Source organism: Agrobacterium rosae, from assembly GCF_002915175.1.
Lineage (GTDB): Bacteria > Pseudomonadota > Alphaproteobacteria > Rhizobiales > Rhizobiaceae > Agrobacterium > Agrobacterium rosae.
The window spans coordinates 1-57317 of sequence record NZ_NXEJ01000011.1; the positions used below are offsets into that span (position 1 = coordinate 1).

Below are 57317 nucleotides of genomic sequence, written 5' to 3' on the forward strand. Positions count from 1 at the left end.
AAGCAAGAAGGTCCGCTAAGTCCTAATCGTCTTCAATTCGAACAGGACCGTTGATCTTCTCTGCACTCAAAATCTCGTAAAATACATCGGGGTTTCCTTGAAGGTTCTTAGCGGACCGCCTTCGGGAAACCCCTTTTTATTGCCTTTTTTACGAGACCATTATGCAAAAGCTTATTATCAAATACCTTTCATCCGTAACCGGTTCCGGCAAGACACATTCCTTGCTGACGACAATCAAATACGGTTCCCGCGCTATCATCGCTACTCCCCGAAAAGAGATTGGTCGCGAGACCAAAGCCAAACTGGAAGCTGCTGGTTTCACGGTTAAGCTCATCACTGGAAAGGATGGAAAGACCGACGATGTAGACTCCTATTCAGATTGCGGAAAGGCTTTCAGAGATGCCATTAAAGCCGACAATCATGAAGTCATCATCGTTGATCATTCTGTTGCGCTTAAGAAGCTTGAAGGCGTCGATAATTACGATCTCTATATCGATGAGGTTCCTCAAATTGACAAGACAATAAGCCTGAAATCATCCATTCCAATGATCCAAGAGCTTATGCTTACGCTTTTTCCAGACACCATCATTTCCGACAGTCATCTTTTCTATGAAATGACTTACACGAAGGAAATCGCAGACCTCATCGCTACGTTTGATGACGATGAGGTAATGATTCCAAGCCCGAAGTTGCGTGAGATGATCTATGCGCTGAAATCAGATGATCACACCGTAGTCATTCGCGGATCGTCGCTGAAGGCTTATAAAGAGGCGCTAAACACTGACCCGGAAGCAGTTAAGGGCATGAAGCTTCGCTTTCAAGTCATCACGAAACCTTCCATACTCTCCAACTACAAATCAGTCACAATGATAAGCGCTGGATTCGAGACATCCGAGCCATATTACGCTTGGCGTAAGCAGGTTGATTTCATCGAAAATGACGAGATGATTTCATCTCTTCGCCCGCTTCCAGATCATAAAAAGGGCTTGGTCCAAATCCTCTACCTTTCCGATGAAATGGACACATGGGCAGATTATAAGAAGCTTGGCTATCAAGACTTTCTGGACCGAGTTGCAACCGCATTCCATGAAGCCTCTCCCAACACACCGCACATTTATTGCGTCAAGAAAGCCAAAGATGATGAGGGTAATCCAACCACTCCCTACACATGGCTGCACGACGAAAGCGGCTTGGGAAAGCGAACAGACCCTTCTGCAAAGGGGATCAACGGTCTTAGCCACTACAATGTCGCCATCCATCTGACACCAATTAATCCAGCTACATTCGTCTACAACTTCAAGAGAGAATTCTATGAGATGCAGTCTCAGGATGTGAAGTGGGCAGTTTCATACGCCGCACAATATCAATTCGCTTCGCGGACCAGTTACCGCGACTATGAGAGTACCAAACACGTCGCCATCATCGTTCTGGATTTCAATTCAGCCATGGCTTTGCACGAGCAATTTGGTGAAGCCAGCGCAGGCGCACCAATCTTCTTCGATATTGGAATGGAAGAGCTTCGCTGTGAAAAGAAACAGGCAATGACCGCCAATGAACGCCTTCAAAAAAGCAGGATAAAAAAGAAAATGAAAACCAACGAAATCGAAAGCCAATATCAGTACGAAAATTTCCTTATTCGACAGTGGTCTAGTGTAAATTGTACTCAACCGTTAACGAACATGCCAATGTCGTGGAGTGATTTCGTGATGGTTTTGCAAAAGTATTCAAAAGGTCTCGAACTGAAGTCGAAATCAGCTTGCCCGCAACTTCGCGAAGGCTACTTTATCGATCCAGATAATCACAAGCTGGTGAACAACATCCAGACATCCAAACTCATGCAGATGGACATCGATAAAGCTACCGTTGATCCTGCCGAATTAAGCCTGTTCCTCACTAAGAACAACGTGTCTCACGTCATCGCTAACAGCTATAGCAGCCAACCATTAGACCCTCGCTTCCACCTTTTTATCCCGTTGAGCCGGGCAGTATGCGGCGATGATTACGCGAAGATATTCAAGCTAATCAGTGCCGATATCATTCAGAAATTTGATGGCGCATTTGAGATCGATGCCAGCTTCAAGAGCATCAACAAGAAGATCAGTATGCCATGCGTCTCCGGTTACAAAGGCGATCTGTTCATCAATGGCACTGTCTGGAAGGATATGATGACATACACGGTCTCATTCCTTGATGTGGAAAGGTATCTCAATCGCGTTCAGATCGGCTTCAGCAATCCGACAACAGAAACGCCATCGGAACTCAAGCAGATCGGCAAAGACGCTGTTGAAGACATCCTGACCAAATGGGCAGTCGCTCCGGGCTTGGGTAAAGGAGGACGCCATTTCTACAACGCGGGTGTAGACCTGAAGAAGGCAGGGTGTTCATACGGAGAGATCATCCAAATCCTATCGACCAATCGCCACATGTTTGGTCATGGTCAAGATAGGAACGCATTAGATGTCACCAATCATATCTTCAAACGAAGCACGAATGTCAGCAGTGCAAACGACAACGCACAAAGCTTTTACAGATGCACAAATTCTAAATGAGAAAGGATAATGAGCAGAAAACCTAATCGAGTTAAAATAAATGGAATTTACAGACAGATATACTACATCAATGATGGCATATTGGACGGAATGGATGAGAAGATGGCTGGCATTTACGTACTCGCCTGCATTAAGTCAGGGTCAATGTACGTAGGTTCTTCATCAAATATTAGATCAAGAGTAATGAGCCACTTCAGAAAGTTGAAGAAGGGGTCACATACTAACTACAAGCTCAGCAAGGCATATTCACAATACCCTTCGAGATGGGCGCTTATCGTGATGGAGACCGTTTCAGGGTTGACGCAAACCGAAACCTATCGGCTGGAAAACGCTTACTTGAAAAGACCAGAATACGATCTGAACATTGATCGCTCAGCATTTGCTCCTTTCAAAAGGTGGAAAGATAGACAAATGGAGACGCCAAATAACAACCAAAGGTAGGTGTGACTCGCACCCCCACCTCCCCCTGCTCAGGCTCTTCGCTACAGTATCAGGTCCTCCAGAAAATTTTTATGCGTCGTGGTTTTCCAGAGGCGTTTCGCTTGGCTCTGGTGACGATGCCGAAAAGCTGAGCGACGGTAAAAGATGAACGAGCTTCGGAAAGGCTGAGTAGATGAGTGCCGCTATATCGCTCAATCGCTGCCGGGCTTCTTCTGTCAGCGGTACAGTCAAAAGCTTCTTTTCGAACGTAGCGATGTAGTCGTCGCCTCTTACCTGTCCTATCAAGAATTCTTTCCCACCCTCAATTTCTATTGCATGCTCCTTTACGCCGTCGAACGATCCGACTGCTTCAGCGCGATGCCCAACTGCATGACGTGCGACATTGTAATTCGGAAAACCGCGCTCAAGTTCGCCGGAGGCTTTCCGCAAAATGTCGCTGTCTGACTCTTCCTTGATTGTCGGCGTTAATCGCATGTTTGCTTTGATCTGCATGAGAGCTTTTCCGAAATGGAACAGCGTCATCGCGGCTTCTCTGCCAGCCATATCATCCCAATTTTTTATGAGGTGGAGGCTGTTATTCAGAATTAAGGTGTCAGGCGCATTGGCGCTCAGCAAGCTTCTTCGAAGGTCTTGTACGTGATTATGAAGCCCGACAGCCGCCGCGTAGTCATTCACGTACCCAGACAGATTTTGGAGATTGAGCACAGTGATCATGGAGTGGTTTTGCTCTTCCGGTGACGGCAATGAGTCAACAAAAGGCTGGAGCACAGATGCGTCGTAGACCCCCGGCGTTCCCGGCAACAGATCGTAGCTCATAATTTTCTCCAATCCGCAAATGTAATGGTCACTGCCACCTAACGCCCACGATCTCCGTTCGTTGCGTGGCAGTTCAGATGATCGCCATCACAAGCTAAATATCGGCATGCTTAGCCAAATCAAATCATACGCCATAATCGGCGCTGTCATCCTGTTCATCGCTCTTTCCGGCGCGTTCGGCATCTACTACAAGATCGCGAGCAGCCAGATCGACACGCTAACCGCATCGAATGCCACACTGTCGCTAACGGTCGCCTTAAATGAAAAGACCATCGATCAGATGAAGCTTGATGCGGAAACGCTTTCCAAATCGATTGTGGAGTTGAATAAGACCAACCGCGTGATCGAAGACAATTTCGCCAAGGAATGGTCTGCCATCGACCAGATGGACGCATTGAGCGAAGATCAGGCAAATTCTTCATTTGCCCAATCCATAAAACGATTAAAGGCTGCAACTCAGCCGAAATAATCAAGCGCTTTTTGGCTTGGGTCCACGTTTTTTCTTGGGTGCCTCGACTGGCTGATCATCGCCATACAGTTCCTCAATCTTGGCAACAAAATCGCTGTCATCGCGTACAGCTTCCTTCACCTGATCGAAAAACGACAAGACATCTTCTTTGCTCTGGAAATGAAATTCGTCTTCCAATTTTCCTAGCTTCACATGAAAGCCAGTGATGTCCTCTTTCGCCCATGACCGGCGATTGAGTTGACCTTTCTTTACGGCATCAATCTGCTTGGTTAGTGCCTTAGAAAATGCGGCAGCAGATTTGTTCGTTTTGACAGCGTGTTTTGCGACGAGATCAGCGTAAGTGATCATTTTCAAAAATCCTTTTCAAACATCAAATGCCCTAAATAGCTGAAACGTAATTAGACGAGAAAGGCAAGTGAAAGTTAAATACGATTTCCCTCGTGGATATTCATCAGAGATGACGAATGCACGGGAAAACAACGAGTTCGAAGCATGGGTGAATGGCAAGTTCGGCTCGCGAATTAGAGACCTCATTTCAGAGGATTTTACGCTGAACATTTCAGACAGCTTCTTTGAAGTTGATTTCACCTATGAAGATGATGCTCACGCCTTTCTGAAGCTATTTGGAGGGCGCGAAGCTTGAAGGAAAAACTACTCAAGATTGACAAGCGAAAGACGCCTGAACATCGCGAACATCTGAAGAATATCGGTCGCAAAAAAGGGCAACCAAAGATCGAAGGGTCTGGCGTCAAAAAGATTCCGGAAGAAGTCAAAGAAGCCATGGCAGCTAAAACCATGGACGCAGTTGCCGTGATGGCAGACGTGATGATGAATTCTAGCAATGACACCGCTCGTGTCAAAGCAGCCGCGTACTTCCTTGATCCGTTCGTTCCGAAGGCAGCAACCAACGTGAACGTCAATCACGCGGTCTCAATTGCCGACATGCTCAGCCAGATAAATCAAATGCGGTTGAAGGACGAAACAAAAACCATCGACATCACCCCGCATGAAGAACCAGTTGTGGAGCTTCTTATCGAGCCGGTGGTGATTGACCGTGATTGATTGGATCGTATCGGCATTCGTCGTCTTTACGGCATTCCTTGCCTTACATGGCTTCCAGACCAGTCATCTTGTGGCTGGCTTCTTTGGAGGCATCATGAGGGCAGTCATCAGTTCGAAAGGTACAATTTCAGAACGGATTGCGTCGGGTTTTGTCGGAACGGTCTTTGCCATGTATTTCACACCACTCGCCGTGTGGATGCTTTCGATTACCGATACTCAATCGGCAAACAGTCTCGCATTCGCTATCGGCATGTTGGGTCTGTACGTGGCTGAAGCCTGTATCGGGATTGCTAAGCAATGGGCATCCAATCCGGGTAAGTTCCGTCGCGATATCTCCGATCTGGTGATCCGCATCTTCTCCAAACGCGACTAAGGGTCAAAACGCGGTTTCGCTAAATATCGGATGACCGCACATGACCAAGAATTACAAAAACTAGCTGCCCTACTAGACGTTTATCGTGACGACATCGCTGTCTTTGCGCAGCAAGTCTTTGGCTCTACACTCACCCCGAAACAAATTGAATTTTGCGAAGCTTTCCGCACCCAACGCACCATTACCTTCAGAGGGGGAGTTGGATTCGGAAAAACTCATGCGGAAGCCATCGTCACATGGTGGGCATTGATCTGCCACGACCAAATCCAAGTTTCCATCTTCGGACCATCGGAGCCGCAGTTACGCGGCGGTATCTGGAAAGAACTCCAGGTTCTGCATGGAAAGATGTCGCTGCTCTTCAAAGAGAGTTTTGACGTTCAGGCAACCCGCATCAGCCGTGTGGTCAATCCAAGCTCCTGTTTTGCGGAATACCGACTAGCCAGCGGCGACAAGCCCGACAATGCCCGTGGTATCCACGCGCACAACAACTTCGTCATCGTGGATGAAGCATCAGGTATCGATGATGCCGTTTTCACGGGCGCACTACTGAACATTCTCACAGACCCGAATGCCAAGCTATGCCTTGTCTCGAACCCATCCAAGGCAAGCGGCTTCTTCTGGCGCACTCACAGCGATCCCGACATTCGAGATGAGTGGACCCAAGTCCACGGGCAGATGAAGGACAGCCCGCATTTCGATCCTAAAACATTTGAACAGCTTGCAAAGAACTATGGTGGACCACTCAGCCGCGAATACCGTGTCATGGTCCTTGGAGAGTTCCCTCTTTCCGATATCGACGGTCTGATCAGTCGGGAATGGATTGAAACTGCCATTCTCAACACGGAAGTCATTCCAGCACCGAATGCGCCCGTCATATGGGGTCTCGATCCCGCTGGCGCTGGTAAGGATAGCTCGGTTCTGGCAATGCGCCATGACAACGTTCTGTTGGGCTTCGAGGAATGGCGAGGACTTGATCCAACCCAATTGGCTTACAAGGTCAGAGACCTCTATCAGTCTACACCGAAGAACCTTCGACCAGCCATTATTGCGGTGGATTCAACCGGTCTTGGTCATGGTGTTTGGAGCAACCTGAAAGACTTCGGTCTTCCTTGCCACCCATGCATATTTGCCGGGACACCCACCCGAAATCCAGATCGCTATCATCGCGTCAGAGACCAGATTTGGTTCGAGATGCGCGAATGGTTCGCAACTGAAAATGTCAGCATTCCAAATCATCAGCGGCTGATCGAAGAACTGGTCACGCCAACCTACGATGACGGTTCGGGCAAAATCAAACTTGAAGATAAGAAACTGATCAAAAAACGGATCGGAAGGTCGCCCGATTATGCAGACGCATTGGCGATCACTTTCAGTGTCAATCCGTCCCGTTTTCAAAGCAAGTTCTCTTGGTCGAAGCCAATCGAATACACGAACTTACAAAGCTTCCAATAAGCCTAAATAACCTAAAAATCATATGAGAAAGGATTTATGGACGAACAGGCTATTCAAAACAGCATCGCGACGAAGCTAAAAGACGCTGTAAATTTCAGCAATTCGAATATCGCGGCAAAAAATGAACAGGCGTTAAAGTATTATAAGCGCGCCTATCTTCCCGGCGACGACAAGATTAAAGGACGCTCGAAATGGGTGTCGCCCGAAGTTCAGCAGCGTGTCGATTGGTCCGTTGCCAGCATGATCCGCATCTTTGACAGCCCTGAAAATGTCTGCGAATTCCTACCATTTGGACCGGAAGACGAAGCTATCAGCCGTCAACAGACGCAAATCGTGAACTGGACGCTTAAGACCAAAAATAGTCATTTGGCGTTTCTACAGCCATGGCTCCAGAACGGCTACATTTGCGGTTTAGGCATCGTCACCGCTGAATTTACGACCGAAACTATTGAAGGTCTGCCGCGCACATTCAAGGGCGTTCCCGATGCAAATCTAGTCGCATTTGATCAGCAAGAAGAAGCTGGTCAGATCGTCATCGAGTCCGCGTCAAAGCCATACCTGAATGAAGCTGGAATTTCCGTTCGCGATCTGAAGATCAGGAACGTTCGCCGCAATCCCGTATTCAACGTATTGTCAGTAGCTCCGGAAGATTTCATCATCAGCCGTGACGCAAAAATCGATCCTGAGACCGGTGGCATCGCTGCCAAGCTACAGGGACATCGAAAGATCATGTCGAAATCGGCATTGCTCGAAATGGGTTATGACGCCGATAAGGTTTCGCAGATTGCTTTTGCATCATCCAAGAACGACGGCATTGCGCTTGAGCGCTCCAAAGACCTTGATGGCGATCAGGGCGTTTCTGGCGATGATGTTGAAGTGTTTGTCGTCTATTGCAAAATGAAGATCGATAAGAAAGCTCGCCACTATCGTTTCACGCTTGCGGGTGGCATCGAAAAGCCGGTCCTACTCGATTACGAAGAAGTCAGCAAATTCTATCCATACGCGCCGTTCGTTCCGTTCCCGCAGGCAGACTCTCTCTTTTCCATGGGTATTGCCGACAAGATTGGCGATGATCATATTCTCATCACACGCCTAAACAGGGCAATTCTCGATGATCTCCACGCGCACGTTCATCCGACCAAAATCGTCAACCCTGATTCGGTGAATCTAGATGACCTTCTGAATATTCACCCCGGCTCGATTGTTCGTTCAACTGACCCCACAGGCGGAATCTCTTACAGCATCCCGCCCTTCAGCGGATCAGATGCTATGCCGGTAATTGCCAACATTTCGAACGGTCTCGACTATAGCACCGGCGTTGGTCCGCAGATGTCTAGCCTGAACGCTTCCGATCTTCAGAACACCACTGCAACAGCCGTCAATTCCCGCAATTCTGCCAGCCAGCTATTAGTTGAGATGGTTTCCCGCTATTTCGCAGACACCGGCTATGCCTACCTAATCCGCATCGTCATAGATCAGCTTGTCCAGAAGCCGGAAGAAGCGCAGGAATTCATTGCGCGGCTGACCAACAACTTCGTGCCGATTGACGAGTTTTCACCCGAACTGGACGTGACCACATCGGTAAGTTTTGGCGTCATGAGCCGTGACCAGTCCACCGCCTCCCTGTCGAATCTCTTGATGCAGCAAATGCAGGCGATGCAAGCTGGTCTGCCAATCGTGAATGCACAGACGATCTACAACACCCTTGCCAAGCTCAGTGAGACCACTGGTTTCAAGAATAGCAGCCTTTTCTTTGTTGATCCTTCGACATTGCCGCCGCCACCACCACCGCCACCAGCTATCGATCCTAATCAGGGGTTGATCGACCTAGAAACCGTTAAGGCGCAACTGAAGGCGCAATCCGATGAAGCTGATCGCCAGTTCGAAATGCAGAAACTCGTTGCCCAACTCCAGCAACAGCAATCCGAATTCAAAGATCAGATGGAATTGAAAACCAAGCAGCTTGAACAGGACTATCTACTCAAGCTGATGGAATTGGACAAGAAATACACACAACAAAGCGAGCCGAGAAATGACCTTTCTCAGCTTATGATTGAGGTTCCAGATGAACAATATTGAAAAAGCAAACGCAGCAATTCGCTTGAAAGAAAATGAAGATTTCCGCGATCTTATGCGCTGCATCGAAACCGAAATATTCGAAGCATTTATGAATACGAAATTGGGTCAGGTGGAAGAATTGGATAGCGTTCATCAGCTTTCACATGGCTTCCGTCTGATCAATCAACGGCTAGATAAATACATTGAAATTGCGAAATTCGAAAATTCTTCGCAGAAAAATGAAGAATACTAACTCAGATAATAAATGACTTTAAGGAGAAACCATATGGACGCTCAAAATACAAAATATGACGCATCTTTCTTTTATGCGAAAAATCCCGAATTACTGGAACGAAATAAGCAACATGATGCGCTAGCAGCAATGACACAACTGCTACTGGATAGCGGATATTCCAAAGATGAAGTGATTGATCTGAAAGACGGTCGATTTCTGGACATCGTATACCGCCTATCAAGGCTGAAATGACGGTCTAAAAAATCAGAAATACTAAATAAATCCAACCAAAATAACTTTAGGAACACTAAATAGAAATGGAAAGTGAAAGCAACAATCTCGAAACGGGAACTGCACTTAGTTTAGATGAAGCGGCTGATTTGATTAGCCAAACTCTCGACGTATCTGAGGACTCCTTTGTTGAGCAACCAGACGAAAACGTTGAATTACCGGAAGTGGATGAAGTCGTTGAGGCTCCTGAAACTGACGAGACGCCGGAAGAAGAGCAATATTTCGATATCGATGGCAATCAGGTAAGTCTGAGTGAAATTCGGTCCTCTTATATGAGACAATCCGACTACACCAAAAAGACCCAAGAGATTGCTGAACAGCGCAAATACTATCAGGAAAATCAGCGCGATATTAACACGCTGCGATCTGAAGCGATGCAAGGCATTGAAGCCCTTAAGCATCAAATCAGCATCGAATTCCGCCAGATGGAATATCCCGATTTCGATTATTTGGCTGAAAATGATCCCGGCGAATATGTCCGACAGAAAGCCCAATGGGAAAAGCGTGAACACGCCGTTCGACAAATCTATGATGCTGAAAATGCATTGAAGCAAAAGGCAGCAGCATATGAGGCAGAACAGCATCAAGCGCAGATTCAGGAAACGAGCAATCGCTTCTTCGAAAAGTATCCTGATCTGAAAGACAGAACGAAAGCTGACGAAGTCTTTAGCGATATCACTGGACTTTTGATGGAGACAGGCTTTAGCGAGCCGGAAATCAAGAGCATTGCTGATTTTCGCATCATCGATCTCCTGTACCGAGTTGTTCAGGCTGAGAAAGCTCAGAAAGCAATTCCGAACGTGATCGAGAAAATCAATAAGAAACCGGTCATTTCTGCGAAGGAAAATTCGCGCAAGACCAGTGCTGATTATGATCGTCAAAGCTACGAAAAATTCAACCAATCGAGAAGTGTTGCGGATGCCGCTGCGCTGATCAAAAACCTTCTATAACAACTAAGAACAAAAGAGAAAGGATTATGCCTACTTTAACTACTGTAAATCACGCTGGAATTCACGAAGACCTCAGCAACATCATCAACATGCTGGAACCAACCGAAACACCGTTTATTTCGTCTATCGGTAAGACCAAAGCTTCCGCCGTTCGTTCAGAATTTCTGATGGATGAGCTTGCTGCCGCCGATAAAAACAATGCTTTGGCAGAAGGCGCGGACGCAACGGATTCTACGCTTACGACCCCAACCAGACTTGGAAATATTTGCCAAATTTTCCAGAAAGATATTCGTCTTAGTTCCACTTTAAACGCGGTCAATACGGCTGGCGCGGCAAAGGACGAACTTTCCAGACTTGTGGTAAAAAAGGGACTCGAACTCAAACGAGACCAAGAAGCCGCATTCGTTAGCTCCAATGCGTCCGTTGCGACTGGCACCCGTAAGCTTGGTGGTATGGAAGCTTGGATCAGCACGAACGCCCTTCACGGTGCTGGTGGTTCCTCCACTGGTTACGCTGGTGGCATTGTCAACGCACCAACCGCTGGCACTGCTCGTCCCTTGACCGAAGCCCTGTTTATCTCGGCATTGCAGAAAATTTGGGAACAAGGTGGCACACCCAAGGATGTGATCGCACCCGGCACCCTGAAGCAGAAAATTAGCACCTTTAATGGTGGCGCGACGAAGCAACAGAACGCCGACAAGAAGACCGTGAATCAGGCAGTGGACTTGTATGTGTCGGATTTTGGCACTGTTTCTATCGTTCCTCATCGTTTCATGTCCACGAATGTCGTGATCGCATACGACCCCGAACTTTGGAAGAATGCTGTCCTTCGCAATGTTCAGAAGGTTGAACTCGCGAAGACTGGCGATAGCGAACGCTATATGCTCGTTACTGAGACAACTCTTCAGAGTTTGAACGAAAAGGGGTCAGCCAAGATCGCAGACCTCAATGGTTAAGCTGACCTTGAACGGCTAATAATCATAAATTCAAGGATCGACTTAGAGGCTCTTCGGAGCCTCTTTTTTTGTGCGCAATCTGCCAAAATCAAGCGGTCGCTAAATACGTCAATAGACAAATTTAGAGGCATCCTATGGATAATTTTCACGCTGGCGATCTTCTTCAATCCGGCTCGGTCGTATGGGAAGATACGCCCACTCACACAGTTACTTTGATCCGCGACGGCGACAAAATTATTGTAAAAACTGACTACAAAAACATGCAGGCGATGCTGGATGCAAACGCAGCCGAATCCAGCGATTTCAATCAGACCGGCAAACATTCTGATGTCGTGAAAGTGGCTGGTATTCCCATTGGTTTGTATTTCGATTGGAAGCGCGACGGCATTACTGACGATCCGGAAGCATTGAAACGCCGCCTCAATGACGCTGATTATGCAAAGTTTCGCGTCAATAATTGGAGGCTCTGATCATGACATATCAAGAGTTTCTTGCCCTCATCAAATCCTACACGATCCGCGATGACGCACCGATCATCAGCTTTATCCTTCGCGCCGAATCTCACTTGCGCCCAATCGTTCGTCATTACCTTGCCGAAAAGACAATCGTTCTTTCGATCACAGACGACATTGCTGATCTGCCTGCCGACTTCATTGAAATCCGTGCCATCACAGGAACCGAGAAGCGATACAAGCCGATATCCATCAACAGTGCCACTTCAGACGAGGTTGGCTATTATCGCATTGGATCAACCCTGATATTTGCAGGGAAAGTCGAAGCCACGGTCAAGCTGACATACTATTCAGCCTTTACGCCGTTGACCGAGACGAACCAGAACTGGCTCTTCGGAAACTTCCAAAACGTCTACATTTCCGCCGTTTTGCGCGAGTTCTACCGTTGGGAGAAGGATGCCGAAGGTGTTGCATCTGAACAAGGCGCACTGAACGAAGCTCTGTCCGTTCTGGCTGAAGACGACCGCCGTGGACGCATGACCGGCTCTATTACGATTGGTGGTCCGACATGGCACTAATCGATCAACCATTCACGTCATGGACTCCTGATCTTCCCGCCCTGAACAATCTGGGTCTGGTCAAGGCTCACAACGGTTTGCCCGGAAACAGCGCATTTCAGGGTGGTGTCACCTTCTTCCCTATGAAGGCGGCAAGCCTCTATTCCAATACATCTATGGCTTCACGCCCGCTCGGCACTGCCATTGGTCAGGACAAGGATGGTAATGCAAAGGTCTATGGTGGATCGGCAACTGCACTTTACAAACTGTCGCCAACCAATCGCCAATGGACCAACATCTCCAGATCGGGTGGCTATTCGACTACCGGCAAGGAGCGCTGGAAGTCGGTCGAATTCGGCTCGCTCCAGCTTTTCACCAATTTTACCGACGAACCCCAATACATTGACATGAACGCAGATGTGCAGTTTGCCAATCTCACGTCGCTCGTCAAAGGCAGACATTTGGCTACGCACAAAGGGTTCGCCATTCTCGGCAACACATATGATGCGCTGGACGGTGGCGTTCCCTATCGCGTTCGCTGGTCAGCAATCGAGAACCCTTCCGATTGGGTCTATTCGCAATCAACGCAGGCTGATTTTCAGGACATTTTTGGAAGCGGTTCGATTATGGGCATCGTCACTGATGATCAATGCTGGATTTTGCTCCAGCGCGGGATCGCTCAGATGACGTATATCGGCGCGCCTTATGTCTGGCAGTTCACAGACCGCGTTGTTGGCAAAGGCTGTTCTGTTTCCGAAAGCCTGATTTCCATCGAAGGTGGACGCCATTTCTTCCTTTCAGATGACGGCTTCTACATGCTCCAGAACGGCAACCTTACGCCGGTTGGTGCCGGTCGCATCGACAAGTGGTTCATGCAAAATGCCGATCAGGACAAGCTCAACCTTATGTCCGTGGCATCCGATCCCCGTGAGTCCCTGATCTACTGGTCGTTCTGTTCGGTGAATTCCTCAACGGGAAGACCCGATATGATGCTCATCCTCAATTACGTGACCGGAGAATGGTCAACGGCTGATGCAACAGCGGACCTGATTTTCCCTAGCCTCTCCCTGCCTTGGACTATCGATCAGTTGGACACGTATCAAACGCTCGACAATGTGCCAGCTTCTTTCGATGATCCGATCTGGTCAGGTGGAAAGAGCATGCTTTGGGGCATGAGCAACACAGGCGCGGTCTATAGCTATTCAGGGCAGACGCTCGAACTTTCCATTGAGACACCCGAATATCAGCTATCGAAAATCCTGCCGAACCAGACAGGTGCTGACATCACGTCGATATCTAAAGCTAGACCACTATTTGAAGGCAACGGAACCGCTCGTGTTCAGGTTGGAACGCGCAAGCTTCTATCCGATGAAATCACATGGTCTGATCTGAAAGATACCAGCCCTGAAACCGGCTTTGCGTACTTCCGTGAAAAGTCTCGGTTCCAGCGTTTCCGCGTCAAAATTTCTGGCAACTGGAAGACTGCTTTTGCTGTCCAGATCGACGGGTCTACGGCTGGAAAACGCTAAATAGCGTAATGGAAAGAGTCTACGATCATACGAACACGCGACAAGTCACAAGCGTACTGAATCAAGTTGTCTCGCAATTTGACAATTGCGGTTCTGTGTCTTTGGCGAACTCAACGACCACAACAACCGTTTCCAATTCCAAGATCAACAGCCAAAGCAAAATATTTCTTCAAGCTCGAACGACTGCCGCTGCAACTGCTTCAGCCAGCACGTTCATTTCGGCAATCAATGACGGTTCTTTCGTCATTAATCATGCTTCTGCAACGACTGCCAGAACCTTCGATTATGTGGTTTTTAACGTATGATGCAGATGGTTTTTAGCGAGCAAGAATATGAACGGGTTCGAGCATGGTTGCTGTCAGCATTCGATGCATCACCCGCTGTATTTGATGAAGCCGAAATGCTGGAGAAATTGCGCAAAAACGAATGGTATCTTGTCACCGCTGATCGCTCTGCATGTGTTCTTGAGCTTTGCAAATATGAAGATGAGTGGATTGCGAATGTGCTGCTTTTGGGCGGCGAGAAGAACAATTCCCTTAAAGAAATCATGCGTTGCCAGATCACCTTATGTCGTTTCCTGAAAGATCAGGGATTCACTAAATTAGTCGGGCAACCACGAAAAGAATTCCACAAACTCATCCTGAAACACGGCTTCGAAAAGAAAGAAGAAGAATTTATCAAGAGGCTTTAATTAATGGCATCAACTCCAAAAACGACCGAAACGACCACTAAGACAGAACCTTGGGATGGTGCCAAAGGCTACCTGCTTCAAGAATACGCGAACCTCGATAAACTCTATAAGGACGGCGCTCCAAAGCCATATGAAGGCTCACTTATTGCTGACCAGTCTCAGGCAACAAAAGATGCACTGGCACAAGCTGAAGCCACGGCTCGAAACGGCAACACATCGACACTGACCAACGCAACGAATGCCGTCAATTCGGTCATGAATAGTTCTGGCAATCAGCAAGCGCAGAACACCTATTCTCAGCTTCAGAACACGAATGGTTTCGCGCCTAATCCGACGAATAATATGGCGTCTCAGATTGCCAATGGTCAGTTTTCCACTGGACAGACTTCGAACAACCCGGCGATGCAGTATCTTCAGTCCACGGCTTCCGGTGCAAATGTCGGAAAGAACCCGTATCTTGATCAGATGGTTGGCAATCAGCAAGACCAGATCGCGACCAAGCTGAAGAATGTGACCAATCCGGGTATCGACAGTCAGGCAGCAACCCTTGGTCGCATGGGTTCTGGTGCATTCGCCTCACAGCGCAACAATGCCGAAAGCACCGCTGCCAACGAAATGGCGAAGGTCGCTACCGATCTCTACGGCAACCAATACAATCAGGATGTCTCGAACCAGATGAACGCGGCTGGTCAGTATGGCTCGATGTACAACTCGGACATTGCGAACAACCAGAACCAAATCGCCAACGACCGTTCCTATCAGCTTCAGGGCATGAACAGCCTATCGAACAACTATCAGAATTCGATCTCCAACATGCTCGGTCTGAATGATCAGAAGCTCAATGCCGCCAACGCGCAGACTTCCGCAGATTCCAACCTGAATACGCAGAAACTGAATGCGGCTGGCATGTCCGGTCAGACGTATGCGAACCAATATCTGCCAGCCCAACAGCTTGCTAATGTCGGTGCATCTCAGGATGGGCGGCTCGATCAGTTGAAACAGGCTGAAGTCGGAGCATGGGATAAGGCTCAAAATCAGCCACTTGTTAACAGCGCAAACTTCATCAATTTGCTGAATGGCGGCGGTTACAACAGCCAATCAACGCAGACACCTGTCTATTCGAACACGGGTGGTCAGCTTCTTGGCGGATTGTCTGCGCTTGCTGGCTTGTTTGCCCTTTGCCAAGCATCTGAGAAGATTCTGCACAAGCATGTCGGCTTCATGCCGCTCACCAATGGTGATCGCATCGCAATCTACGAATTCACCTACAAAAACGATCCTGATCAACAGCGCTGGTTCGGTCCAATCGCGGAAGAAGTTGATCGCAAAACCGACGCTGCAATCGTACTGGACGACAAGCTCCATATCGATGTCACGAAACTTATGACGGAGGCAGCGTAATTATGGCTGGCGTATTTGATTTCCTTCTCAAGAAGAAGACCAACGGCGAGGACGACCTGAAAGCCGTTCTCAGCCCTGAAGAGGCGAAGAAGCAAAACTTCCTGTCGCAATTCCTGCCGGATGATCCTGATAAAAAGCAGTCGCTCTCGCAGGCTCTCTTGCTTGGCGGCGCGGCTATGATGGCGAATGGCGGTCCTTCGGAGAAACCAACCAATCTTCTGTCCATTGTTGGGCAAGGGCTTGGAAATGGCGTTGGCGCATATAATGCCAACATGGACGGTATTGCTGATCGAAATACGAAAGGCACGGCTAACAAGGTCAACCAAGTGAAGCTCCAAAACGCACAAAATGCGCAGACTCGTTCATCTGCTTTCATCGAAAAATATGGCTCTCCATCTGAAAACGGCTATTCGATTGAGGCGCTTTTTGCTCTTCATGAGATGCAGCTTGCCAATGGTGACGACGAAGGCGCAAGGCTGACACAACGGCAAATTCAGGCGCTGCAACAGCACGGCGCGGATAATGGCATGGTAGTTAGTGAAGACGGTTTCCGTCTGGCTGATGGCTATCAGAAAAGCCTCTTTGACACGAAGAAGGCGGAAAGCCTTGGTTCGGCTCAAGGGCAGAATGCGCAGATTACAGCCGATCAGAAAGATTATCAGTTCGGCAAAGACAATCCTGAATTCCGCAAATACGAGACCGAGAAGAAGAAGGACACCAATATTTCGGTCAATACAGGTCCGAAGGATGGTGACATGTGGAAGGCTTTGGACAAGGAGCGTGAAAATGCTTCAGGTGCCCAAGGTGCTTTGAATCAGGTCCACCAGATGAAACATTCTCTTGCCAACGCGACAACCGGATTTGCTGCAAACCAAGTCTTGTGGGGTCAGAAAGCTATTGCCGCTCTAGGTGGCGATTCCAGCAAGGTTGCTGACACCGAAACGTTCCGCACACAGGCTATGGAAATGGCAGCGAGAATGAAGAGTGAGCTTGTCGGCAATGCTCAGATTTCCGATAGCGACATGCGATTTGTTCAGCAGGTGTCGGGCGGTGATATCACTCTCGATAAGGTGACGCTGGAAAAGCTGCTTGATATTCGTGAGAAGTCCCTGAACGGTACGATTAACCGCTACAATGAGAAGATCGACCGTATCTATCCAGACACGGAAGAAAACAAGACCAACCGGACCTATTTTGGCGGCATCAAAGCTCCCGAAAATCCATATGGTAAAGGCGCTCAAACACTCGTCGTTGATAGCGAAGATGCTTATGGGAAGGTGCCTGCCGGTGCTGCCTATCGCTTCTCTGATGATCCTCCAGACATGGTTCGGAGGAAGCGCTAATGGTCAATTATATCCGCTACTCCAATGCCGGGGCTACTCGTAACCGCGAGCTTTCCGACGCCCTCTTGAAACGTCTTGGCTATCTGGAAGATTTGGGTGTGACTGCCGAAGTGTTTTCCGGTGGACAGCCTGGAATCGATGAAGGTGGCGCTCGTGTTGGCTCAACTCGACATGACCATGGCGAAGCTGGCGACATGTTTTTCTATAAAGACGGTCGCAAGCTTGATTGGGCAAATGAACAGGATCGACCTGTCTTCGAACAGATTGTCAGTCAGGGCAAAGCCAACGGGATTACCGGCTTCGGTGCTGGTCCCGGCTATATGCAAGCAGGCTCTATGCATGTTGGTATGGGCAAGCCCGGCGTGTGGGGAGCCGGTGGCAAGGGTGACAATGCGCCTGCTTGGCTAACTTCTGCTTACAATGGTGCTCCTTCCCAAGCCAAACCAGACGTAATTTCTGAAGTCATTGCTGCCGCCGATCCCGCAACCGTTCCAAAGCAAATTCCGGGAACGGAAACGCAAGCCCTTGCCCAAACCCCGGAAGAGCCGAAAAGCCGCAACGGTGTGTTGATCGATGCGTACAACAAGCTGACCAACTCAGATGTTCAGGTGCCCGACACCATTCTTGGAATGGACACCGACAAGATGACCAAGGGTTTTGGGCAGATCGGCGCTTTCGCCAAAACGCTTTCAGAACAAGACCAAGCGCTAAATAGCCAAATACAGGCAACAGCACGAGCGCAGGGCGGTAGGATTGGTGGCGGAAGCCCCGTTGAAATCTCCATTCTTTCATCGTTGCCAGAACAACAGCGCAAACGCAGAGGCGGACTCAGCGGGTTAGGAGGCTATTTCAGCTAATATGGACGATTGGAAAAAGAAAATCATTGAACGCGATGGCGGCTCTATTCCCGAATGGAAACGCAAGATCATCGAACAGGATGGCGGCACAAACATTTTCGAAAATGCTGGTCCCGATCCACGCGATATCTCTGACGACGCCAGCGATGCGCCATGGAACGTCCGTATGGAAGTTGGTGCGCTCGATAAGCCAGAAGATCGGCTGAAAGCTCTCCAGAAGCATTATCCAGACGCAAAGCCATATGGCGAAAACAACTTTATATTCACCGACGAAAAAGGCAGAACTCGCCAATACAATCGTGAAAGCTGGCTTCCCAATCTCGGTGACTTCGCATCGATTGCGCCTGAGTACGGTGAAATCATGGGCGGTGCTATCGGCGGTGTTTATGGTGGTGCCGGTGGTGGCATTGCAGGTTCTGCCGTTCCTGCCGTTGGTACGACAGCGGGCACTGTTGCTGGCGCTATCGGTGGTGCCGGTGCTGGTTCCGTTGTTGGTCGCGAAGGCGTCCAGCGCGGTTTGAACTGGCTATTCGGAAACGAAGATACACGAACTGGCTCTGAACAAGCTGTCGATGCTGCGCAGACATTCGCACTTGGTGCAGCCGGTGAAGGCGCTGGTCGTGCCGTTGGTGCTGGCTGGAAAGCCGGTAAGAACGCCTTCAAATCCAAACTCATTGGCGAAACCGACGATGTTGTTGAAGCACAGAAACGCCTTGCCGATCTGAACGCTATTGGCGCGACTGAGCCACTTCCCGGCATGGTCAACGGAAACAAACGCACATCCACTCTTGAGCATGCACTGTCTTCTCTCCGAAATGGCGACGAGATCAACAGACGCATCGCAGACGCTCATACAGCTATGGATGGCGAGTTTGACCGCATTGTTTCGAATGCAGGGACGCCGAAAACGCAGGCTGAACTTGGCGAGCTTCTGAAACAGCAGGCACAGGAAGCGAAAGCGGCTGGATACAAGCGCTCCAACCAACTCTATGATCGTGCCGCTGAAAAGATCACATCTCCCGCTTCAATCGACAATACATTCGCATATGCGCAGAAGCTCAAAGCGGACAGTTCTGCCATGGGCAAGTTTGACCGTCGCGCTGCCGGTTCTCAGATCGATAGTGTTATGGAAGATACCGCAGCACTTCTTGAGGATGCGCAGAACGGCTTGACATTCGACCAGCTACAGAAGGCGCGCACCATTATCGGTCAACGTTCTGCCGACACAGACGATAAGGTTCTGAAAGGTCATCTCGACGGGCTTTATGGTGCGTTGACTGCCGACATGGAAAAGACCGCCTTGGCATCTGGTGATGGCGAAGGGCTTCAGGCATGGCGAAAGGCGAACAACCAGTTCAAGCGTTTGAAAGACCCGGTGAAAGGCTTTGGCAAAGGCTCTGTTGCTGACAAAATCCTCGATCCAAAAATGGACACTGATAAGATTTGGCAGTTCGCAACTGAGACGACAAACCGTGGCGGAAACCGCATTGCACAGATCAGACGCACGGTCGAAAAGTCCGAAGGCGGCAAGGATGCTTGGGATAATGTCGTTTCCTCGACCATCGAACAGCTTGGCAAGACGACCGATGTAGAAGGCGTCGATCAATTCAATTCGACGCTCTTCTTGAACAAGTGGAAGAAGATGTCGCCCGAAGCGAAGGACGCCATTTTCAAGGGTTCGAAGAATGCTCAATATCGACAGGATTTGGATCGGCTTGCTCGCATCACCGACAACATGAAAAACTACAGTCGTGGTGCCAACCATTCGAACACGGCAACCCATCAGCAGATGCTCAACAACATGAACCCGTTGGACAAGAACAACGTGATGGCTTCTGTTCTCGGTATGGCGGCGGGTGCTGAGCCTATTACTGCGCTTGCTATTGGTGCGGCAAAGGGGGCAACCAAAGCTGTTGTCGGCAAAGGCTTCAATAGCAGCCGTATGAAGCTTCTGACGGACCCTGAGACAGTCGCATGGATTGCCGGAGTGCCGAAAGCAGAGATGCAGAAGGGCGGAATGACCGGGCATATGCAGAAGCTTTTAGGCATCCGCAAACGGACATCTGATCAGGCGCTCGCATCTGCAATCAACGACTATTTTCGCGATCTCGGCTACGACGAAAGCGAATAATCCCTATATAAATCAACACAATAATAAGAGGGCGATAAGCTCATGACAGACCTCATTTCCACGGATTGGAAAGAACTCGACGCTGACAACACCAGCCCATCACCAAACGGTGTACAGGGTGGCTACAGTCCATCTCAGGTGGCTCCAGTCGTTCGCGCCATTCGTGGTTCGCTGAAGCGCTTCTATAACCAGTCCAATGCGATCTACACATCGACAGGCACGGGCGCAGCTTATGTGTTGACGTTTCAGGCGGCACCATCAGGCTATTCGAAAGGCATCATTTATCGGTTTTGGTCGCATATCTCCAATACTGGCGCGGCAACGCTGAACATCAATACGCTTGGCGCAAAGGCTATCGTTTCTCCAATTGATGGATCGGCTCTTACAGCTGGTCAGATCGCTTCTGGCAAGATGGTCGAAGTCGTCTACAACGGCACGGCATTCGAATTGCTGACTGACATGAAGCAGGATTCCAAGCTGTCTGGAAACACGGTCCTTTCAGGATCGCTGTCTGTTTCGGGCGCGATCAACGCTGACCAGAACGTAAATGTGAAAGGTCAATTGTATGTCGGCACATCAGGCTCATTCCTCGGTGGTGACGGGAACATCCTTTTCACTGGTGGTATGGCAAGCCAAGGCTCTAACCTTGGCGAAGCGCTTAATCGTAAAGCGAACCTCGCAAGCCCTACGTTCACTGGCACGTTGAACCTGCCTTCTGTTAGCGAAACTTCGTTCAAACAAGGTACTGGTGACGGTGCATCGTATACGACATACAACACCGTAATGAAGGGTTGGTGGGGTATGGGTATGGCTACCTACGACAACACTGTCCAAGGTTACTATGACTTCCGTGCTGGACGCTGGAATACCAAGGGCGGCACCTATCGCGACGGTGTCGAATACGTTCTTCCAAACGGTGCCAATCATAATATCAGCGTGCTTGGTTCGGCTGCTTCGGTTTACGACGCAGGCAACGTCAATGCGCAGCGAATGGTGTTCAATTGGAATGGTCAACCGGGGCAACCAAGTTGGCTATGGGGTGGCGTAGATGGTAAGAATATGTACGTCTACCAGCCTGCAAACCTTTCGGTTATGAACTCTGCACAATTGGGTGGTCTTGCCGCATCTGACTACGCAACGAAAGCTGATTTAACTGCCAGTTCAAACGCTTTTCAAAGCGGAAACCAAACATATACGGCACAGGGGCTAGGTTCTGTAACCCATGGATTGGGAAGAAAGCCAAATTGGTACATTTGTGAAATGGTCTGCACTACCGCTTCGAACGGTTGGTCTGTTGGTGAAACTTTTGACCAAGCATCCGCGATGCAGCCTTGGACAAACACAGGCACCTTTGGCATCTTGCTTTGGGCAAACGCAACTACAATCAATTGGAAAATCGCAGCAGGCGGAATTGCGATCATTGATAAGTCTAATGGCAACTCTGCAATAGCATCAACAGCCAATTGGCAATTGCGTTTTAGAGCAGGATTTTAATGTCCATGCGATGAACCGCGCTTCTGAAGCGTTGAAAGGTTAACGTTTTCTCGTTAAAAATTAACGATTTAGCCAGAAAAAGACTTATTTTAATAAAATGCCAGTTGATCCGGAACCTTCCGGATTCTCGACCATTATGCGCGAAAGCAATTTGATCGAGACGTGTACCAGTGCAAACATTTTACTATCACCTTGGCTACAATAGCCACTTCGTTTTGGATGCCAGCGGAAGGACGTTCTCGTCTGCTAAACAGGCAGTTCACGAGCGAACCATCGCGTCCATTCTCGTTGGCTTGAACGATGACATTCCGGGCGAACGCTTTCCTGATCAAATTGCCATCGTGAAAGGTGGCGAAAGCCGCACGGTTATGGCGATCAGAAACCTTTAAACAGGTCGAATCCGATTTGCTGATGGGTGATTATCTTTACAGGAAGGTAATCTCGGAAAGACCAAGACGCTTCCGCTCTGCTTCGGCATGGTCCACAGCGATATCCATTTCTGGAAACGAAAATAGGGTCAGCAAGCCTTCTTCCGTTATGCGAACATCCCAAAGTTCGCCCGACCGATACAACTCAACCTTATTTGCGAGAGCGTCTTCGACGCGGTCAAAAATATCTGCCATATAGATACGATTACAAAAACTCTATGTGGTAGTCTAGTACTCACTTCTGTACGCTACCGTACCATCGGAATATTAGAAATTCCTCTTTTATGGGAACATTTACCTGTTCGTGAGATTAGGTCGGGACTTGGAGAGCGAATGTGAAGACGACCTATTTTTTCCATCTAACCTACGACAAGTTTTCTGATATTGATCAGACAGGGTTCGAATACTCGTCACCATACAAAGCGACCGACGATGCTGTTCTCACGCTTCTCACAAAAGCGCTCGATGCTCAGATTTATGGTAAGCCGGTCCCTCGTAAGGTCGTTGTTGTCCAAAGCGGCATCAAGTCAAAAATCGTCGCGATCAAAGGCGTGTAATCTTACTGAGCGGCTTACCTACGCTAATCTGAATAGATCAAGCTCGGCTTGGCGACGAATGGTCAAACCGCGCAACGGCTTCAGAATGCCTTTCACCCTTGCCTTGTCCCATTGCAGCCACGACTTCCCGATCTCAGCCATTGAGGCTTTTCCATTGATGCGCTTGAGAAGGGTAGAGCCAGCGAATGCGCCAAGCCCAAGATTGAACGCGAAAGACACCAGCGCGCCAAACTGATCGTCAGTGATCGGCACCTTCACCAGCGTAGCCACGCCTTTCTCGAATTCAGCGAGATCGGTCGATAGGAGCCTGTCAGCTTCGTTTTGGGTAATTGTCTTGCCGCTCTTCACATCAGCCATGGTGACTGTCTTAGTATGCCCGTATCCGATTGTCGGAACGTTGGCAGGGCAGAGATACGCTTTGAGTTTACAGCCTTCAGATGCCTTGATGATCTGGAGAGCTTTTGGGGATGTCTTGTTCATCCAATATGTAGACGAACCGAAAACACCCCCTGCTTTTTAGGGGTTAGTGAAGCGTTCTGTAGTTTTTGTGTGGACGACGATTTTGCGCCTGTTCAAGCGGCGTTGCCCAACGAAGGTTTCCCGGCACATAGCCAAGATCATTGTCGATGCGATCAACCGAATGATCTGGCGAAGGGCGCAACCCAAGCTCTTCATAGAACTCAATGAAGGTGGCGAATGAGCATTTGATGCCGCGACCACCATAGTCGTGATAGCGCGGATGGTTTGGGTTGTTGCACCGCTGGAGGATGTTGCGATAGCAGTAGTAAAGGCTTTTATTGTCGCTGTTGGTGCTGTTGCTAAATCCAAGAGCGGATCGGCTATAATTGATTTCAGTATTCATAAACTATTCTCCTGATTGTATTTTCAGGAGGTATTTAGAAGAACCCGGATTTCTGGAATCGCGCTGGGTTTGACGTGGGCGAGGGGTCTTTCAGCACTTGCTCGGTGCTACAAGAAAAAATGACGACTGCTACAATTTGGCTGTTGACTCGAAATCAGAAATAATTGATTTTGTTGATGAAATTTGAATCAGGAGGCTGGATTGGTGCATCTCGTGGACACCATTCCTAGGTTGCTGAAAAGCGCTGCTTCAGTTCGTCAGCCGCCGTAGCAGGCCTCCAAAATTGAAAGTCGTCACTTCGATAAATACTTAGCTATTTCAAGTGCTTGCTGTCGCGTTGCCGAAATTGCCATGCCGGGTAATCCGATGAGGCAGCGTTAAAATACTCGCAGAAAATTTATGCTTTTGTTGTCAATCGAATTATATAAGCGAAAATAATTGTAGGATAATTAAGTCGTTCGACCGCATTGATTTGTGCGTGTCTTTCGTCATTGGCGGGTTCGGTTTTTTGGACAGATTTTCCGGCACGAATAGTTACAACACGCAGGAGTTGCGTTTTCAGCATCTTCAGTTTATCTGTCGTGTCGCTCTTCCCGTCGGCGTTCTTGTCAGTGGCACATGGTTGCTCGTATTTGCATTAATGCAAAATTGGGCGCTGCTCTGCATCAGCACACTTTTGTTTGTGGCGATATCTGCCGGATGGTTGATTGCAAGGCGCGGGAATATTCCACAAGGTATGCTGTTGGCACAGGTTGCGTGCATTGGCTTTATCATATGTTTTTCGCTGGTTTTTGACGTCCATGATAATGCCGTCCCAAGGGTCTCACATCTTTATCTGCTGATCATTGCTTTGGCAGGTTTCGTCAATCACCAGCTTGCTCCTAATCGGTTTCAACTGGCCATTATCCTCGTCGCCGTCGCCTGTTTCGTCCTTTTCTCTGCCACCCCTATGGCATTCAGCTTTGCGACGCCGTTGACGGATGATGTTCGCACGATCACCGCGTGGACCCACGCGGCCGTCGTGACATCTCTTCTGTGTGGTGGGGTGTTGCTTATCCAGCGTAAGCTCGGTCCTGATAGTATGCTCGCACGAGAGCTTCGCTCGGCCATAGCCAAAGAGCAATTCGAACTCTTCTTCCAGCCGCAAGTCGACGGCACGGGCCGTCTGATTGGTGCGGAAGCCTTGCTGCGGTGGAAGCATCCACGTCTGGGCTATGTAGCACCGGATAATTTCATACCCGTAGCCGAACGTGCAGGCCTGATGCCTGAGCTAGGTGGTTGGGTTTTGAAAACTGCTGTCGAAACGCTTTCAGCCTGGCGTCAGGACGCTGCCACTCAAAATCTGGTTCTTTCCATCAACGTCAGTCCTGATCAGTTCCTGGACGAGAATTTTTTTGAGCACGTGACATCGGCTTTGGAGTCCTCGTCCGTCGACCCACGCTTGCTTCAGTTGGAACTGACGGAGACGATGTTTGTCACTGATGTCGATGTGCTGGTGAATAAGATGAAAGCTCTACAGCGCAGAGGGATAGGCATCGCCCTTGATGATTTCGGAACGGGATACTCGTCTTTGAGCTACCTGCGGCAGCTTCCTCTCCAGCAACTGAAAATCGATCGCAGTTTCGTGCGGGCCATCACGACGGAACGCGGAGCGCTTCTGGTGCGCAGCATAGCCCAGATGGGACATGACCTGGGCCTTGAAATCCTGGCCGAAGGTATCGAAACAGACGAGCAGTTTCAGTTTATGCTCGAATGCGGCTGCACAACGTTTCAAGGCTATCACTTTGGACGACCCCTGACGCTGGAAGCGTTCCGGGATCGGTTTCTGGTGTTGAATTAGTATAGCGCAATACCGGAACTCATATTGAGTGCCATATGGATATTCACAATCATCATGCGCCAACATGGTGATAGGCGCGCTTGTAATACACCAGTGCCTTTGCGGTTTCGTTTTCGCGGATAGCCTTCACTGAGCAGAACAGAACACGATGAGTGCCGACATCCTGCATGTCGGTAATTGCGCATTCGAACGACACCATAGCGTCATCGAGCACGGGGGCACCGGTTGCTCCGTAGTGCCAGTTGGCAGCAGCGAAGCGCTCTTCGACTGATGTCTTGCCGCCAAACAGCGACGACAGTTTTTCATGGTCTGCGGTCAACACATTGACGCAAATCGCTTTGTTTTCCATCACAGCATTAAATACAGACGCCGCACGGTTCAGGCACACGAGAAGCGTTGCAGGGCTGTCGGTCACGCTGCAGACAGCCGTTGCTGCGAAGCCTGCCTTTCCGGCTGGCCCATCCGTTGTGATGATGTTGACGGCAGCGCCCATCTTCGCCATGGCATCACGAAAAGCCTGTTGATCGACATCGGCAACGGCACCGATTGGTGCGACGAGATTTGGCATGGTGTTCATCGGGACATTCCTTTCCGGCCTCTACGGCGTGGTGTTTACGACGTTCATGCCGCTGATCTGATGGGGGATATGTCGGTAAAAGCAGGTAGGGCCAGCGCCCTTTCCAGACGCAAACCAACGCTGCCGGCCAGATCTTCCCGCCACGGACGGGCGACGATCTGGAGAGCGATTGGCAAACCTTCACCGGACACGGAGACCGGAACCGTCACCACCGGCAATCCCAGATAACTGAAGGGACGTGTGAACGACGTCATCGCGCTCACCACCCTGTTCATCTCCGGACTGGTGCCGACATCCACATCAGCAGATAATGGAGGAACGAACGGCATGGTGGGGGCAATCAGCACATCGGCAGATGCAAAGGCTGTGCCCAGAAATTCCTGGAGCATCACGGACCGCAGCTGCAAAGCGCGAAGATAAATTGGTCCCGGAATGGCGAGAGACTGTGACAAGCGCATGCGGATTTGCGGTCCGTAATCCTCCGGCCTTTGGCGCATCCAGTCGAAGTGCACGGCACCCGCCTCCGTCATGGCAACGGCATTGGCGAGGTCTGCCATAGATGAAAGGTCTGGAATGGACGCTTGGGTAATCGTGGCAACGTCAGAAGACAAGGCCGAGACGACCGCCCCTATGCCCTTTGCCACGTCATCTTCCAGACCTTCGGCGAACATGCCACCAGCAATTCCGATGCGCAGCGATGACAAATCCTCAACCAGCGCTGCGGGATTTGCGACATCCACGCAGGTCGTGTCGCGGCCGTCCGGGCCTGAAATCAACTCCAACATCAGATAGGCATCCTCGACCGAGCGCGCCAGCGGTCCGACGCAATCCTGCGAGAATGACAGCGGCATGGCACCATACCGGCTGACACGCCCCTGCGTCGGTTTGATGCCCACCACACCGCAGCAGGCTGCTGGCAACCGGATGGACCCACCGGTGTCGGAACCAAGGGCCGCCAGCACCACGCCGCCGCCGACGGCAGAGCCGGAGCCAGATGATGAGCCGCCGGTGATCCGGGCTGCATCGATAGGGTTCAGCGCCCGACCGTGGTGAAAATTGTGTCCGGTCGGTCCCATCGCGAATTCGCTCATATTCAATCGCCCGATGGAGAGCGAACCGGCGGTCTGCAAGCGCTGCATCACAGTTGCGGTGGTAGGGGCGATATGGCCAGCCCGGATTTTCGAGCCGCAGCCGGTCACAAGGCCTGTGCGATCATACATATCCTTGTGGGCCAGCGGCACGCCGTGCAGTGGACCGACAGTGTGTCCGGATGCCAAAACGGCGTCTGCGGCTTTTGCAGCTTCAAGGGCGGGGCCTTCCTCGATGTCAATGAAAGCATTCAGGCGTACGTGACTTGATCTGGCACGGGCAATGGCCACTTCCGTCATCTCGACAGCACTTATCTTTCCGGTGCGGATCGCCTCTGCCGCCTGTTTCAACGAGGTGGGATGATCTGCGCTCATCGCTTGGCCTCCGTTAGCATCAACGCGTCGTAATGCGCCGGCTCGACGTCGAAAAGCGTCGCGTCTTGGCCATGCCGTGGAGGGGCGATTGTTGCGCTGTCTCGTGCGAGTTCTCCCGTCATCGCCACAAGCTCCGGTTCGACGGCCGGGCGGCCCCAATAGGCTTGCGCCAGTGCCGCCATGATCTGCTTTTCGTCCATCAGCTGAAATCCTGTGGTTGGCGGTTGCGCACGAGTTGGCTCAGCGACACGGCGATGACCAGTGCTCCCCCGTAAAACAGATTTTGCACATAGGCATCCGCGCCCAGCATGGTGAGGCCTGTGATGCCGGTGACCAGGAAATAGACTGCGATGACGGCACCGAAGGCATTGAACCGGCCCGGTGAGATCGTTGTTGCACCGAGAAAGGCTGCGGCGAAGGCGGGAAGGAGCAGATTGAGACCTGAAAGCGGGTCGGCCGAGCCAGTCATTCCGGCGTAGAGCATGCCGGCAAAGGCCGAGATCAGACCGGAGAGAATGAAGGATGTGGCGCGCACACGGTCCACATTGATACCGTTCAGTCGGGAGACTTCACGCCCGCGACCGACGAAAAGCAGCTTGCGTCCTGCAATGGTGAATTCAAGCGCATACCACAGAATGGCAGCCAGGATCATGGCGTAGAAAAAGGCCAGTGGAATGCCGAACAGCCGGTTGATGATCACCCATTCCACCAGACCCATGGACACGCCGGATATGGTTTGGGAACTGCTGACCCACAGGATCAGCCCGTTGACGAAGGTGCCGACGCCCAGCGTTACGATCAGCGAATGGATGCGGAAATAAAGCACGAAGAAGGCGTTGACTGCGCCGATGACGATGCCGCTCACAAGAGCGATGAGGATCACAGGGACGATTGGCCAGCCCAGTTTCACATTGAGAACGGCGATCAACATGCAGCTCATCGTCAGTGTAGAAGCACCCGAAAGGTCGAAATCACCGGAGGTGAGCGGAATGATGATGGCCAGCGTCAGCACAACGAGAATGGCCTGCGAACCGAACAGGGTGGAGAAACTGCGCCAGCTCAAAAAGGAATCCGGCATCAGTGCGCCGAAGATGACGATCAGCAGCAGCCACGCGCCAACCAGGGCAAAGCGCTCGCCCTCGGTCTTGAGCGTAAAACGGCTTTTGGGCGCGGCAAGAGCTTTGGTCGTCGGCATATCAAGCGTCGTCATTCTGCGGCCTCCGCGTCGTGGCTATGGAAACAGGCTTCGGTTATCGCCTTGCGGCTGATATCCGATCCTTTGAGTTCGATCACCGGGCGACCGCGTGAAAAGACGATGATCCGGTCGCAGATCTGTTCAAGCTGCTCATTGTCGGTCGAGGCACAGAGAATGGCCGTGCCATCGGCCGCCGCCCGGTCCAGCGCCTTGAAAATCTGCTGGCGTGCACCGAAATCGACACCCTGTGTCGGCTCGTCCAGCATCAACAGTTTCGGTTTGATCTGCAGCCATTTTGCCAGAAGAACCTTCTGCTGGTTGCCGCCGGAAAGCGTGCCGAGCGGCAGGTGCGGATTGTCCGGCCGGACGTCATGGATCTGTGCGAGACGGGCCGCCTCGCGGGTCATGCCCGGCCGGTCGAGCCCATAGGGTTTCAGCAAGGTGTCCAGCACGGGAAACGTTATGTTGTCGGTGACCGAAAGCGAACCCACACCGGCTGCGCCCAGCCGGTCGCCGGGCAGGAAGGCGATGCCCATCTGCTGAGCGGCAAATGGTGTCATCGCATCGATCCTGACGGTTTTTCCTCCCAGCGAAATTTCACCGGTGCCGCGTTTTGCGCCGTAAAGCAAATAGGGAAGGGCGGCGAAACCCGAGCCGATGAGGCCGGTTACCCCCAGCGTTTCACCCTCGCGGATGTCGAAATCGAAGGGTGCAGCGCCGCCATGCGACAGACCGCGGACGCTGACTGCCGCAGGCACTCCGCTGCTTGCCATCCGCGTTTTCTCGAAGGCATCGATCCTTGACCCAACGATCGTATCGAGGATGGACTGGCGCGCGGAGCTGCGCGTGTCGAGAATATCCACAAGCTCGCCATCCCGCAGCACGGCCACGCGGTCGGTAATGTCACGCACCTCGTCTATGTCATGGGTCACGATGACGACGGATGCGCCGGTCTTCACGATGGAGCGGATGAGAGCAAACAGGCGCTGGACATCGGCTGCGGGCAGAAACGGCGTCGGTTCATCCAGAACCAGTATGCCTTCACCGCCGTAACCCGCATCCGATGCCCGAAGGTCTTCAAAGGCACGGATGATGGCGACGAAGGCCCGTTCCACCGGTGGGAGGTCGGCGACACTGCGGAAAGGGTCTATCGACAGGTCAAATTCGGCAAACAGCTTCGAAATTGCTGCCGCTTCCCGTCGCCAGTTGACGAACCAGGGCGTTTTCTGCCCAAGGGCCGTTACCCGCATATTCTCTAGCACGGTCAGAGACGGCACGAGGCCGAGATGCTGGTGAACGAAGGCGACGCCGCGCTTCTTGATCTCCATCGGATCGAGCGGCAAGGTCATTTTCTGACCCCAGAGCACAATTTCGCTGCCGGGTTCCGGCTGGTGGAAGCCAGCCAGAACCTTGATCATCGTGGATTTGCCGGACCCGTTCTGGCCGAGAAGCCCGAAGACTTCACCGCGCCTGATCGACAGTGATACGCCCTTGAGAGCATCATAGCTGCCGAACCGCATGCGGATGTTCTTCATGGTGAGCACGGCATTATCGGTCATGATGCGGCTCCTGCTTTCTCAGCCCTGGCTTACTTGAGCATCCACAACTTACGGAAACCATCGAGATGGGCATCGCCATAGCCGTCATTGAAGTTGGCAGGCGTGCCGGCGGTTGCGATATTGCTTTCATCGAAGACCAGCAGCGGCACGTTCAGCTTCGCCACTTCCGGCTTGCCACACAGCATGCGCATGATGTTGTCGATGGCCGCATAACCGGCCCAGCCAAGGCTCTCACCAATATCCATCTGCACCTGGCCTGTCCGCACCATGTCCAGAACAAAGGGTGTGCCGTTGAAGGAAGCAACTTTGACGCTGCCTTCCGATCCGGTTATGCGCATGGCCGGAATGACGAACTGCGACATGGAGTCGTAGATCGGCAGGATGTAGTTGATCGATGGGTCTGCAAGCAGCGCGGACTGCGTACCGGACTGGATTTTCGTGGCCCATTCCGACACCGGAACGTCGAGGTGCTTCACCTTGCAGTCTGCGCACAGGGCGGCCAGTTCGTCCTGAATGGATTTGACGAAGGGGATTGAGGGCAAAACGTCGGACGAGCCGATGACTAGAACGTTGGGCTTTCCTTCTGTCTGGACATAGGCCCAGGCCGCGAGCAGTTTTCCAGCGCCGGTAAAGTCTACCTTGCCGGAGTAATCGACGCTATCGACGGTTTTCTGCGTCACGTCGTAGAAATGGGATGTCGAAACTTTCAGTCCGGCAGCGCGTGCTTCGCCCAGTTGGGGACCGAGAACCTCCGGGTTCAAGCCGCCGGCAAGATCGAGAGCAGAATACTTCTGGGTGATCGCCTGGGAAATGCCCTGCACCCACTGGTCGATCTTCAGTTGGTTGTCCCAGGTCGTGTAGGTGAAGCCAACCTCCTTGGCCGCCTCCGACATCGCCTTTTGCAATTCGACATTGAAGGGGATGGTCATGGAGATGGGAATCGACAGGACCTTCTTGTCCGCCATGCAGGCCTTGGCGTCGAAGGGTTCGCCCGGGGGTGTGAAGACCGGCATGGCGCGGTGTTGTTCAATGATCGCCTTGGCGTCTGCCATGGGATCTGCGGCGGCCGTGTTGGAAGCGGCCAGCACAGCGCAGGTGGCCAAAAATGAACTGACGAAAAGCAGGCGCATGATCAACATTCCCCTCTGTGATCCCGTGTCTCCGGGTCTCTTTTGAAGTGGCTCTAAGGAGCCGCCTTGAGGTAATGTACGTACATATTCAAGCTATCGTCAATCGACTTTTGCCTATTTTTTTGCGCTGCACATTTATGCGGCGATTGCTAAAAACCCTGCCACAGCAGAGCTTGAATTATGGTCAGTGGCCGATTGTCGCCGCCCCTGCCATAGGCACGCAAGCGCTTGCGTCCCCGTGCGGCGGCGGGACGCCAAGCCCTTATGTCGGTACATATGAGGCTATATGTGACGGCTGATGACGTGGGCTCGCCAAGCGATGATCATGCCCGCGAAGCCGAACAAAGAGAAGATCAGGAAGCTGGCACCATAATGTCCGGTCAGTGCGTAGAGACCGGCAAAGGAGGATGGCCCAACGATCACGCCGATGAAGGTGTAGACCAGCACGCCCCCAGTGGTCGCGCCCACCCGTCCCTCGGGAGAATTGTGAGCGACTTCGGCGAGCAGTACCCCGTTCCAGCCAATGGTGACGGCACCCATGGCGACGAACAGCGCGACCTGCGCCGCTGTCGGCAAATACGGCAGCCAATATAGCAGGATATAGCCCAGGCCGCCGAGCAGTCCGAGAAGCGACAGGGTGATATAGCCGCCGCCGATCCGGTCGGCGATGACGCCCCAGAAGATACGGCCCAGCGCGCCTGCAAGCTGCATGGCGGCGGCAACGGAGCCGGCAGCGAGAAGCGACCAGCCGGCATCATGCACGAGCGTGACCACGGCAAAGGCGGAGACGGACAATTGCATGGCCGAATAGGCAAAGCCAAGACAGCTCAAAGCCCGAAGGCGCGGATTTCGCCAGATCGTGGATTGCTCATTGATCAATCCCCGCAGAATGGATGGCACCTGAGCTGTGATTTTCGGTTCCGCTGCATGGGTCATTGCCAAAAGCCCCATTGTCAAAAGTGGGGCCAGCGCGCCGATGAGCAATGCAATATGCCAATCGACAAAGCGCGACAGAAATGGAAAGGCGAAACTGGCCAGGATTCCACCGAGGGGGACGCCGGACTGTTTCAGTGAAAAGACGATGTTGCGCCTGTTCTGGGGCGTCACGCGGCTCAACATCTCCGACGATGCCGGATTGTTCAGCCCGTAACCGATGCCGATGAGAAGCGATGCCAGAATGATCAGTGCGATATTGGCAGTCGCGATACCGGCGAAGCCTATCACAAAACATAGAAGAGCAGCTTGTTCGATGCGGATGGGCCCGAAGCGTTGCACGAGCGTTCCAGCAACAGCGGAGGAAAACATGCCAGACGCATAGATCAGGCTGATCTGGTAGCCTATCCAGTATGCGCCGATGTCGAGATCTGCTGCAACGGTCGGTGCAATAGCTGTGAGTGCTAGCACGCTTGCGGTTGCCACGATCTGGATGAGGGTGGCTGCCACCAGCGTCTGAACAAGCGAAGAGGCATGGCGTGCTGGTGGGGCCTCTTCGGCGACTAAGTCCGACATGCGTCTCGGTATCCTGGAATCTATCAACTGGTATATGTACGTACTAATTGATTTAAAATCGTATCGCAAGCGGCATGGGCCTGCTTTGCAGCTCTCCCGGATTTTGTTTGCCTTTCCGTTTGAAAGAGAGTTGAAACGTGCTCCATAAGAAGGTGGCAATGCACGCCGAAACAGGTGGGGATGGGCTTGGACCAAAAAGGCACTGATTGGAAGCCGGAGCTCGAAACGGCACCGCTTTATCTGCAGGTTGCTCATCATCTGGAAAGCCGCATCAACAAGGGCGATTATCCGGTCGGAACTTTGCTGCCGACGGAGAACGAGATTGCCATCGCTTTGGGCGTCAGCCGCCAGACCGTGCGGCAGGCCATTGGCACGCTGCGCAGCAAGGGTCGGCTTTCCGCGCGCAAAGGCGTTGGCACACGCGTCGAGGCTGGCTTCGATCCCGAGCGAAAGCGCTTCATAGCGCACTCCCGCTCCGAGCTGTTTGAGATCGCTGCGGAGACGGAATTCGTCATCGACACCAAGGAGGAAATCTCGGCGCAGGGCAAGCTTGCTGTCGAGTTGGGGTGTCGTCCGGGCCGTAGGTTCATTCACATGGCTGGCATCCGCTACTCCGGTGATCGCAGCCGCGCCTTTTCCTGGAACGAGGTGTATGTCGATTCCAAACTTGCCGCAGCGGTTAAGGATATCACCGTCGCCCGCAGTGCGATCTTTCACTATATTGAGCAGTTCACCGGCGAAAAAATCCAGGAAATTCAGCAGGATATTAAGCCGATGATGCTTGATGACGTGACGGCTGCGAAGCTGGGCGTCAAGGCGGGTGATCTGGCGCTTGTCGTCACGCGCCGCTATTACGGTTCCGGGCGGCGTCTGTTGGAGTATGCGTTCCAGGTCCTGCCAGCCGAGCGCTTCACATTCACCACCACGCTTCGCGCCGAGAGCTGAAGCCCCGATCTTTCATCGCCCGATTATCAGGCCTTTGCCTCATGATTTGTCTTTTGACGAAATCGGCGGCACGATTTCCTGCGCCCGAAATCATCAAAAGATTAAAAAATAATCACGCCTAAATCTGCGTCATTTTTGACTGGACAGCCCGGATTAATTTTGCATTAGTTCGTACATACTGCCCGTTATGTCCACAAGATAAAAAGGGGAATCACATGGATATCGGTGTTTTCATTCCCATTGGAAACAATGGCTGGCTGATCTCGACAACGTCGCCGCAATACATGCCCAGTTTCGAACTCAACAAGCAGGTCGTCCAGAAAGCTGAGAAATACGGCCTTGAATTTGCGCTTTCGATGATCAAGCTGCGCGGCTTCGGCGGCAAGGCGGAGTTCTGGGACTACAATCTGGAAAGCTTCACGTTGATGGCAAGTCTGGCTGCCGTCACGGAGCGCATCAAGCTGTTCGCCTCAACGGCGGTTTTGACGCTGCCACCTGCCATCGTTGCGCGTATGGCGACGACAATCGACAGCGTTGCTCCGGGTCGTTTCGGCGTCAACATCGTGTCCGGCTGGCAGATGGCTGAATATGACCAGATGGGCATGTGGCCGGGGGATGACTATTTCGGTTACCGCTATGATTATTCGACCGAATATGTCCACATCATGAAAGAACTCTGGGCAAAGGGCGAATGCAGCTTCGACGGCAAACACTTCACCATGAAGGATTGCATGATGAAGCCCACGCCGCAAAACAAGATCGAGATCGTCGCCGCTGGCCAAAGCCCCCGCGGCATGGAATTCGCCGCCGAATATGCCGACTACAACTTTGTCATGGGCTCCGGCATCAACACGCCGACAGCCTATGCGCCTAACAACGCCAAGCTGCTTGAGGCCGCTGCCAAGACCGGTCGTGATGTTGGGGCCTATGTTCTGTTCATGGTGATTGCAGATGAGACGGACGAACTGGCGAAGGCCAAGTGGGAAAGCTATCGCGCCGGTGCCGATGTGGATGCCTTGGCGTGGATGGCCGATCAGGGTGGCAAGGACGCAACCGCCGACAGCAACTCCACGGCCAAGCACATCAACCTGCCCGAGGGCGCGGTCAACTTCAACATGGGAACCTTGGTCGGATCCTACGCCAATGTCGCGCGTATGCTGGACGAGGCCGGCAATGTTCCCGGCACGAAGGGCATCATGCTGACCTTTGACGACTTTCTGGTCGGCCTCGATACATTCGGCGAGCGCATTCAGCCTTTGATGGCGTCCCGCAACCAGACACAAATCGCAGCTGAGTAGAATGAACCGGGTTCTGCCAGCCAAGACCGTTGTCAAACCGCGCGTTGGGGCCGATGACATGTTCGATCCGCTGACCCTGGTCGATCCGGGGTTGGTGGATCGCATGTATGGCGGTGCTGCTGTGCGATGTTTGGAGCTGAAACTGGCTCCCGTGGAGCCGGATTTCGGCGATCTGCCGTGGCGGCAGGCCGGTGTCGATGACCTCCTTTCTGCATATGCGGACAGGCGTGTCTCACCCTCGGATATCCTGACCGAATTGACCGGCGTCATTCAATCAAGCGGGGCAGGGACTGAAGCTGTGCTTCGCTTGGTTGCTGGTGCGCAAAGTGCGGCTCGCGATAGTGACGAACGCTGGCGCAGTGGCACGGCAAGGCCTTTGGAAGGCATACCCTTCGGTGTGAAGGATATTATCGACGTCGAGGGTACGGTGGTCACCTCCGGCTCTCATTTCACCGGCGAGCGGGTGGCACCAGTTGATGCTGATGTCGTGGCGCGTCTTCGCGCTGCCGGTGCCATCCCCTTTGCCATGACGGCGACCACAGAGTTTGCGACGGGTTCGCCACACAATCCACGCTTCGGCACAGTGACCAATCCGTGGGATAAACATCGCTGGACCGGCGGTTCTTCCACGGGTTCAGGTGCTGGCCTTGCAGCCCGGCTGATGCCGCTCGCACTTGGAACGGACACGGGTGGCTCCATCCGCGTTCCCTCCTGCTGGTGCGGCACGACAGGGCTGAAGCCCAGCCGCGAGCGTGTTTCGCGCTCCGGCGTCGCACCGCTATCATGGACGCTCGATCATGTCGGCCCCATGGCGCTCTCTGCCAGAGACATCGCCCGCGTTCTTCCATTCATGACGGCACAAACCGACGCTGCAGTGACTGTGCACGGTGAAACGGCTCCAGCCATTGAGGGCTTGCGAATCGGCGTGCCGGTAAATTGGTTCACCGAACTGGTGGATGACGCGGTGCTGGCCAACTGGGAACTTGCCCTCAAAACATTTGATGCACTCGGCTGTACGCTCGTTCCTTTGCCCGCCATCGATATTGCGCCATGGCACGAGGCTGGCTGGGTCATCCTGCAAAGTGAGCTTGCGGCCCTTCATTCAGCGCGGCTCGACCGTGCCGAACTCTTCGATGCAGGGCTGCTGCACCGGTTGAAGAACGGGCTTGCGTTCACGGCAGTCGATTATGCGCAGGCGCTTCAAATCCGTGCGCAAGCCCATACCGGTTTTGTGAGTGCCATGGCGGATGTCGATCTTGTCGTGACGCCCGGTGTGGGCGGAGAGGCGGGTTTGCTCGAAAGCCTGACCATAGATGTGAATGGCCAGGCACACTCTTTCCAGTCACTGATTTCTCGCAACACCATGATCTTCGATCTCACCGGCTTGCCTGCGCTCATGTTGCCATCAGGCCTTGGCCGGAACGGCCTGCCAACCGGTATCCAGATCGTTGGACGCCCACAGGCGGATGCACTTTGTCTGCAACTGGGTATTGCGTTTCAGCAGGCGACCAACTTCCACCGTCTAATGCCGGGGTTAGTCCAGCGGCACGCCTAACGAAACAAATCCGCTCGTCAGGGCATGAAGCCGCCGCCATTGATCCACAGGACCTGCCCTGTCATGTAGCGGCTTGCGTCGGATAGAAGGAAGGCAATAGGCCCAACGACATCGTTGGGAACCGCAAGGCGTTTCATGGGCAAGGCATTGCGATAGGCCTCCATATTGATGATCGCGTCCTTGTCCTCCTCCGAGCGGCCGGTACCGCCGCGCAGGAACGCAGTATCGACCAGGCCCGGAGCCACGGCATTGACGCGAATGCGGGGTGCGTTTTCCACGGCGAGGGTTTTGGTCAGGGCAATCAGTCCCGCCTTCGCCATGGAATAGGCACCGTATCCTGCGCGAACATGGGTTGCCAAACCGGATGACACCATGACTATGGCACTATCTTGCGCCATCAGCGGCAGGCATCGTCTTGCGCAGATGAAAGCGCCGCGAAGGTTGCCTTCGAGGATTTCGTCGAAATAGTCAGTGGTCGTTTCCGAGATGGGGCGCAAGTCGCTATTATAACCCACCAGATTGACCAGGCCGTCCATCGTATCCCAATGGTTTTCGACCGCCTTGAACGCCGTTTCAATGGAGGCTTCGGACAGAATGTCGATTTCGAACGACGTGACGGGCAGCGTGTGTCGCGCAAGCGATGCGGCCAGATCGAGCACGATTACCTCGTGGCCTTCGCCCAGCAGATGATCGACAAGTGCACGGCCGATACCACCCGCGCCGCCGAGAACCGCAATTCGGCCCGGTTTTGAAAATATGGCCATGATCTTATCTCCTGATTGTTTCGAAGAACTGGACGATTTCGTCTTCTGAAACGACATCGGCATATTTGGCGTTCATATCGAAGAGGTTTGCGTCGTGCGGGGCCTGATGGCGGTCGCCGCAGGCATCTGAAACGACGGTGGTGATGAATCCGTGCGACATGGAATCGACACAGGAGGCCCGCACGCAGCCGCTTGTCGTTAGGCCCGTCAACACGACATTGTCGATACCCATGGCCGTGAGCGTTGATGCAAGGCTGGTGCCGAAAAAGGCGCTCGGATATTGCTTGGAAACAACGATCTCGTCTTCCAGAGGCACAAGTCCCTTTGCGAATTCGGCCGTGCTTCTGCCTTTGATAAATGCGCCAAGCGGCTTTGCCTTCTCCATGAAGCGTCCACCATTGATGCCGCTCCTGTGATAGGTCACTTCGGTCAGTACCACTGGAATGCCGATTTCGTGGGCCAGTTTGCGGATGCGCAAGGCGCTGGCGAGTGCGTCGTCTACCCCGGCATAAAGAGGGCATTCCGGATCGAAATAGGCCTGCGCGAAATCAATCAGAACCAGCGCCGGGCGTTTGCCGAACCCCGCCTTCTTTCCATAAGCGGCCTTGTAATTTTCATCGAGATCCTGGGACATTGTCTTTCCTGTGGTTACGTTGTTTGCCGGTCTCACGAGATCTCGGCATATTTCCTGTCAAAGGCCCATATGTCCTCGAAGCCCAGCAGCTTGTTGAATTCGCTAAAGGAATAGAGGTCGATGTCGGGCGAGGTGATGCCGTTTGCGGCAAGGTCGCCATAGCTTTTCTGAAGGGCCGCACCCATCGATAGAAAACCGATGGCCGGATGGATGGCGATGGAAAAGCCCAGTTCCTTCAACCGATCTGCCGAGAGAATGGGCGTGCGTCCGCCATTGACCATGTTGGCGAAAAGCGGGGCGTCGATGCGGTCGGAAATCTGGCGCATCTCCTCTTCGCTTTCGGGGGATTCGATGAAGACAATATCCGCACCAGCCTCGCAATAGGCCTCGCCACGGCGCAGTGCCTCATCCAAACCGAGCGAGGTTCTGGCATCCGTGCGTGCGACGATCAGAAAATCGGCGCTGGAGCGACTGTCCGAGGCGACCCTGATTTTCTGCACCATATCAGCAAGGGAAATGACGCGCCGGTCGGGTGTGTGGCCGCATTTTTTCGGGAATTCCTGATCCTCGATCTGGATGGCCGTGACACCGGCGTCCTCATAACCGCGCACTGTGTGCCTGACATTGAGCAGCCCGCCATAGCCGGTGTCGGCATCTGCAATCACCGGCTTGGTGGTCATTTTGACGATCTGCGAAATGCGCTCCAGCATATCCCGGTATGTGGCCAGCCCCGCATCGGGCAGGCCGAGATAGGATGCGACGGTGCCGTAGCCGGTGACATAGAGCGCCTTGAAATCATGCCTGTCGGCTATGAGCGCTGAAATCAGATCGAACACGCCAGGCACCAGAATGAACTCTTTTGCCTCCAACGCCTGTCTTAGTCTCGCATCGGCCATGTCTCTCTCCCCTGTTTTATCAGTGTTCTGCCAGCAGCCTGCCGTAATCCTCGAAGCGGTCTTCGATGCCAGCGATACGCAGCATGGCCCAGAATGTGGCTTGATTGGATGTGATTACCGGCACGCCAAACTCGCGCTCAAGCTCCGAAATCAGCGGCAACGACGGAAAATCGGTGCAGGTAATGAGGATTGCTTCGCTGCCGGGCACGAAGGCTGCACGCACATGGCTCGCCACCGTGTCGACGGGCGTTTCGGCAATGCGGATATAGTCCGACGGACCGTTCTTGCCGATACCGAGGCCAATCAGGCGCTCGACGGAAAAACGATTGTTTTGCAGGAAGTGCGTTTCATGCTCGTTGAGCGTGTCGGCATAGGGCGTCGCGACCGACAGACGCGTAACGCCAAGCGTCTTCAAGGCTTTGATGATCGCCGCCGATGTCGTCACGGCTGGCACGTCCATGGTCTGCGTCAGCATTTCCGGCAGCGCCTCAACCGGATTGATCATCGACCCTGCTGTGCAGGCATAGGCAATGGCGTCGACCCGGGCATTTTTGAGCATCGCAAAGACCTGTTCCAGATCGTGCATCAAGGCTGCCTTGCCGCTCTCGCTTTTGGTATCGGCGTGAAGTGGCATGCGATGGGTATGGAAAGTTACGCCTTCCGGCATCATTCTGGCCCATTCCGCCTCGTTGACGGTATTCGTCGGTGGCGTGATGAGGCCGAGCTTTGCGCGGTAGCTGTAGACCGACTTATGTCTCTCGAGCATCTGGGCACCTCAACTCAGTTTGTTATGACCATTAATGTTCACCATAATTAAATGTCCATACCTATGCGCGTGTGATCGCTGTATAAGTCATGTCATGCACTTCCATGCTGTGGATTTTGCGCTAGAACGGGCTTGGGAAGAGCGATGCTCGCGGGAGAGAACATCGGATGGATTTTGATGATGAATAATGAAATTGGTCTGCCGGGTGGCGAAGCTGGTGACGGCATTCCGCGCTACGCCCGCATCCAGAAAATACTCGAAGAGCGGCTGATCGAGGGCTTCTATCCGGTCGGAAGCCTTATTCCGCCTGAAATCGAGCTGGCGGCGGAGTTCAACAGCAGCCGCACGACGATTCGTGAATCGCTGCGTTATCTTCGTGAGCGCGGTTATGTGGAGCGCAAGCAGGGCGTCGGCACGCGGGTGATTTCGAACACGTCGCGCTCGTCTTTCTTCCAGTCCTACGACTCGCTCCAGGAACTGTTTCAGGTCGCGGTCGAGACCTACTTCGTCGTGCTGGATATCAGCACCGTTGTTCTGAAGCCCGAGACTGCCGAGCTTGTCGGTGGTCTTGCGGGTGAAGAATGGATGCTGGTCAGCGGCGTTCGCTGGACGGAGCCGGGCGGCAAGCCGATCTGTTATGTGCAAAGCTACGTGCCCAAGCGTTTCGAAGATGTCGTCGCGCAGTTTCCCGGCTTTCAGGGGCCTTTCTTTGCGCTTCTGGAACGGCATGCAGATGGTTCTATTGAAGAGGTCGTGCAGGAGGTTCGTGCAGTTCCGATGCGAGAGGATATGATCCGCCAGCTCGGGCTGAAGCCGGGGTCGTGGTCGTTGCAGCTTCTGCGCCGCTACGTGACCGAAACCGGCGTGCTGATCGCCTCGTTCAACTGGCATCCGGCGGACCAGATGGCCTATGTCATGCGCATTCATCGCAGCAAGGAAACCGCCACGGAGTAAGCCAGTGGTGGCGATCATGTCACGAACTCCGGGACAAAATTGCTGCCGACACGTTTGATCCGCATGCCGCTGAAATGCCGCAGATGAGCGGGGATGAGGATTGTACCGTTATCCGCGGACTCGTTCAGCAGTTCCATGCGGGTTGCAATGGCCATTTCTTGGTCGCTGCAAAAGCGGCTGACCCAATCCGGGTGATAGACCTGAACCACGGAATGAATGGCATCCGCACAGAAGATTGCCTTTTGCTGGCCGTGGCAAAGGCAGAGGCCGATCTGGCCCGGCGAATGGCCAGAAAGCGGTTTGAGTGAAATACCATCGGCAATCTCGGCATCGGCATCGACAAGGTCCAGTTGCTCGGCCTCAAGGATCGGCATCACGCTATCGATGAAGGAGCCGTGATTGTGCTGGCCGGGTGCTTTGTTCTCTGCATCCCGCCAATGGGTAAACTCCTGTTTGCCGACGAGATAGCGAGCATTCGGAAAGGTCGGCACCCAACGTCCATCGACCAGCTTAGTGTTCCAGCCGACGTGGTCCGCATGCAGATGGGTGCATAATACCATGTCGATATCGTCGGGGCGCAGACCATGCGCCGCCAACCGCTCGAGATAACCGGAGCCCCTGCGCTGATGCCAGTCATCGGCTCTTCTCGGGCGTGGCTTGTGTTCACCGATGCAGGTGTCGATCAGGATATTGCGTCCGCCAATGCGCAGCAGATGGCTGTGAACACCTAGAAGAATACGCGCAGTACCGAAATCCACATGATGCGGTGAAAGCACCGTTTCGTACTCCCGCAAGTCCGCAACCGTCCGGCCTGGGAACAGCAGATCGATCGGCAGCGCGAAGGGGTCGAGGTCAGTGATCGTGTCGATGGTGGCGTCGCCAAATGTCCGCATTCCGCGCCTCACATGATCATCGGTTTGGCAACCGGTGCCGAACGGGCGGCCTCGGCAGCTTCGGCGGGGGCCAGATTGTCGTCCCACAATCTTGCGATATAGCGCCCGCCTGTCTGGCCGTTGGATTGGTCAGCGCAAAGCCAGAGGATGGCGCGGCGCATGATCGATGCAGGTAGGAGATTGCCGTCAGCACCTTTCTTGTCGGGGCTATCAGGTAGAAGGCCGGTATCGGCTGCTCCGCCGGGAAGATAGACATTCACGTCCACACCGGTGCCTGCGAGGTCCTGCGCCCAGATGCGGGACGTGGCTTCCAGTGCCGCCTTTGTGGGGCCATAGGGTGCATAGCCTTTGCGAACGATGGTCTGATCACTGGTAGAGATATTGATCACCTTGCCGAAACCGGCAGTCACCATATGCGGTACTGCGGCGCGCGCCATGTTGAAGGTGCCGTTGATATTGGTGGCGACGATGGCCGCCCATGCCTGCGGATCGGCTTCCCAAAACTTCGTCGGCTGTGTGTTGAAGGTCTCGCTGATCAACCGCATGCCGACACCCGCATTGTTGATGAGGACATCGATCTTTCCAAATGCGGCGATGACCGAACGGACAGTGGCTTCGCACTGACTATAATCGCTGACATCAGCAGCCAGACCCAACACATTCTGCGACCCGGCAATCCGCGTTGCTTCAGCAATGGTGTCTTCCAGTGCCTGGCTGTCGCGAGACCCTGTTATAGCCACGCATGCGCCAGCTTCCAACAGTGCGAACGCCATTTCCTTGCCGAGGCCTCGGGAGCCGCCGGTAACGAGAACGGAACGGCCTTTCAGGGAGGGATAATCGATCACGGTCTTCTCCTCCTCAGCCGGACATGCCGAGACGCGGTATCTTGCGCGGTTCGCGGGCGATGATCGTCGTCTTCATTTCGGTAAACATCGCCTGCGAGCCTTTGGCCCCCTCGCGCCCTAGGCCGGATTGTTTGTATCCACCGAAGCCGGTTCTGAGATCCCGGACAATCGGGGTGTTGACCAGAACGGTACCGGTGCGAAGAGCCGAGGCGGCTCGCATCGATCGCTCCAGATCACGTGTCCAGACATAACCAACGAGGCCGAAGTCGCTGTCATTGGCCCTGCTGATCACTTCCTCCTCATCATCGAAGACCTGAAGTGCTGCAAAAGGTCCGAAGATTTCTTCCTGGCAAATGGCGAGGCTGTTGTCGGGCGCCAGCATGGCGGTTGGCTCGAAATAATAGCCGGTGTTGAAACCGGCATGGCGGTGGCCACCGGCCAGCAGTTGCGCCTTCTGCGATATGCCGCTTTCGGCGTAACGGGACATGCGCTCGCGCTGGGCTTGATTGATCATCGGGCCAATCTCTGTGCCAGATGTCAGCGGGTCTCCAACCTTCAGTGCTTTGACACGGCTCGTGAAGGTTTCGATGAAGCGTTCGGAGATGGAGCGCTGTACGAATATGCGCGTTCCGGCAAGGCACATCTGGCCGTTGTTCATGAAGGAACTCAGCATCGCCGCATCGAGTGCCTGATCGAAATCGGCATCATCGAAAATGATGTTGGCAGACTTGCCGCCCAGTTCCATCGCCGAGCCCTTGATGCCTTTCGCCAGCGAGGTGAGGATTGCCGCACCCGTCTCTGTGCCGCCAGTAAAGGACACCATGTCGATGGCGGGATGCGATACCAGCGCCGTGCCGGAGATATGACCACGACCGTTGACGAGGTTCATAACGCCTTGCGGCAATATGCCTTCGATGATCTCGAAAAGGCGGGTGACCGTGAGTGGGGTCAGTTCGGAAGGTTTGACGACGCAGCAGTTTCCAAAAGCCAGCGCCCCGGCGATCTTCATGGCGGTCAGGCCCAGAGGCATGTTCCACGGGCCGATCAGCGCGCAAACACCAATCGGCTCATAGGTGACGATGCTCATCAGGCCCGGCTCCTGAGTGAAGACATCGCCGCCCGACTGGTTGATATATTCGGCAAAGAACCGGAAGTTATAGGCTGCGCGCGGAACATGGATGTTGCGCGTCTGATTAAGCGGAATGCCGGTATCGATCGTTTCAAGAACCGCCAGTTCGTCAGCGTGCGCGAGGATCGCGTCATGGATCGCCATCAACGCAGTCTGGCGTTCGGCGACAGTCGTGCGTCCCCATGGCCCTTTATCGAAGGCGTGCCGTGCTGAGGAAACCGCACGGTCGACATCATCTGTGGAGGATTCGAACAGGACACCCACCGTCTGCTCCGTGGCCGGATCGATGACGGGGATTTCCTCACCGCCCGCTTTCACAAATGCCCCGTCCATATAACCGTTCAGACGGCGCGGGGTCTTTGTCAGAGTGTCTCGATCATCGGTCATGGCTGTCTCCTTTCGCGGCGCGCGTTGCCTAGCGACGTTTCGGTTCGCGGGGCTGCGGTCTGGTGGACAAAATGTGCCCGCTCATGGCTGCGGCCGCCCAATCGCTGTTGCGTTCCTTGAGCGCGGCAAGGATATCGCGGTGCTGGTCATTGGATCGCCTGATATTGACTGCCCGGTCAGCCACGAACTGTTTGAAGATGGCCAGTGGCAGCGAGATTTGCGGTGCCATCAATTGCTGCAGATGCGCAGAATGCGTGGCTGCGGCAATCGCGGAGTGGAAATCGGCATTCAGCAGCACGAATTTTTCAAGCGATCCATCGCTCCCATCATTGGCAATATCGTCGATCTCATCGATCAGCCGCTGAAGCTTGACCAGTTCAGCCTCGGTGATCTTCCGCGCCGCTACCTCTGCCGCATAACTTTCCAACCGGGCGCGCAGCTCGAACACGATGATCACTTCCTCGTAAGAAAATTTCGAGACGAAGCGATGCCGGTTGATGACGGTGGCAAGACCCTCCGCTGCCAGCCGCCGCAGGGCTTCGCGTACCGGTGTGCGGCTGGTGCCCGTCATGGTCGCCAGCATCTCTTCCGGCAGATGATCGCCCGGCTTCAGCGTGCCGATCAGGATCGCCCGCCTTATGCCCTCATAGGCCCGGTCGACGGGACGTTGCTCCAGTTCCAGCGTCTCGTCATCGGCTTCATCCGGCAATTCTATATTGATCATGGCTGCAAACTCCTCCTCTGCGGCCATTGTTATTTCACAACCGGATCGATGTGGCTCTCATGGTTTTCGAGATACCATGCCGCAATCTCTTCGCGGGTTGCGAACCAGACATCATCGAATTGCTTGGCATAGCGAATGAAATCTCGAAGCGCGCGCACGCGGTAAGGCTGGCCGATGACATGCGGGTGCAAGCCGATATTCATGAACTTGCCGGTCTTCTCGCTTTCCGCATAAAGCCAATCGAACTGCTCCTTGAACATCTGCAACCCGCCTTCCGCACCGAGCCCTTGGCGCAGAAAGCTGAAGTCGTTGACCTCGGATGTGTAGGAGACGGATACCAGCGGCTTACCGCTGCGGGTGTTGATCAGATAGGGCTGGTCGTCATTGAGCAGGTCGGTGAAGAAGAGCAGGCCTTCTTCAGCCAGAATATCGGCGGTGTTGAATGTCGAGCGCAGCGAACTGGACAGCCACCCCTTTGCCTTGAAGCCGCAGAAGTCCTCATAGACCTTGAGCGTGGAGCGGATGACTTCACGCTCCTTCTCCTCGTCGAACATATTGTCCGTCAGAAGATCGGACTGCACATAATTATGTGCGACGATTTCCCATTTGCGGTCGAGTGCGGCCTGAATGACCTGTGGGCGTTCAAGCGCCATCTTGGCATTCATGGTGCAACTGGATGGCACGCCTTCTTCGTCGAAGATATCGAACAGACGCCATACACCGACGCGCTGGCCATATTCGCGCCAGGTGTAGTTGGCATTGTCATAGACATTGCCGGGCAGGTCGCCGCCAACAATGCTGGGTCCGCCGGGATAATAGGGCTTTGCGCTGTCGCGTACCGCATCCCAATATTCGAAATTGATGGTGGTGATGATGGCCAGCCGCTTACCGTTTGGCCAGCGCAGAGGTTTGCGTTCATTGATGGGAATGAAATCATACTGCATGGAAAGCTCCTGACATACTTATGATCAATGATGGGAGAGGAGCGAGCCCCAGCCCTGCACCTTGTCCTCGATGCCGTTTTCGCGCAGCGCATACCAATAGGTCGCGGTGTTGATGGCGATCACCGGCTTGTCGAGCCAGAATTCGGCCAGACCGGCAACGCGGGCCATGGCGAGATTGGTGCCGACCTGAACGATGGCTTCCACGGAGCTGTCATTGACCTCCATGATGCAATCGCGCAGCACCTGTTCGCTGGTATGGGCGATCAACATCGGGCTTTCGCATTTCAAGCCCTTGAGATGCACGACCTCGTAACCGCAGTCGCTGAAGAATTTTGTGACCTGCTTGTCACCCACCGGCATGTAAGGCGTCACCACACCGATGCGCTTGATATCACCATATTTCTTGAGTGCTGCCTGGCAGGCATCCGAACCCATGGTGACCTTGACGCCAGCCCGTTCCTCGACCCGCTTTTGAAGTTGGGCGGAGCCATCGAGACCATCCCAGAAGGTTTCAGCTGACATGCCCATGACCAGATGGTCAGGGCTGCACGTCATGACGGAATCGATCGATTCCATAATGGCAGCGCGGATGTTGTCGATGAGCGCCAGAAAATCCTCATCGCTTTTGACGGGGTCATCCGGGATCGTGATGCGGGAGAAATGGTTGGTGATGCCGACCGGACGCATGGAATCGAATTCTGGCTGCACGGACGTGTTTGTGGAGGGGGCGATGACGCCGAATTTCTTGCGATAACCGAGGCTGTCGACCATGTGAGATATCCTTCTGAAAAGAGATGGGATTGAGTGCCGGGGTGTCAGGCCACGTTTTCGAGATCGCGCAGAGACTGGATCATCGATGAACCCATGAGAAACGCCTTGTGGGTTACGGGATTTTCCACTGTTCGGCGCAACTCGTCGTGATAGGCAGCTCTGGCCGCCGGATCGTTTTCCGCCATCATTTTACGGTTGCGCAGCGATTGCTGCTGCACGGTCTCGATCGCCACCTTGCGACGCTGGCGGTTGTAGCGCTCGGTGATCTCCAACGGTGCCTTTCCATGCCAGACATCGGCCAACTTGTCGCAAAGATTGACCGCATCGTGAATCCCGCCATTCATGCCCATGCCGCCAAGTGGATTGTTGAGATGGGCAGCATCGCCAGCGAGGAAAATGCGTCCGGCCACATAGGTTTCGGCGACGCGCTGGTGCACCCGGTAAGCCGTTGAATGGATGATCTCGTAAGCGTCGTCCTTTGGGAATAGTCCCTGAAGGCGGCGTTCCATCGTCGCGGGGTCTTTGATCTCTTCGTCGATCTGGTTCGGATCTGTTGGCAGAAGCACGCGCCACAGTGAAGGGGTACGCAACAGAACCGCCCATTCTGAGGGGTCGGTGAGATAAGCAATAGGCGCGAGATCGGCGATGGCTTCATCGAACCGGAACGTCGTGGACATGGAGAGGAATATTTCCGGGATTGTCAGGCCATCGAAAGCGATACCCAGCGTCTTGCGAATGGTGCTGCGCGCGCCATCCGCGCCGATCAGATAGCGTCCTTCCAGCTTTTCGACGCTGCCATCCGGCCGCTCAATGGACAGCACGACGCCGTCTTCGTCCTGATGGACATCGACCGCTTTGGCACCATAGATGAGATCGATCTTGTCGTCATTGTCGATAATTTCCCGCAACTCTTCGGACAGCTTCCATTGCTCGCATTGCAGGCGATAGGGATGGGCAGTTTCTCCGGCAAGAATGCTTAGATCATAAGTGGCGATCACGCCTTCCTTGCGGTCACGAAACTGCCACTGCGGGCAGACAAGGCCACGGGCAACGAGCTTGTGGCTGATGTCGAAGCGATCCAGCATATCCAGCGTCGGCGGATGAAAGGTCGAAGCGCGCAGATCGCCGGGTAATTCCCGACTTGTCTCTACAATCGTCACCGGGATGCCGGACTGTGACAGGCAGCAGGCAGCCACCAGCCCGACCGGACCTGCACCAACAACGATAATCCGCTCTTTTTTCCCGCTCATTGCCTGCATTTCTCCGTGAATGTTCCCCTTGACAACAATCAAGGTCTAACTCAATGTGTACATAATGTCACGACATATAATTCTATTTTTCCTATAAATGTCGAGACGCACTATCCGACCAATGGTCATTTTTCTAGACTGGTCGGACGAATATCGATCGCGGAGGCCCATAAGGTGCCCTGACGAGCAAAAGCGCGCCAACGAGCGCCAAGAGTGGAACGAGAATGGGAAATTCTGCGATGAAAAGCCATCATGGTCATGGCGATAGCTGGCATGGAGTCAGAGATCGTACCGTCAAGCGCATCCTCACTCATGCGATGCAAAACCGGCATATCGGATCAAATTCCCCCGAGTAATGCACGTTTTTGTATACAAATATCGCAGGAGATATTTCGATGCTGCTTCTTCAACAAATCATCAACGGCGTCATGCTCGGGAGCGTCTATCTGACAGTCGCTGTCGCATTCACTCTGACGATTGGCGTTCTGAACTTTTTGAATTTCACCATTCCGACGCTGTTCATGATGGCCGGTATGCTGGCCTGGGCCTTCACCAAGTGGGGATTGTTCGGCATCGGGCCGCCCGTGCCTTGGGTTATTGCACCGGTGCTGGCCATTGTCATGACAATTCTCATGTCGCTGATCATCGAACGTTTCACGTTTCGGTTCTTGAAAACCAAGTATGGTGACTCGACAGAGCATGCGATCCCACTGGTCAGTTCGCTCGGCTTTTTGCTGATCATCGAAAATCTCATTCGCATCGGTTACGGCACGGAGGCGCAGCGTGTTGCGGGTGCCGGTGGTGCGGATCTGACGATCAACATCGGCGGGCTGTTTCTGCGGGTGCCACAGGTCATCAGCCTGATCGTGGTGCTAGTGATCGTCTACGGCCTCAACTGGATTTTGAAGCACAGCCGCATCGGTCGCGGGCTTCGTGCCATCGCAGAAAACCCCGATGCCGCCAATATTCTGGGCGTTCAGGCCAACAAGCTCGTGCCTGTCATCTTCATGCTTACGGGTCTTCTCTGCGGCCTTGCCGGTATTCTGTTTGCCGTCAATTACGGTGAGGTCTCGCCGCATATGGGTGAAGACATCGGCTCCAAGGCGATTGCTGGCATGGTCGTGGGCGGTCTCGGCTCCATCTGGGGTGCTGTGCTGGGTGGCCTGATCATCGGCCTCACCGAAATGCTGACCATCCACTTCTTCGGTGCCGACACCGTGCAGGTTGCGGTCTGGGGGCTGCTGCTGCTGACTCTCTTCGTTCGGCCACAGGGTCTGTTCGGCCATCATTCCATCGGTAAGGGGAAGCTCTGATGAGTGGTTACTGGATGGGGATTCTGACGATCCTCTCGCTCAATATCATCATGGCCTATGCGATCTTCCTGCCAGTCGCTACCGGTCAGCTCAATCTGGGCGGTGCAGGGTTCCAGGCACTCGGCGCCTATACGGCAGCCTATATCTCCGCGACCTACGGCCTCACTGCCTGGGTCACCATTCCGGCGGCCATGGCTGTGACGGGTCTCGTCAGTTATCTGATCGCCTTCCCGTTGCTGCGCACAAAGGGCGTCTATCTGGTGTTGGCGACCTTTGCCTTTGCCGAAGTCGTTGCTGGTGCCATTCTTAATTCCGAAACACTTGGCGGTGCCATGGGCATGTCGGTGCCGGAATTCGTGGATTATCAGGTCCCGGTCATAGCCGCCGTTCTCGTCAGTCTCTTCGTTTTCTATCTCATGGCGACGCGCCTCGGGTTGGCAATGCGCGCAGCCCATGATGACGATATCGTCACCGATCTCATGGGCGTGAATGTTCGCGGCGTGCGCGTCTGCGCCTTTGCCATCGGCGGCGCGCTGGCGGGCCTCGCGGGCGGGCTTTACTCACACTCCTTCAGCTTCGTGGAAATTCAGGGCTTCAACTCGGCCTTGTCGATCTATGTGCTCCTCTACGTGCTGCTGGGTGGCACGCAGACGGCCTGGGGGCCGTTGGTCGGCGCGACGTTCTTCACCATGCTGCCAGAGGCACTGCGCATTCTTCTGCCTGATCTGAAGCAGTGGGCCAATACGATGTTCGATCTGGGCGCATCGGTTTCGCCACCTGACGAGAGCTGGCGTTTCGTCATTCTCGGTGTTCTCACGGTAACGATGATGATCTTCCGCTCCGAAGGTCTGATCACCCGCACGATGCTGGAGCGGCTACGTTTTCGCAAAACCGCTGACGATGCTCAAGGTAGGGAGATCGCGGCATGAGCGGCAATATTCTTTCCCTTCAAAACGTATCGAAGCGCTTCGGTGGCCTCAGCGTCATAACAGATGTCAGCTTCGATGTTCCCGCTGGATCGCGCATGGCGCTGATTGGCCCGAATGGCGCTGGAAAGACGACGATCTTCAATCTCATTTCCGGTTTCTACCTGCCGGATGAGGGTGACATTCTTCTGGAAAACCAGGCTATCCAGTCAATTCCGTCGCGCAAGCGTATCGGTCTGGGCATTGCCCGCAGCTTCCAGAACATTCGCCTGATGCCGCATCTGTCCGTCACGGAAAACATCATGCTCGGGCAGCAGTCTCGTGCTGGCAGCGTGGTGGATATGTTGAAACCCCTCTCAATCTTCGGTCGCTCGCATTGGCGGCAGGAAGCTGAGGCGCTGCTGGACGAGATGGGGTTGAAAACCTATCCCGGTGAAGTGGTCGCGACGCTGCCCTACGGTATCCGCAAGAAAATCGAGGTGGTGCGGGCGCTTGTTGCCCGGCCAAAGCTGCTGCTTCTCGATGAGCCTGCCGCCGGTCTCAACGCCGCCGAAACCGAAAGCCTGACCGAATTCCTGCAACGCATATCTGCAACCGGCGTGACGTTGCTTGTGGTGGAACACGACATGGGCCTCGTTCGCCGCCTGTGTGACCACGCGGTTGTGCTGAACTTCGGTCGCAAGATTTATGACGGCCCCACCGCCACCGTGCAGGAAGACCCGCTGGTGCTCGAAGCTTATCTCGGGCCGCGCGATGCCAGAGCCATGGTTAAGGCGAAAGAGGAGGACAGCCATGTTGCTTGAAGTTTCAGGGCTGCATGTGCGCTATGGCCGCAACCATGCCGTCAAGGCGCTGGACCTGACCATTCAGGAAGGCGAGATCGTCACCGTTCTTGGCTCGAACGGGGCGGGTAAGACATCCCTGCTTCGGGCGTTGCAGGGCGCGGTCAAACCCGCTGGCGGTTCGGTAAAATTCGCAGGCGAGGATATCACCAATTTCTCGCCCGCCGACCGGGTGACGCGCGGCATGATGCTGGTGCCGGAGGGACGCCAGATCTTCGTCAGCATGACGGTGCACGAAAATCTGCTGATGGGGGCTTACCTTCGCCATGACGGCGACTGGCACCGCGACCTTCAGGCCGTCTATCAGCGCTTTCCCAATCTGTCGGAACGCAAGGACATGAAGGCCAGCGTGCTTTCCGGCGGCGAGCAGCAGATGCTGGCTATCGGGCGGGCGCTGGTGGCCCGGCCCCGGTTGATCATGCTGGATGAGCCATCGCTCGGTCTGTCGCCGCTTTTCGTCAACAACCTCTTCGAACTGATCAAGGAGCTGAACCGCGACGGTATCAGCATTCTCCTAGTCGAACAAAATACAGGCATGGCGCTGGAGACCGCCAGCCGTGGCTATGTGCTCGAACTGGGCAAGGTCGTGCTTGCCGACAGTGCCGCGGCACTGGCCGGAAATACTGCCCTGACCGAAGCCTATCTCGGTGGCAGCCATGCTTCCTCGACATCACCTAGACAAACCCAAACCGTGTGACCCGCGACGGACGGATGGTCCGTTCAGCTTCAGGAGAATGTCATGAAATTGAGTGCTAGATTTTTGACCGCAGTCGCGCTGGCAGGATTGCTCGCAGGCCCGACGCTGGCGGCAGATACGATCAAGATCGGCAACATCGTCGCCACTTCCGGCCCGCTGAAGGGACCGGGCGAACCGACCGTCGTTGCCGCAGACATAGCGTTGCAGGAAATCAATGCTGCTGGTGGCATCAATGGCAAGCAGGTGGAACTCGTGCGCTTCGAGACCGGCTCCGACCCCAAACAGGCGTCTGTCGGCGCGCGCAAGTTGATCCAGGATGACGGCGTGCTGGCCATCGTCGGACCATTGTCCTCCGGTGAAGCGGCTGTGGCGTTCAATGATGCCGACCGTCTCAAGGTGTTGATGATGCCGAACGCGGCCTCGACGCCGGGCCTGACGAACAACCGCAAATATGGCTGGAGGCTGACGGAGGACGAATCCAAGCAGTTCACCCGCATGCTCACATCGCTGAAAAACAAGGGCGTGAAGCTGGACACGGCCCAGATCATCTACATCTCCGAAGAGGTCGTTTCCAACGCCTCCGGCACCAAGCTCTATCCGGCCATCTTCGATAAGATGGGCATCAAGTACGGTCCGCCACTTGCCGTTCAGTACAAGAGCTTCGACATGTCGGCCCAGGCGGCCCAGATCATGCAGGTCAACCCGGATGTCGTTGCCATCGCCGCATTGCCGGATTCCGCCTCCAAGGTCATCAAGGAATTGCGCCGTCAGGGTTACAAGGGCCGCATCATCGGCTCGCAGATATTTGCAGATCCGAACGTGGTCGAACTGTTCGGTCCTGAAGGCAACGGAACCGTCATGGCCGCCGGCTTCTGGAAAGGCTTTAGCGAGCGCTCTTCAGCCTTCAACGACAAATTTGTGAGCGAGGCCGAAAAGCGCGGCATCCACAAGCTCGGCGCTCACCATTCCGATGCGCAGACCTATGACACGCTTTTCCTGATGAAACAGATCATGGAAAAGGCCGGGGTGACCGGTGATCCGGCAAAGGTGGATGAAGAACGCGAAGCCGTTGCCAAGGGCATGGAGGGCGTTACTTTCTCGGGCATTCTCGGCAACAATATCTGCTTCGTCGGCCACGATGCGGAACTGCCCGGCTATGTCATCGAAATCAAGGACGGCCAGTGGACAAAGCTGGACGAAGCTCCCGCCGACAAGTGCAACTGATTGCCTGTTCAACGTAAAAAAGCCGCAGGACGGTGTCGTCCTGCGGCTTTGTTTTTTTGTCGAATGTTCGTGCCTTAGACGGCTTTGTCCATCTTGAAGTCCGTATTCGCAGCTTCTTCGGGCTTGTGTTGAATCAGCGGGCGGTTGCCTGAAAGCTTGCGCACCAGCACGTAGAACACCGGTGTCATGAAGATGCCGAAGATCGTCACGCCGATCATGCCGGAGAACACCGCGACACCCATGGCAGAGCGCATTTCAGCACCCGCACCTGTGGAGATCACCAGCGGCACCACGCCCATGATGAAGGCGAGTGATGTCATCAAGATCGGCCGCAGGCGTAGACGGCTTGCCTCGATGGCGGCGGCAACGGGGGAACGACCTTCGAACTCCAGTTCCCGGGCGAATTCCACGATCAGGATCGCGTTCTTTGCCGAGAGGCCAACAAGGACGATGAGGCCGATCTGGGTGAAGATGTTGTTGTCACCTCCTGTCAGCCAGACGCCGGTCATAGCAGCCAGCACACCCATCGGCACGATCATGATGATGGCAAGCGGCAGCGTCAGGCTTTCATATTGTGCAGCCAGCACCAGATAGACCAGCAGCAGGGCCAGCGGGAAGACAAGCAGGCCCGAGCTTCCTGCAAGGATTTGCTGATAGGTCAAATCCGTCCATTCATAAGCAATACCGGATGGCAGGGTTTCGGCAGCGATACGTTCGATGGCGGCCTGCGCCTCTCCCGACGAGAAACCGGGAGCCGGACCACCGTTGATATCTGCTGCAAGGAAGCCGTTGTAACGCGTGGTGCGTTCTGCTCCCGTCGTGGCATCCACCTTCAGCAAGGCTGAGAGCGGTATCATCTGGCCATTGGACGAGCGCACCTTCAACTGACCGATATCTTCTGCATGGGCGCGGAATTTCGCATCTGCCTGCACTCGCACACTATAGGTACGGCCAAAGGCATTGAAGTCGTTCACGTAAAGCGAGCCGAGATAGATCTGCAACGTTTCGAAAACATCGGTTACCGAAACTCCGAGCTGTTCAGCCTTTGCGCGGTCAAGGTCGGCATAGAGCTGCGGCACGTTGATCTGGAAGCTGGAGAACAGGCCAGCCAGTTCCGGTGCCTGATAGGCCTTGGCGAGAAATGCCTTGGTCACTTCATCAAGCGATTGATAGCCGAAACCTGCGCGGTCTTCGATCTGCATCTTGAAGCCACCCGTCGTGCCAAGACCGTTGACCGGTGGTGGCGGGAACATGGCAATAAAGGCATCCTGAACCGCACCGAATTTCTGGTTGAGCGCCATGGCAATGGCACCGCCGGAGAGTTCCGGTGTCGTGCGCTCCTCGAAGGGGCTGAGGCCAACGAAAACGACACCCGCGTTGGAGCTGTTGGTGAAGCCGTTGATCGACAGGCCTGGGAAGGCAATCGCATGTTCGACGCCGGGCTGTTTCATGGCGATATCGCTCATGCGTTTGATGACGTCTTCGGTACGATCAAGACTAGCGGCATCGGGCAATTGGGCAAAACCGATCAGATACTGCTTGTCCTGTGCGGGTACGAAACCGCCCGGCACGGCGTTGAACATGCCATAGGTCGCACCTGCCAGAACCACGTAAACGATCATGACAATGCTTTTGCGGTTCAGCAATCCGCCGACGCTTTTGCCGTAACCGTTCGAGGCCGCACCAAAAGCGCGGTTGAAGCCACGGAAGAAGCCTCCGAAGACCTTATCCATGCCGCGCGTCAGCCAGTCCTTCGGCGCGTGATGATCCTTCAAAAGCAGTGCCGCCAAGGCAGGAGATAGGGTCAGTGAGTTGATGGCCGAGATGACGGTCGAGATGGCAATCGTCAGCGCGAACTGGCGGTAGAACTGGCCTGACAGGCCAGAGATGAAGGCTAGCGGCACGAACACTGCGACAAGCACCAGCGCGATGGCGATGATCGGGCCGGACACTTCCTTCATGGCGCGGTATGTCGCATCACGCGGCGACAGCCCGTTCTCGATGTTTCGCTCGACGTTTTCAACCACCACGATGGCGTCATCCACGACAATACCAATGGCCAGCACCAGCCCGAAGAGGCTAAGCGCGTTGATCGAGAAGCCGAAGATATACATCACAGCGAATGTGCCGATGATGGATACGGGCACGGCAATCAAAGGAATGATCGAGGCGCGCCATGTCTGGAGGAAGAGGATGACGACGATAACGACGAGCGCGATGGCTTCAAGCAGGGTATCGATAACTTTGTCGATGGAAGCGCGCACGAACTGCGTGGTATCGTAGACGATTTCATATTTCACACCATCCGGCATTGCCTTTTGCAGGTCCTGCATGGTGGCGGCTACCTGGTCGGAAATGGTAATGGCGTTGGAGCCGGGTGCCTGGAAGACGGGAATAGCAACGGCAGACTCACCATCCAGCAGCGAGCGCAGCGCATAATCCGCCGCACCGAGTTCGACGCGTGCAACATCCCGCAGGCGGGTGATTTCGCCATTCGTGCCGCTTTTCACGATGATGTTGCCGAACTCTTCCGGCGTGGAGAGGCGGCCTTGCGCATTGACGTTGAGTTGAAGGTCGATGCCGTTGAGGCTTGGCGAAGCACCGATGGTGCCGGCTGCGGCCTGCACGTTCTGTTCGCGAATGGCGTTGCTGATATCGCTGGCAGCCAGATTGTGTTCAGCAGCCTTTTGCGGGTCGATCCAGACGCGCATGGAGTAGTCACCCGCGCCGAATATCTGCACCTGGCCCACACCTTCAATACGGGCCAGCCGGTCCTTGATGTTGAGGACGGCATAGTTGCGCAGATAGGTCAGGTCATACTGATTACCGGGCGAAACCAGATGCACGACCATCATCAGGTCGGGCGAGCTTTTGACGGTGGAAACACCAAGGCTTCGAACTTCGGCAGGCAAACGGGGTTCCGCCTGCGAGACACGGTTCTGCACCAGCTGCTGAGCCTTGTCCGGGTCCGTACCGAGCTTGAACGTCACGGTCAGTGTCATGACGCCGTCGGATGTCGCCTGGCTGGACATATAGAGCATGTCTTCGACGCCGTTGATCTGTTCTTCAAGCGGGGTTGCCACCGTTTCAGCGATGACCTTGGGGTTCGCACCGGGATAGGTGGCGCGAACAACGATGGAAGGCGGCACGACTTCCGGATATTCCGAAATCGGCAGGGCGCGCATGCCGATCAAGCCTGCGACGACGATAAGAACCGATAGCACGCCAGCAAAAACCGGCCGGTCCACAAAAAATCTGGAGATGTTCATAGCAAAGGCCCTCTCGCCTCCGGGTGGAATTTGGATGCAGAAAACCGCTCCGGTGGCATCAGGCCACCGGCGGATCGCTTTTCTGTTTTGAATATGCTGGGGGGCCTATAATCGACCCGCCACGAATGGTTACTGTGAGGCGACTTTCTCTTCCGTCTGCGGTGCGACGATTGCACCGGGACGAATGCGCTGAAGGCCGTTAACGACGATCTTGTCTCCCACGGCCAGGCCGCTTTCGACAATGCGCTGGCCATCCGTCGATGAGCCGGGCTTGATCTGGCGATAGTTCACCTTGTTTTCACCGTCTACGACAAAGACGAACTTCTTGTCCTGATCGGTGCCGATGGCGCGATCGGTGATCACGATACGGTTTTCGGACTTCGGTTCGCCCAAGCGAACGCGTACGAACTGGCCGGGGATCAGATGTCCATCCGTATTGGCGAATACGGCGCGCACACCGATCGTGCCGCTTGCGGCGTCGACCTGGTTATCGATGAGATGCAGGGTGCCTTTGATCGGCGTGCCTTCATCGGCCAGTGTGCCCACTTCGACAGGGATTTGCTCCAAAGCCTGAAGCGCACCGTCTGATACTGGAAGCTGCGAAAGCGCCTTCGCCACCATTTCTTCGCTGGCATTGAAGCTTGCATAGATGGGATCGACAGACACCAGCGTCGTCAGTGCGGGTGACCCCGAACCGGCAGCAACAAGGTTGCCCGTGGTGATTTCAAGTTTGCCGACGCGACCGGAAACCGGAGCGCGAAGCTCCGTGTAGCTGAGGTCGAGCTGGGCGGTGGTGAGTGCTGCGCGGGCCGCCCGAGCCTGTGCTTCGGCATCTGCCAAATTGCTCTGGCGTTGATCCAGATCGCTTTGCGAAATCGTGCGATTGTCAGATAGCCTGCGTCCACGCTCAAGTTCGGTTCTGGCAAGACCGACCTTAGCTTCGGCAGAGGCGACCTGTGCTTCCGCACCGGCAACCGTTGCCTGATAAGGAGCTGGATCGATGGTGAAGAGTGCATCGCCGGCTTTTACCAAAGCGCCTTCACGGAAGTGAACCGCTTGGATTT

At 53.9% G+C, this 57317-nt stretch carries 58 protein-coding genes (1 of these 58 running past the window's edge); 33 read left to right on the plus strand and 25 right to left on the minus strand.

Annotated elements, in window-relative coordinates:
* Window positions 1-161 precede the first annotated feature (161 nt).
* Complete coding sequence (locus CPJ18_RS22080; protein WP_103660042.1) at window positions 162-2549, plus strand: hypothetical protein; 2388 nt, start codon at window positions 162-164, stop codon at window positions 2547-2549.
* Window positions 2550-2558: 9 nt separating this feature from the next.
* Window positions 2559-2990 (plus strand): GIY-YIG nuclease family protein, encoded by a 432-nt coding sequence (locus tag CPJ18_RS22085; RefSeq protein WP_103660043.1) that lies wholly within the window; start codon window positions 2559-2561, stop codon window positions 2988-2990.
* 69 nt (window positions 2991-3059) lie between these two features.
* Here CPJ18_RS22085 and CPJ18_RS22090 read toward each other — a convergent pair whose 3' ends face one another.
* Window positions 3060-3806, minus strand: a complete 747-nt coding sequence (locus CPJ18_RS22090) for a hypothetical protein (protein WP_103660044.1) — start codon at window positions 3804-3806, stop codon at window positions 3060-3062.
* A 106-nt stretch (window positions 3807-3912) separates the two neighbouring features.
* Between CPJ18_RS22090 and CPJ18_RS22095 the strand changes: the two genes are divergently transcribed.
* Entirely contained in the window at window positions 3913-4275 is a 363-nt protein-coding gene (locus CPJ18_RS22095; protein ID WP_146258706.1) for a hypothetical protein, read from the plus strand.
* On the opposite strand, the gene CPJ18_RS22100 is transcribed toward CPJ18_RS22095, so the two are convergent.
* Window positions 4276-4623: a hypothetical protein gene (locus CPJ18_RS22100; protein ID WP_103660046.1), complete on the minus strand. Its 348-nt coding sequence runs from the start codon at window positions 4621-4623 to the stop codon at window positions 4276-4278. It lies immediately after the preceding gene.
* A gap of 67 nt (window positions 4624-4690) precedes the next feature.
* Here CPJ18_RS22100 and CPJ18_RS22105 point away from each other — a divergent pair, with 67 nt between their 5' ends.
* The 19 genes from CPJ18_RS22105 (at window position 4691) to CPJ18_RS22200 (ending at window position 22496) form a co-directional block, all read left to right on the plus strand.
* A complete protein-coding gene (locus tag CPJ18_RS22105; RefSeq protein ID WP_146258707.1) occupies window positions 4691-4918 on the plus strand; it encodes a hypothetical protein in 228 nt (75 codons plus the stop codon).
* Window positions 4915-5337, plus strand: coding sequence for a hypothetical protein (locus CPJ18_RS22110; protein ID WP_103660048.1), 423 nt, complete (start codon window positions 4915-4917; stop codon window positions 5335-5337). The genes CPJ18_RS22105 and CPJ18_RS22110 overlap by 4 nt, the downstream gene beginning before the upstream one ends.
* Window positions 5330-5710: a hypothetical protein gene (locus CPJ18_RS22115; RefSeq protein WP_146258708.1), complete on the plus strand. Its 381-nt coding sequence runs from the start codon at window positions 5330-5332 to the stop codon at window positions 5708-5710. Before CPJ18_RS22110 ends, CPJ18_RS22115 begins: the two co-directional genes overlap by 8 nt.
* 30 nt (window positions 5711-5740) lie before the next feature.
* Window positions 5741-7162 (plus strand): hypothetical protein, encoded by a 1422-nt coding sequence (locus CPJ18_RS22120; protein WP_103660050.1) that lies wholly within the window; start codon window positions 5741-5743, stop codon window positions 7160-7162.
* 36 nt (window positions 7163-7198) lie between these two features.
* Complete coding sequence (locus CPJ18_RS22125; protein WP_103660051.1) at window positions 7199-9241, plus strand: portal protein; 2043 nt, start codon at window positions 7199-7201, stop codon at window positions 9239-9241.
* Window positions 9228-9473 (plus strand): hypothetical protein, encoded by a 246-nt coding sequence (locus CPJ18_RS22130; protein WP_103660052.1) that lies wholly within the window; start codon window positions 9228-9230, stop codon window positions 9471-9473. The genes CPJ18_RS22125 and CPJ18_RS22130 overlap by 14 nt, the downstream gene beginning before the upstream one ends.
* A gap of 33 nt (window positions 9474-9506) precedes the next feature.
* Window positions 9507-9707, plus strand: a complete 201-nt coding sequence (locus CPJ18_RS22135) for a hypothetical protein (protein ID WP_103660053.1) — start codon at window positions 9507-9509, stop codon at window positions 9705-9707.
* Window positions 9708-9772: 65 nt separating this feature from the next.
* Window positions 9773-10696: a hypothetical protein gene (locus CPJ18_RS22140; RefSeq protein WP_103660054.1), complete on the plus strand. Its 924-nt coding sequence runs from the start codon at window positions 9773-9775 to the stop codon at window positions 10694-10696.
* 26 nt (window positions 10697-10722) lie between these two features.
* Window positions 10723-11652: an SU10 major capsid protein gene (locus CPJ18_RS22145; RefSeq protein WP_103660055.1), complete on the plus strand. Its 930-nt coding sequence runs from the start codon at window positions 10723-10725 to the stop codon at window positions 11650-11652.
* Window positions 11653-11786: 134 nt separating this feature from the next.
* On the plus strand, window positions 11787-12122 hold the full coding sequence (locus CPJ18_RS22150; RefSeq protein ID WP_103660056.1) for a hypothetical protein: 336 nt from the start codon (window positions 11787-11789) through the stop codon (window positions 12120-12122).
* Window positions 12123-12124: 2 nt separating this feature from the next.
* Entirely contained in the window at window positions 12125-12682 is a 558-nt protein-coding gene (locus CPJ18_RS22155) for a phage adaptor protein (protein WP_103660057.1), read from the plus strand.
* A complete protein-coding gene (locus CPJ18_RS22160) occupies window positions 12673-14190 on the plus strand; it encodes a hypothetical protein (protein WP_167397962.1) in 1518 nt (505 codons plus the stop codon). Before CPJ18_RS22155 ends, CPJ18_RS22160 begins: the two co-directional genes overlap by 10 nt.
* A 301-nt stretch (window positions 14191-14491) precedes the next feature.
* Window positions 14492-14881 carry a hypothetical protein gene (locus tag CPJ18_RS22170; RefSeq protein WP_103660059.1) on the plus strand — a complete coding sequence of 130 codons (390 nt, stop codon included), beginning with the start codon at window positions 14492-14494 and terminating at the stop codon, window positions 14879-14881.
* Between the two features lie 3 nt (window positions 14882-14884).
* Window positions 14885-16282 (plus strand): hypothetical protein, encoded by a 1398-nt coding sequence (locus tag CPJ18_RS22175; protein WP_188348525.1) that lies wholly within the window; start codon window positions 14885-14887, stop codon window positions 16280-16282.
* Between the two features lie 176 nt (window positions 16283-16458).
* Window positions 16459-17625, plus strand: coding sequence for a hypothetical protein (locus CPJ18_RS22180; protein ID WP_146258709.1), 1167 nt, complete (start codon window positions 16459-16461; stop codon window positions 17623-17625).
* 98 nt (window positions 17626-17723) lie between these two features.
* Window positions 17724-18482, plus strand: a complete 759-nt coding sequence (locus tag CPJ18_RS22185; RefSeq protein WP_206780941.1) for a hypothetical protein — start codon at window positions 17724-17726, stop codon at window positions 18480-18482.
* Between the two features lies 1 nt (window position 18483).
* The gene (locus CPJ18_RS22190; RefSeq protein WP_103660062.1) at window positions 18484-20613 is read left to right on the plus strand and encodes a hypothetical protein; all 2130 of its coding nucleotides are present in this window, start codon (window positions 18484-18486) and stop codon (window positions 20611-20613) included.
* Between the two features lie 42 nt (window positions 20614-20655).
* Window positions 20656-22107 (plus strand): hypothetical protein, encoded by a 1452-nt coding sequence (locus tag CPJ18_RS22195; RefSeq protein ID WP_103660063.1) that lies wholly within the window; start codon window positions 20656-20658, stop codon window positions 22105-22107.
* A gap of 170 nt (window positions 22108-22277) precedes the next feature.
* On the plus strand, window positions 22278-22496 hold the full coding sequence (locus CPJ18_RS22200) for a hypothetical protein (RefSeq protein ID WP_103660064.1): 219 nt from the start codon (window positions 22278-22280) through the stop codon (window positions 22494-22496).
* Window positions 22497-22532: 36 nt separating this feature from the next.
* On the opposite strand, the gene CPJ18_RS22205 is transcribed toward CPJ18_RS22200, so the two are convergent.
* Window positions 22533-22730 (minus strand): hypothetical protein, encoded by a 198-nt coding sequence (locus CPJ18_RS22205; protein WP_103660065.1) that lies wholly within the window; start codon window positions 22728-22730, stop codon window positions 22533-22535.
* 140 nt (window positions 22731-22870) lie between these two features.
* Here CPJ18_RS22205 and CPJ18_RS22210 point away from each other — a divergent pair, with 140 nt between their 5' ends.
* The gene (locus CPJ18_RS22210) at window positions 22871-23092 is read left to right on the plus strand and encodes a hypothetical protein (protein ID WP_103660066.1); all 222 of its coding nucleotides are present in this window, start codon (window positions 22871-22873) and stop codon (window positions 23090-23092) included.
* 18 nt (window positions 23093-23110) lie between these two features.
* On the opposite strand, the gene CPJ18_RS22215 is transcribed toward CPJ18_RS22210, so the two are convergent.
* Together CPJ18_RS22215 and CPJ18_RS22220 are read right to left on the minus strand one after the other, a co-directional pair.
* On the minus strand, window positions 23111-23572 hold the full coding sequence (locus CPJ18_RS22215; protein ID WP_103660067.1) for a lysozyme: 462 nt from the start codon (window positions 23570-23572) through the stop codon (window positions 23111-23113).
* A gap of 43 nt (window positions 23573-23615) precedes the next feature.
* A complete protein-coding gene (locus CPJ18_RS22220) occupies window positions 23616-23954 on the minus strand; it encodes a hypothetical protein (protein WP_103660068.1) in 339 nt (112 codons plus the stop codon).
* A gap of 742 nt (window positions 23955-24696) precedes the next feature.
* On the opposite strand from CPJ18_RS22220, the gene CPJ18_RS22225 reads away from it, so the two are divergent.
* Window positions 24697-25794, plus strand: coding sequence for a putative bifunctional diguanylate cyclase/phosphodiesterase (locus CPJ18_RS22225; RefSeq protein ID WP_167397963.1), 1098 nt, complete (start codon window positions 24697-24699; stop codon window positions 25792-25794).
* Between the two features lie 52 nt (window positions 25795-25846).
* Here CPJ18_RS22225 and CPJ18_RS22230 read toward each other — a convergent pair whose 3' ends face one another.
* The 7 genes from CPJ18_RS22230 to CPJ18_RS22260 form a co-directional block, all read right to left on the minus strand.
* Entirely contained in the window at window positions 25847-26371 is a 525-nt protein-coding gene (locus tag CPJ18_RS22230; protein WP_083716552.1) for a flavin reductase, read from the minus strand.
* A gap of 44 nt (window positions 26372-26415) precedes the next feature.
* Window positions 26416-27834 carry an amidase gene (locus tag CPJ18_RS22235; RefSeq protein ID WP_103660070.1) on the minus strand — a complete coding sequence of 473 codons (1419 nt, stop codon included), beginning with the start codon at window positions 27832-27834 and terminating at the stop codon, window positions 26416-26418.
* Complete coding sequence (locus CPJ18_RS22240) at window positions 27831-28034, minus strand: hypothetical protein (RefSeq protein WP_077106059.1); 204 nt, start codon at window positions 28032-28034, stop codon at window positions 27831-27833. The genes CPJ18_RS22235 and CPJ18_RS22240 overlap by 4 nt, the downstream gene beginning before the upstream one ends.
* Complete coding sequence (locus CPJ18_RS22245) at window positions 28034-29044, minus strand: ABC transporter permease (protein WP_077106060.1); 1011 nt, start codon at window positions 29042-29044, stop codon at window positions 28034-28036. Before CPJ18_RS22245 ends, CPJ18_RS22240 begins: the two co-directional genes overlap by 1 nt.
* The gene (locus CPJ18_RS22250; RefSeq protein WP_083716554.1) at window positions 29041-30588 is read right to left on the minus strand and encodes a sugar ABC transporter ATP-binding protein; all 1548 of its coding nucleotides are present in this window, start codon (window positions 30586-30588) and stop codon (window positions 29041-29043) included. The genes CPJ18_RS22245 and CPJ18_RS22250 overlap by 4 nt, the downstream gene beginning before the upstream one ends.
* 29 nt (window positions 30589-30617) lie before the next feature.
* Window positions 30618-31718: a sugar ABC transporter substrate-binding protein gene (locus CPJ18_RS22255; protein WP_077106117.1), complete on the minus strand. Its 1101-nt coding sequence runs from the start codon at window positions 31716-31718 to the stop codon at window positions 30618-30620.
* A gap of 282 nt (window positions 31719-32000) precedes the next feature.
* On the minus strand, window positions 32001-33227 hold the full coding sequence (locus CPJ18_RS22260) for an MFS transporter (protein ID WP_077106062.1): 1227 nt from the start codon (window positions 33225-33227) through the stop codon (window positions 32001-32003).
* A gap of 186 nt (window positions 33228-33413) precedes the next feature.
* Here CPJ18_RS22260 and CPJ18_RS22265 point away from each other — a divergent pair, with 186 nt between their 5' ends.
* The 3 genes from CPJ18_RS22265 (at window position 33414) to CPJ18_RS22275 (ending at window position 37025) form a co-directional block, all read left to right on the plus strand.
* On the plus strand, window positions 33414-34172 hold the full coding sequence (locus tag CPJ18_RS22265) for a GntR family transcriptional regulator (RefSeq protein WP_159442509.1): 759 nt from the start codon (window positions 33414-33416) through the stop codon (window positions 34170-34172).
* A gap of 215 nt (window positions 34173-34387) precedes the next feature.
* The gene (rutA, locus tag CPJ18_RS22270; RefSeq protein ID WP_077106064.1) at window positions 34388-35470 is read left to right on the plus strand and encodes a pyrimidine utilization protein A; all 1083 of its coding nucleotides are present in this window, start codon (window positions 34388-34390) and stop codon (window positions 35468-35470) included.
* 1 nt (window position 35471) lies between these two features.
* Window positions 35472-37025 (plus strand): amidase, encoded by a 1554-nt coding sequence (locus tag CPJ18_RS22275; protein WP_077106065.1) that lies wholly within the window; start codon window positions 35472-35474, stop codon window positions 37023-37025.
* Between the two features lie 17 nt (window positions 37026-37042).
* On the opposite strand, the gene CPJ18_RS22280 is transcribed toward CPJ18_RS22275, so the two are convergent.
* The 4 genes from CPJ18_RS22280 to CPJ18_RS22295 are packed head-to-tail and all read right to left on the minus strand — an operon-like array spanning window position 37043 to window position 40085.
* Window positions 37043-37789 (minus strand): SDR family NAD(P)-dependent oxidoreductase, encoded by a 747-nt coding sequence (locus tag CPJ18_RS22280; RefSeq protein ID WP_077106066.1) that lies wholly within the window; start codon window positions 37787-37789, stop codon window positions 37043-37045.
* Window positions 37790-37793: 4 nt separating this feature from the next.
* On the minus strand, window positions 37794-38423 hold the full coding sequence (locus CPJ18_RS22285) for an isochorismatase family protein (protein WP_077106067.1): 630 nt from the start codon (window positions 38421-38423) through the stop codon (window positions 37794-37796).
* A 32-nt stretch (window positions 38424-38455) separates the two neighbouring features.
* Window positions 38456-39319, minus strand: a complete 864-nt coding sequence (locus tag CPJ18_RS22290; RefSeq protein WP_103660071.1) for an isocitrate lyase/PEP mutase family protein — start codon at window positions 39317-39319, stop codon at window positions 38456-38458.
* 19 nt (window positions 39320-39338) lie between these two features.
* Window positions 39339-40085, minus strand: a complete 747-nt coding sequence (locus CPJ18_RS22295; RefSeq protein WP_103660072.1) for a maleate cis-trans isomerase family protein — start codon at window positions 40083-40085, stop codon at window positions 39339-39341.
* Between the two features lie 177 nt (window positions 40086-40262).
* Between CPJ18_RS22295 and CPJ18_RS22300 the strand changes: the two genes are divergently transcribed.
* Window positions 40263-41039: a GntR family transcriptional regulator gene (locus tag CPJ18_RS22300; protein WP_244554248.1), complete on the plus strand. Its 777-nt coding sequence runs from the start codon at window positions 40263-40265 to the stop codon at window positions 41037-41039.
* A gap of 14 nt (window positions 41040-41053) precedes the next feature.
* Here CPJ18_RS22300 and CPJ18_RS22305 read toward each other — a convergent pair whose 3' ends face one another.
* Genes CPJ18_RS22305 through CPJ18_RS22335 form a run of 7 tightly spaced genes read right to left on the minus strand, consistent with a single transcriptional unit; the run spans window position 41054 to window position 47982 of the window.
* Window positions 41054-41932, minus strand: a complete 879-nt coding sequence (locus tag CPJ18_RS22305) for an MBL fold metallo-hydrolase (RefSeq protein ID WP_153366812.1) — start codon at window positions 41930-41932, stop codon at window positions 41054-41056.
* A gap of 8 nt (window positions 41933-41940) precedes the next feature.
* Window positions 41941-42777, minus strand: coding sequence for an SDR family NAD(P)-dependent oxidoreductase (locus CPJ18_RS22310; RefSeq protein WP_083716559.1), 837 nt, complete (start codon window positions 42775-42777; stop codon window positions 41941-41943).
* A gap of 13 nt (window positions 42778-42790) precedes the next feature.
* A complete protein-coding gene (locus CPJ18_RS22315) occupies window positions 42791-44293 on the minus strand; it encodes an aldehyde dehydrogenase (RefSeq protein WP_103660073.1) in 1503 nt (500 codons plus the stop codon).
* Window positions 44294-44321: 28 nt separating this feature from the next.
* Entirely contained in the window at window positions 44322-45017 is a 696-nt protein-coding gene (locus CPJ18_RS22320; protein ID WP_077106120.1) for a GntR family transcriptional regulator, read from the minus strand.
* A 29-nt stretch (window positions 45018-45046) separates the two neighbouring features.
* Entirely contained in the window at window positions 45047-45961 is a 915-nt protein-coding gene (locus tag CPJ18_RS22325) for a polysaccharide deacetylase family protein (protein ID WP_077106072.1), read from the minus strand.
* Between the two features lie 24 nt (window positions 45962-45985).
* A complete protein-coding gene (locus tag CPJ18_RS22330) occupies window positions 45986-46732 on the minus strand; it encodes a maleate cis-trans isomerase family protein (protein ID WP_077106073.1) in 747 nt (248 codons plus the stop codon).
* Between the two features lie 44 nt (window positions 46733-46776).
* The gene (locus CPJ18_RS22335) at window positions 46777-47982 is read right to left on the minus strand and encodes an FAD-dependent oxidoreductase (RefSeq protein WP_077120114.1); all 1206 of its coding nucleotides are present in this window, start codon (window positions 47980-47982) and stop codon (window positions 46777-46779) included.
* Between the two features lie 395 nt (window positions 47983-48377).
* On the opposite strand from CPJ18_RS22335, the gene CPJ18_RS22345 reads away from it, so the two are divergent.
* Genes CPJ18_RS22345 through CPJ18_RS22365 form a run of 5 tightly spaced genes read left to right on the plus strand, consistent with a single transcriptional unit; the run spans window position 48378 to window position 52984 of the window.
* On the plus strand, window positions 48378-49295 hold the full coding sequence (locus tag CPJ18_RS22345) for a branched-chain amino acid ABC transporter permease (RefSeq protein ID WP_077106076.1): 918 nt from the start codon (window positions 48378-48380) through the stop codon (window positions 49293-49295).
* Entirely contained in the window at window positions 49295-50224 is a 930-nt protein-coding gene (locus CPJ18_RS22350; protein WP_077106077.1) for a branched-chain amino acid ABC transporter permease, read from the plus strand. Before CPJ18_RS22345 ends, CPJ18_RS22350 begins: the two co-directional genes overlap by 1 nt.
* Window positions 50221-51024: an ABC transporter ATP-binding protein gene (locus tag CPJ18_RS22355; RefSeq protein WP_077106078.1), complete on the plus strand. Its 804-nt coding sequence runs from the start codon at window positions 50221-50223 to the stop codon at window positions 51022-51024. The genes CPJ18_RS22350 and CPJ18_RS22355 overlap by 4 nt, the downstream gene beginning before the upstream one ends.
* Window positions 51014-51760: an ABC transporter ATP-binding protein gene (locus CPJ18_RS22360; RefSeq protein WP_181013804.1), complete on the plus strand. Its 747-nt coding sequence runs from the start codon at window positions 51014-51016 to the stop codon at window positions 51758-51760. Before CPJ18_RS22355 ends, CPJ18_RS22360 begins: the two co-directional genes overlap by 11 nt.
* Before the next feature lie 42 nt (window positions 51761-51802).
* The gene (locus CPJ18_RS22365; RefSeq protein ID WP_077106079.1) at window positions 51803-52984 is read left to right on the plus strand and encodes an ABC transporter substrate-binding protein; all 1182 of its coding nucleotides are present in this window, start codon (window positions 51803-51805) and stop codon (window positions 52982-52984) included.
* Window positions 52985-53058: 74 nt separating this feature from the next.
* Here CPJ18_RS22365 and CPJ18_RS22370 read toward each other — a convergent pair whose 3' ends face one another.
* Both CPJ18_RS22370 and CPJ18_RS22375 read right to left on the minus strand, forming a co-directional pair.
* Window positions 53059-56253 (minus strand): efflux RND transporter permease subunit, encoded by a 3195-nt coding sequence (locus tag CPJ18_RS22370; protein ID WP_077106080.1) that lies wholly within the window; start codon window positions 56251-56253, stop codon window positions 53059-53061.
* A gap of 129 nt (window positions 56254-56382) precedes the next feature.
* Window positions 56383-57317, minus strand: partial view of an efflux RND transporter periplasmic adaptor subunit gene (locus CPJ18_RS22375; protein ID WP_077106081.1) — the 3' portion only. The gene runs 253 nt beyond the window's last position; only the last 935 of its 1188 coding nucleotides appear in the window; its start codon lies off the right edge, out of view — the gene reads right to left on this strand; its stop codon occupies window positions 56383-56385.

Coding starts and splice junctions, on each gene's coding strand:
- CPJ18_RS22080 (WP_103660042.1), top strand. CDS start 162: ATGCAAAAGCTTATTATCAAATACCTTTCATCCGTAACCGGTTCCGGC.
- CPJ18_RS22085 (WP_103660043.1), top strand. CDS start 2,559: ATGAGCAGAAAACCTAATCGAGTTAAAATAAATGGAATTTACAGACAG.
- CPJ18_RS22090 (WP_103660044.1), bottom strand. CDS start 3,806: ATGAGCTACGATCTGTTGCCGGGAACGCCGGGGGTCTACGACGCATCT.
- CPJ18_RS22095 (WP_146258706.1), top strand. CDS start 3,913: ATGCTTAGCCAAATCAAATCATACGCCATAATCGGCGCTGTCATCCTG.
- CPJ18_RS22100 (WP_103660046.1), bottom strand. CDS start 4,623: ATGATCACTTACGCTGATCTCGTCGCAAAACACGCTGTCAAAACGAAC.
- CPJ18_RS22120 (WP_103660050.1), top strand. CDS start 5,741: ATGACCGCACATGACCAAGAATTACAAAAACTAGCTGCCCTACTAGAC.
- CPJ18_RS22125 (WP_103660051.1), top strand. CDS start 7,199: ATGGACGAACAGGCTATTCAAAACAGCATCGCGACGAAGCTAAAAGAC.
- CPJ18_RS22130 (WP_103660052.1), top strand. CDS start 9,228: ATGAACAATATTGAAAAAGCAAACGCAGCAATTCGCTTGAAAGAAAAT.
- CPJ18_RS22135 (WP_103660053.1), top strand. CDS start 9,507: ATGGACGCTCAAAATACAAAATATGACGCATCTTTCTTTTATGCGAAA.
- CPJ18_RS22140 (WP_103660054.1), top strand. CDS start 9,773: ATGGAAAGTGAAAGCAACAATCTCGAAACGGGAACTGCACTTAGTTTA.
- CPJ18_RS22145 (WP_103660055.1), top strand. CDS start 10,723: ATGCCTACTTTAACTACTGTAAATCACGCTGGAATTCACGAAGACCTC.
- CPJ18_RS22150 (WP_103660056.1), top strand. CDS start 11,787: ATGGATAATTTTCACGCTGGCGATCTTCTTCAATCCGGCTCGGTCGTA.
- CPJ18_RS22155 (WP_103660057.1), top strand. CDS start 12,125: ATGACATATCAAGAGTTTCTTGCCCTCATCAAATCCTACACGATCCGC.
- CPJ18_RS22160 (WP_167397962.1), top strand. CDS start 12,673: ATGGCACTAATCGATCAACCATTCACGTCATGGACTCCTGATCTTCCC.
- CPJ18_RS22170 (WP_103660059.1), top strand. CDS start 14,492: ATGATGCAGATGGTTTTTAGCGAGCAAGAATATGAACGGGTTCGAGCA.
- CPJ18_RS22175 (WP_188348525.1), top strand. CDS start 14,885: ATGGCATCAACTCCAAAAACGACCGAAACGACCACTAAGACAGAACCT.
- CPJ18_RS22180 (WP_146258709.1), top strand. CDS start 16,459: ATGATGGCGAATGGCGGTCCTTCGGAGAAACCAACCAATCTTCTGTCC.
- CPJ18_RS22190 (WP_103660062.1), top strand. CDS start 18,484: ATGGACGATTGGAAAAAGAAAATCATTGAACGCGATGGCGGCTCTATT.
- CPJ18_RS22195 (WP_103660063.1), top strand. CDS start 20,656: ATGACAGACCTCATTTCCACGGATTGGAAAGAACTCGACGCTGACAAC.
- CPJ18_RS22205 (WP_103660065.1), bottom strand. CDS start 22,730: ATGGCAGATATTTTTGACCGCGTCGAAGACGCTCTCGCAAATAAGGTT.
- CPJ18_RS22215 (WP_103660067.1), bottom strand. CDS start 23,572: ATGAACAAGACATCCCCAAAAGCTCTCCAGATCATCAAGGCATCTGAA.
- CPJ18_RS22220 (WP_103660068.1), bottom strand. CDS start 23,954: ATGAATACTGAAATCAATTATAGCCGATCCGCTCTTGGATTTAGCAAC.
- CPJ18_RS22230 (WP_083716552.1), bottom strand. CDS start 26,371: ATGAACACCATGCCAAATCTCGTCGCACCAATCGGTGCCGTTGCCGAT.
- CPJ18_RS22235 (WP_103660070.1), bottom strand. CDS start 27,834: ATGAGCGCAGATCATCCCACCTCGTTGAAACAGGCGGCAGAGGCGATC.
- CPJ18_RS22240 (WP_077106059.1), bottom strand. CDS start 28,034: ATGGACGAAAAGCAGATCATGGCGGCACTGGCGCAAGCCTATTGGGGC.
- CPJ18_RS22245 (WP_077106060.1), bottom strand. CDS start 29,044: ATGACGACGCTTGATATGCCGACGACCAAAGCTCTTGCCGCGCCCAAA.
- CPJ18_RS22250 (WP_083716554.1), bottom strand. CDS start 30,588: ATGACCGATAATGCCGTGCTCACCATGAAGAACATCCGCATGCGGTTC.
- CPJ18_RS22255 (WP_077106117.1), bottom strand. CDS start 31,718: ATGCGCCTGCTTTTCGTCAGTTCATTTTTGGCCACCTGCGCTGTGCTG.
- CPJ18_RS22260 (WP_077106062.1), bottom strand. CDS start 33,227: ATGTCGGACTTAGTCGCCGAAGAGGCCCCACCAGCACGCCATGCCTCT.
- rutA (WP_077106064.1), top strand. CDS start 34,388: ATGGATATCGGTGTTTTCATTCCCATTGGAAACAATGGCTGGCTGATC.
- CPJ18_RS22275 (WP_077106065.1), top strand. CDS start 35,472: ATGAACCGGGTTCTGCCAGCCAAGACCGTTGTCAAACCGCGCGTTGGG.
- CPJ18_RS22280 (WP_077106066.1), bottom strand. CDS start 37,789: ATGGCCATATTTTCAAAACCGGGCCGAATTGCGGTTCTCGGCGGCGCG.
- CPJ18_RS22285 (WP_077106067.1), bottom strand. CDS start 38,423: ATGTCCCAGGATCTCGATGAAAATTACAAGGCCGCTTATGGAAAGAAG.
- CPJ18_RS22290 (WP_103660071.1), bottom strand. CDS start 39,319: ATGGCCGATGCGAGACTAAGACAGGCGTTGGAGGCAAAAGAGTTCATT.
- CPJ18_RS22295 (WP_103660072.1), bottom strand. CDS start 40,085: ATGCTCGAGAGACATAAGTCGGTCTACAGCTACCGCGCAAAGCTCGGC.
- CPJ18_RS22300 (WP_244554248.1), top strand. CDS start 40,263: ATGATGAATAATGAAATTGGTCTGCCGGGTGGCGAAGCTGGTGACGGC.
- CPJ18_RS22305 (WP_153366812.1), bottom strand. CDS start 41,932: ATGCGGACATTTGGCGACGCCACCATCGACACGATCACTGACCTCGAC.
- CPJ18_RS22315 (WP_103660073.1), bottom strand. CDS start 44,293: ATGACCGATGATCGAGACACTCTGACAAAGACCCCGCGCCGTCTGAAC.
- CPJ18_RS22320 (WP_077106120.1), bottom strand. CDS start 45,017: ATGATCAATATAGAATTGCCGGATGAAGCCGATGACGAGACGCTGGAA.
- CPJ18_RS22325 (WP_077106072.1), bottom strand. CDS start 45,961: ATGCAGTATGATTTCATTCCCATCAATGAACGCAAACCTCTGCGCTGG.
- CPJ18_RS22330 (WP_077106073.1), bottom strand. CDS start 46,732: ATGGTCGACAGCCTCGGTTATCGCAAGAAATTCGGCGTCATCGCCCCC.
- CPJ18_RS22335 (WP_077120114.1), bottom strand. CDS start 47,982: ATGAGCGGGAAAAAAGAGCGGATTATCGTTGTTGGTGCAGGTCCGGTC.
- CPJ18_RS22345 (WP_077106076.1), top strand. CDS start 48,378: ATGCTGCTTCTTCAACAAATCATCAACGGCGTCATGCTCGGGAGCGTC.
- CPJ18_RS22350 (WP_077106077.1), top strand. CDS start 49,295: ATGAGTGGTTACTGGATGGGGATTCTGACGATCCTCTCGCTCAATATC.
- CPJ18_RS22355 (WP_077106078.1), top strand. CDS start 50,221: ATGAGCGGCAATATTCTTTCCCTTCAAAACGTATCGAAGCGCTTCGGT.
- CPJ18_RS22360 (WP_181013804.1), top strand. CDS start 51,014: ATGTTGCTTGAAGTTTCAGGGCTGCATGTGCGCTATGGCCGCAACCAT.
- CPJ18_RS22365 (WP_077106079.1), top strand. CDS start 51,803: ATGAAATTGAGTGCTAGATTTTTGACCGCAGTCGCGCTGGCAGGATTG.
- CPJ18_RS22370 (WP_077106080.1), bottom strand. CDS start 56,253: ATGAACATCTCCAGATTTTTTGTGGACCGGCCGGTTTTTGCTGGCGTG.